The organism is Desulfovibrio sp. GTC20076 (assembly GCF_055385905.1).
In genome coordinates this window covers 1,945,410-2,000,407 of record NZ_AP039366.1, presented here as the reverse complement: position 1 = coordinate 2,000,407, position 54,998 = coordinate 1,945,410, and the positions used below count along the sequence as shown (strand labels likewise).

The following is a 54,998-nucleotide window of genomic DNA, read 5'->3' as shown; positions in this document are numbered from 1 at the left end:
GGTCATGGCTGACCACAACAACGCTCATGCCGGCATATTGTCCGCGCATGGCAAGCAGCAGGTCATCCATGCGGGCGGCCGTGATGGGGTCCAGCCCTGATGTCGGCTCGTCGCAAAGAAGAACGCGCGGCTCCGCGATGATGGCGCGTGCCAGGCCCGCGCGTTTACGCATGCCGCCTGAAAGCTGGTTGGGGTAAAAATCGGCAAAATCTTCAAGGCCCACCATGCGCAGTACACGCAGGCCAGCCTCACGCACCAGGGCCGGGGGCAGATGCAGGTGCTCGCTCAGGGGCAGGGTGACATTTTGCACCAGACTCAATGCACCAAGCAGTGCCCCGTCCTGAAAAAGGACGCCCATGTGGCGGCGTACCCGGCGAAAATCAACCTTGCCCAGTGAGAAAAGATCACGGTCGCCCACCAGCACCTGTCCGGAAAGAGGCCGGGACAGGCCTATGATATGGCGCAGCAGGGTGGACTTGCCACAACCGGAGCCGCCAAGAATGACCGAGACCTTGCCGCCGGGCAGCACCGCGTTGACATCACTGAGCACCACATGACTGCCGTAGCCCACGCTGAGCGCGCGAAATTCTATGTCCCATGCCTGCATGAAAGCCTGCCGTGTTTCAGGATTGTGCCGTGCCCGTTTGCCGGGCGCGGGGCGGAAGTACTTTGCGGTTTGTGGTTTTTCCGTGTGTTCCGCCGGGGCTGGTGCAGCCTAACCCAGGCGAAGCGGGGGAACAAGTCCGGGAAATACGGGCAGCGCCTGTAGTGGGGCATCACGATGAACCGGAGGACTCGGACTGCTGTTGAGGCGCATTGCAGGGGCATGTGCGCATCCCGTAAGGTTGTCAGCCTGCAAGGCAGGGCGCTCCGCTCTGGCGCGGTATGTGGGCCTTGCCTGCGGCGTGTGTACGCGGTTGAAAGCGATGCCTGACGGCGGGGGGCAAGGCGCGCTCGCAGCTCTTGCGCGGCAAGCCCCCGTTTTTCAGGTCCTTGCCGCGCATTTCAAACAGCAGGCCCTAGTCTTCGGGCATATCTTCAGGAAAGTCGACGTTGGCGTAGACGTTTTGCACGTCGTCATTATCGTCCAGGGCATCCATGAGGCGCAGTACTTTCTGGCCCATGTCGGCATCGACAGCCACCAGATTCTGCGGGACCATGGCAAGCTCGGCGGACTGCATGACAATGCCCGCTGTTTCCAGCGAATCGCGCACGGCGGTAAAATCGGTCATGGCCGTATGGATGGTCCATTCCTCCCCATCATCAATAACGTCGTCAGCCCCGGCTTCCAGGGCGGCTTCCATTATTTTTTCTTCGGGGTAGGCGCTTTTTTCAACACTGATGACGCCCTTGCGGTCGAACATCCATGCAACGCTGCCGTTTTCACCCATGGAGCCGCCATGCTTGGAAAAGAGGTGGCGCACTTCGGCCACGGTGCGGTTTTTGTTATCGGTAGCTACTTCGACCATGACGGCAATGCCGCCGGGGCCATAGCCTTCATAGAAGGTTTCGGTAAGGTCGCCGCCGGCGTCTTCGCCGGTTCCCTTGCGGATGGCGGCCTCGATTTTGTCCTTGGGCAGGTTTACGGCCTTGGCCGCAGCTATGGCAGCGCGCAGGCGGGGGTTCATCGAGGGATCGCCGCCGCCCTTGGCGGCAATGATAATTTCTTTGGCGGCCTTGGTGAACAGCTTGCCGCGTTTTGCGTCCTGACGGCCCTTACGATGCTGAATATTGGCCCATTTACTGTGACCAGCCATAAAACCTCCGAAACCTTTAGGGAATAAATTGTTTTACCTGCCCGGCGGCGTGGCCACAGGGTCGGTCTGGTTCGGCTTGCCGCGAAAGCCAAGGCCCACAAAAAAAGTTTCCTTGCTTTCGGCGCGCGAACTCTTGGGTTTGAAGGACTTGACCGTTGTAAAAGCCTTGCGCATGGGCGCAAGCAGTTCCTGCACGTCCGGTCCCATGAAAATTTTCACCACAAAGCCGCCGCCCTGCTTCAAATGCAGGCAGGCCACAGCCAGCGCCTCCACAGCCAGATCCAGTGAGCGGGCCTGGTCGGTAAAGCGGGTGCCTGTGGTGCGCGGGGCCATGTCGCTTATGACATGGTCAAAGGGGCCGAGTTCTTCCAGCCTGGCCTCAAAGGCCGGGGAGCGGTTGAACACGTCTTCCTGCATGAAAATGACCTGGGGGGGAAAGGCCGTCTCGGTGCTTTGAATGTCACAGGCAAGGACCAGGCCCCTGGAACCCACCTTTTCCGCCGCGCCCAATGACCAGGATCCGGGGGCTGCCCCCAGGTCCAGAATCTTTTGGCCGGGCCGCAACAGGCGGAATTTGGCGTCCAGTTCCTTGAGCTTGTAGACCGAACGCGCGGGATAGTTCTCGCGCTTGGCCTTGAGGAAGTAATGGTCTCGATATTCCTTCATAATAAATACCAACGCGCAAGCGTACTCCTTTTTGTGCATTTCGCCAAGTGGCGTGTGCGGCAGGTACCCGAAAAAATCTCCGGATGCGTTGACCGCATTCTTTTGATGATATAGGTTATCAGTACGGTTTCATGGCGGGCGGGCTTTTCGCCTCGTGCGCCGTAACGAAAGGAGACTGCTTATGAAAAAAATTCTGCTGGCCTTGAGCTTTGTGTGTTGCGCCCTCTGGATCGGCGCCGGTGTCGCCCAGGCGGACAGCGTTAAGGTTCCCGTCAATAAAATCACTGATGAAGGCGTGGGCGAGGCCATCGGCTTCATCACCTTTGCCGACGATGGCAAGGGCGGAGTAGACGTTCTTGTTGATGTCATAGGCATAAGCGAGGGCGAGCACGGCATGCATGTGCACGAAAATCCCTCCTGCGCCCCTGCTGAAAAAGACGGCAAAAAAGTTGCCGGCCTGGCTGCGGGCGGACACTTTGACCCCGATAAAACCGGCAGGCACGAAGGCCCCGGCAAACACGGACACAAGGGCGACCTGCCCGCCATTAATGCCGATGCCAAGGGCGCTGTCAGCGCCAAGCTGCATGCTCCCAATCTGAGCGTCAAGGATCTCAAGGGCCGTTCCATCATGATCCATGCTGGCGGCGACAATTACTCCGACCAGCCCGCTCCCCTGGGCGGCGGTGGAGCGCGCATTGCCTGCGGCGTGATCGAATAGGCGGACATTCCGTCCTTCCAGACAGACGAATCCTCTCCTGGCATACAAGCCCCGTCGCGATCCAGGCGGCGGGGCTTTTCCATGCTGTCCTCATTGGCTATGCTGTGAAAAAGCACGATACAGCGAGGGGCCATGGCAGAAAAAATACACAAAACACCGTCAGCCGTGAATGGAAAAAAAGATTTTTCCGTAGTGTCAGGCCATGAAAGCGCGGGCGGCAGCAGTGATAGACGGGGCCGTGAACCCCTCTCGCCCCCCATGCCCCGGCGGGTCTGCCTGCCGGACTTTTCCGGCCGTACACTGACTCTGCCCGATGGGCCGGAGTCCTGGCAGTGTCGAGGAGAAGGGCCTGATGCCCTTGTTCTGGGGCTGGGGCCGGGCAGCCCCTGGCTCACGGGCCTTGTGGGAAAGGCGCGGCGGGTCTGCTGGCTTGAGCATGAGCCGACGTTGCGGGCCTTGCCGCCGCTGGAGTCACGGGGCGGTACAGGCATGCCGGAACACTGGCAGCGCGTGTCGCCGGAAGAAGCGGCGGCGCTGGCTGTACGCAGTACCTGCTATTTTTATGGCCCGGCCATGCGTCTGGCTCCGGAGTTCTGGGGACCGCTCATGGGACGTGTGGACGCCGCGCTGCTGCATGCCCCCTGTCCAGATATGGCTGCGGAGCCGGCCGTGATGGAGACTTCCGGCGTGAGGCGCGGGGATGGGATACGCAAGGGCGGGCCGGTGCTTCTGCCGGGGCATAGCGGTCTGTTGCTGCATCAGGAACTGCACCAGGCCCTGGAGGAATGCGGCCTCGGGCCTGTGCTGCCGATGCCGGAAAAAGCACATGGCCCAGTGGAACGAGCGTCTCTGCACCATATTTTCCGGCAGGGACGCCCCCGTTTTCTTCTGTCTGTCAATCTGCGCGGGCTGGATGCGGAGGGGCGCGTCTTCCATCTGTGCCGGGCCATGGGCGTGCCTGTGGTCTTGTGGCTGGTGGACAATCCCTGGCATGTGCTTTCCGCCCTGCGCCTGCCCTGGTGGCGCGAGGCTTTCATTTTTGTAACAGACGCCTCGTTTGTTCCGGCGCTTGCCGGGGCCGGGGCGCGGCAGGTGTTTCATCTTCCGCTGGCCGTGCCTCGGCATATGTGGCGGAGCACAAGGCCGGGACATGCCCGGGGCGGGGCGGAAATGGAGCCGCTTTTTGTGGGCCGTTCGGCCTTTCCGCACAAAGGGCGTTTTTTTGCGGCAGCCCGTGTACCCGACGCACTTGGAGAAGAAGCGCTTCGGGTGCTGGAGCGCAGCAGAGGACCAATGGACGCGCCCAATTATTTCTGGTGGCAGGAGCGGCTTGGAGCCGCTGTCTGGCCGGGGATGGCGTCCCGCGATGCCGGGCTTGGAGCTGAAATATGCGCACAGGCCAACCGCGCGCGCTGGCTGCGTGCGGTTGTGGATCAGGCGGCGACCCAAAAAAATGACGCTTGCGTTCGTCCCGCCTTGCGGATTGTGGGCGATGCAGGCTGGCACGAACTTTTGCCCGGCGCACAAATTCTGCCTCCTGTAGACTATTATATGGTACTGCCCGATCTTTATGCTTCGGCGGCGGTACTCAATGTCACGAGCCTGCTGCTGCCCCGGAGCCTGAGCCAGAGGCATTTTGACGTCTGGGCCGCCGGGGGCGTGCTTTTCAGTGATGCCACGCCGGGGCTGGATATTTTTCCCACCAGCCTCACAGAGCCGATCCGCCTGCGCGGGCCGGAAGATTTCTGGCCGCGCTGGGACGAAGCTTGCTCACGGCCCGCACAGATGGCAGAGCTGCGGCGGGCCTGGCGTGAACACCTGCGGAGCGCGCACGACTATGAACACAGGGTGCGGCGCATCTGCGAAATTGCCGGAATCGGCTGCCCCGCAAGCAGGTAGAGAAAACAGTGCAAAACCGGTTTATTCCGGCATCTGACATTTTTTTACGAAATGGGCATTCGCCGGATAGCTTGGTTGTTGCCATGCTGGTTTGCGGCCCTGGCTTGAAATGCCGTGTTGCTGAAAACGCATTGCGGCCCGTCTTGCCGCAATGTGCCGTTCTGAATTCCTGGCATTGGCTGCGCGGCATTTTGTGCAGTTGTGCGCGCCGTACGGGCTGCGGATACGGGCAGCCTTTGCCCTGCCCATGCGGAAAAGTGGCCTTGCAGGGGGACCGGCAAAGCACTTGACAGCAGGACGTGTATTGCCTATTGCTTTCTTCCTGCGATGTTTACGCGCGTGGGGAAGTAGCTCAGCTGGGAGAGCACCGCCTTCGCAAGGCGGGGGTCGAGGGTTCAAATCCCTTCTTCTCCACCACAAATTTAAGGGGTTACGGTGAATACCGTAGCCCTTTAAATTTTGTACACATCATCTTGTACACATATTGGCGGCGCTGGAAGGGCTTCAACTGCCGCCTTTTTTTGTGAATCGCGTACATGCTGGTAGTGTTTTAGAACCATCATCGGGCTACGATGCCCCATGAGCTTTGCGACCGTTCCAACGTCCACATCTGCGGCAATGGCTTCCGTGGCAAATCCATGTCGCAGGTCATAAGGCCGAATGTGCCTGGTTATCCCGGCAGCTCGCAATGTGCTGGACCATGCCTTTTTTATCGTGCCTATCTGCCGTCCTTTGTAATGGACTACGAATTCTATGCCGCGCCCGGCATCTTCTCGTAGCCAACTTCTAAGCGTTGGTAACAGGTCGTTTCTTATCGGCACATCACGCCACGGGTCTGCCGCGCCCTTTTTGGCGTTTGGGACGCGTATAATGCCAGATGCAATGTCTACGTCTTCCCACCGCAGTTTGAGCATTTCACTTGAGCCAACGCGCATCCCGAACTGATAGCCAAGGATGATAACGCGCTTGATATGGGCCGGTGCAGCATTGTACATCAGTGCCACTTCGTCTTGTGTGGGTGGCACATATCTGGCATATTGCGCTTGTGGCATCTCTGGAAACAATGGCAGAACATCAATATGCCTGTTTCTGTATGCCCAGTTGAGCATGGCACTGATAATGCCCATTTTCCTGCGGATGGTTGACCACTTGTTGCCTGTAGTGGTTAACCATCCTTTTATTTTTTCCAAGCGGTCCGCGTCAATGCTGAGCAATTCTTCATCGCCGTATCTCTCAACGATCTGACGCATGGCACACAGTGTCTTTGAAAGATTATGCACCTCAAGGTTTCTCGCCTTTAGGTACAGATAAAGCTCTGATTCCAACGTGGGCGCAGACTTTGTCTCGGCAATCTCTGTGCGCCGAAAAACGTCGCGCTCATATTTTAGCTGGTACTTGATAAAGGCGTCATACTTCTTTGCGTCCTCCAACGTGGCGCATGACTTGCTTTCTCGTTTACCTGTGAATGGGTTTATCCAGTAAACAACAAAGGGGCTTTTACGCCCCTTCTGCTCCCGTATCGCCATAGTGCACACCTTTGCAGCTTCATTGTACCGGCTGCTCCCTGTTAAACTCGGCAAAAAGTTCTGACGCAGACCTCCCACGGATGGGGCGCATCTTTGTTGGCCTTCTGGCAGACTTTGCCTTTTGTTGCTGGGCTTCGGCGTGCAATGTGTCCGCTACTTGGATAACAGCCGATGTTCGCCACCGCAAGCCATTGCCCCGCCCCCTGCCCATGTCTACAGGCTTGACGTTATATTTTTCTAACAATGCGCGGGCCTTTGACTCGCTCATATTGAGCGCTGGCCCTATTTCTTTCCTCGTAAGGTATAAAGGCATTTTCATGTTCTATGCCACCTCCAAGTATACATCCGTCCCGGCCACATCGCAGCCGGGGGCAAGCTCCATCAGCAGGTAGCCCAACGACCATCCCGTGCGTTCAAGCCAGCCCCACGACTTACCCACCGTGAAGTCTGCGCAGCGCCTGCGGGCGTCCAAAAACATTGTGAATCCTGTCCAGTACTGCGCCGACCAACTTTGCAACAACTCCGGCCCGGTGCCTTCTGTCAGCATGTGCGCGGATAATTCTTCACACGCTGCGTCAAGGTCGCGTTGCGCACCAGACGACAATCGTTTGACTTTCAGGGCCGGGGAACATTCGTCAATCCAGCGCGATACTGTGGCACAACGTGTAGCCAATTTGCTACCGGGCTTGGCAATTTTGAGCAGGATGCCCAGTGCCGCTTCCATAACTGTGAGGGCCAGCAGGGTATCGCGGTGCTGGATGGCGTGGGGGAGTGGTGCGGTTGTCATGGCTGGTGCTCCTTGATTTCCATAAACGCTTCTATGAACGCTGCAGCTTGCGGCGCGACAATGGCGTTACCATAACCGCGCAGTCGTCCCACGCGGTTGGTAGCCCCATGAGCCAACGGGGAAGTGCCGGATTCAACTGCCCGCCACTTTCCATCCCTGCACAAGAGCCAGTCAGCATCTCTCCAGAAGCCGTTAGTCGGGCCGGGCCTACGGCTAGCTCTGCTGCCCCCGGAAGCTTCAGAAAGATGTTCCTCGTTCCATCTGGCTTCTTTTTCCCGTAGCAGTACCCGCTCCCCAACGCATCGTTCACTATCGGCGTGGGCCAACCCGAAAGCGCTTGGGCTGTCTGAGCCAAATTGCTGCATTTGTTCGCCCTCTGTAGGCGTTTTTCTGCATATTCCTGCGGGTTCGGCATGCGTGAGCAGTTGTCGTCCTGCGTTGTCGGTGTAGGCCAGCCCACCAACCACATAACTCTCCCAAGCAGTGCGTTTAGTGGTACATTGACACACTCTGCACCGTCCTTGTGGTCTCGTGTCGTTGGTGTCGGCCAACCGCAGGCATGCGCCATCATTGGAAGCGTCATACCGCCCACACCCTTCATTTTCCCTGCTTCCAAGTGCCGGGCATTGCGTGCCAGCTTCGTTTCCCACTTCTCCTCTGACACATCTCCACAGCGAGGTGTCGCCCAGTGTGTCAGTTCCAACCCAGTATAATCTTTGCCTGATGTGCGGCGCACCGAAGCCCGCAGCGCAGGTATCAATCGCCCCGAAGGCGTAACCCGCGTTTTCCATGTCAGCTTGTACAAGGTCGAGCCAAGCGAGGCCGTCTTTTGACGCAACCTGTTCTCCAAAGCAGACTGAAGGGCGGCACTGGTCGATGAGACGGAAGAAGTCAGGCCACAGGTGGCGTTCGTCTTTGAATCCTTTTCCCTTTCCTGCGCTGCTAAACGGCTGGCAGGGACAACTTCCTGTCCAGACGGATCTATCATCGGGCCATCCGGCTTGGCGCAGGGCATACGACCAGACACCGATGCCCGCAAAAAAATGGCACTGTGTAAACCCGGCAAGGTCGCTTGGCATAACATCGGCAATGCTCCTTTCATCAACTTCGCCTGGAGCGATATGCCCGGCTTTGATTAGCTCACGCAGCCATGCGGCAGCGAATGGGTCGATTTCGTTGTAGTACGAAGACACATCACTCACCCTCACCCGCAGCCACGGCGCGTATTTCCGCCCGCTCTTCCGGCGTGATCGTGGTTGTCGTATCACTCATAAAAAACTCCCCGCGTTGTCGGTATGCGCGGCCCACCTGAGGATGTATGGCTGAGAAATAAAAAGCCGCCTCAGTGGGCGGCGGTTGCACAAATATGGCCCGCGTATCGCCCCACGGGCAGGGGTTGGGGGTTGCTACCGTGATTCACCACACAGTTTCAGGCGACACCATCCAGATGCCGCCTGTCGTATGGGGTGAGGAGGAGAGTGTTAAGCTAGAATGGAACGTCAGAATCGTTGTGAGGCGGTGCGTCGTCATACGGCAACCGTCCGTTGCCACCTCTTGGGGCATCGGTTCCAGCGGCTTCACCTCGCGTGGGCCCGTCAGTGATAAACTCGACACCGCGCATCAAATCATTGTATTCTTTGTCGGTGCAGGCAACGATACGGGAAAGGCTGTTGTTCCAGTAGGTTTTGCCGTCCTTGCCAACATAGCCCTTTTTGTTGATTCCAAGGCGGGCCGGGAAGACCATGCCGTCAAAGTCTGTCCATTTGTTTACCTGACGCTGTGAATCAGCCCGCGCGCTGGTGTCGGCAGGGTCAATGCGGCGCACAGACTCAATTATAGCCTTGAGAATGGAGCCACCGCGCTTTGCTGCCGTTTCCTGCCCTTCTGTAAGCCTGATTTTCTGCATGCCGACTTGCAGCGTGATATTTTCAAACCACGAGCAGCCTGCATATGTCCCGTCTACAACTTCGATCTTGCATGGCAGTTGCAGAAGGCCGCTTTGAGCTTCGGCAATGTCGGGGTCTTCTCGGCTGGGATATTTGGTACGTTCAAGGTGCAGCTTTACCAACACCCGGCTACCAGCAGGCACAGGGCCATAATTACGTTCTTTCTGTGCTTCCTCGCGACTGAAATCAATTGCCATTGCTGTAAGCTCCTTCGCTTGCTGTGCTAAGTTCCTCGTGGAAAGCGCCCCATGTTGGGTCGTTGCCTATGTATATCTCGTCTGACAGGGGCCAGCGCGTTTTGGCTTGATATGCAGGTCGTTCTTGCGTGTATATAACGCGCTCACCACTGCCCTTTGCCTTTGATTTTCCATTGTCTTTGGCTTCAACTACGCGGCTCTTGTAATTCATGAACAGCAGCATTTCAGCCCATTCAGTCCACAGGGCTGCGGCCCGCTTATGCAGCTTGAGAGTGTAGCGCTGGTATGAGTCTGAGTCCGGCGGGTCAAACATGACCGGGACAGCGTGCGCAATGCACACAACATGCATACCTGCGGCTTCGCGCAGATCGTCAAGCATGCGTTGCAATCCGCGCCACTTGTCGTCAACTTTTACGTACCCCTTGCCAAAGCCGAAATCTTCAATGTTTTTCTTTTGCTCTTGTTCGCAAACCCTTCGCCACACAAGCGGCTCTGCCCAATCAAGGCTATCAACAATAAGTGTTTTGAAGCCGTGTCCGGGCTTTTTCAGCGCTGTAATGGCCTGCTGAATCTCTTCTGTGGTTTTGGCTACCTGTGGGAACGTTGGTATATCCAAAGCCCCTGCGCCGTCTTCCGTACGCAGTATTATGGGCTTCGGCCATGTTGCGGCGAAGGTTGTCTTTCCAACGCCAGGTACGCCGTAAACAACCACTTTCTGCGGCGAGAAATTTTTGCTGCTCACAACGCTATCCAGAGAAAAAGGGTTAGGGTTAAAGCCCCAAGTGTCCTCAAATTCTTTGTTGTTCGCATACTTCGGCGCGGGTGGGCTGGCCTGCTCCGAAAGCTGCCCCGCTGTCTGTGTCATGATAAAAGTCCTCATTGTGTTGAAACAAAAATGGCCCTTCCACTGGGCCGACAAACGCCCCTGAATCGGGGCATACCGTTACGTTGCAGCACCGTGGTGCTGCTGTTGGGCAAAGCGCGAGGTGGCGGCACATGGCTATCCTCCGCGCTTTCTTGGGATGGCTTCGTAATACCGCTCCCAAAACTCCATGCTGCCAGCGCTTTCTTCACCAATATATTCTGCGGCTGCCGCAAGAGCTTCTTGCATCTTCGTCGCCCGTATCGCCGCCGGGTGTTTTGGGCATACTTCGTCATGGGCCATTGCTTCTTCGGCATTATGGAATGACGCACCACAGTTGACGCAAGTGCAGGCCATTGAAATCTTAGCAAGGCCATCATCACCCATCACGCTTGATGCGATATTGTCCATTGCCCTTACGATCAGCTCGGCTTGAGACAACATATTAACATTCAATGCTGCTTCAAGTTGCTGCTTCAGACTGGCGTTCTCTGCTCTAAGTTCTGCTTCGTTCATCCTACCCCCTCGGCGCTTGCCGTGCGCCACTGCGGCGCTGGTTGTTGTACAGTTGGCACGACCAGCACAGGGCCATGCCGTGTTGCGTGGGCCGCTTACAGCGGACACATAGGCCGTGTTCGCGTAGTGTGGCGTAGCGCTGGCGGTGATACGCAGCCCTTTGTGTGCGGAGTGCTTCACGACGGTTCATGCCGCCCCCCCCCCGCCGCCCTGAATGCGTCAATCATTTCTTCCGTTGTGTAGCAATATGCAACCACGCACGGGCGGTGATGAAATTTGAAGATGCACTTGATCGGACGCTTGCGGCGCTTCTGCCGATTGAACTGAATCACGGCCATGTCGCTACCTCCAGAGATTGAAAAACCGCCCACACCAGTGCGATGTAGACGGCTCGGATTGTCCAGATGATGTTGTGACTACGCAGCATTGCGCACGTCCTGCGGGTCATGTGACGGGCGCGGGGGCGGCGTGTAGGTTCCGCCTTCCACGTCTGCGTCAACGCCATCAAGACGCGACAGCATGCGCATAAGGACTGACCCGGTTCCTTCATCCTGCAAGGTACGCTGGAACAAATACGCCTCGTGCTGCCCGTCAAACCTGTTGTATTCGCCATCATCACTGAAAACGTAAAAGCCTGCCCCTTCCAGCGCCGCGTTTGTCAGGGCAGTGCGGGCCGCTTCAAGGTCAAATTCAAGGCTGCCTATCCGGCGGCGCAATGCCGCAATTTCGGCCTTCAAGCTGGTGATTTCGTCAGACATATGCGCCTCCTTTGTTATTTATGGGCGGGTGTTCCATGCCGTGCGCATTGCTTTGGCAGACGTCCATCCCAAGCTGTTCACCATATGTGACTTAATGCCCATCCACTCAAGTATATACGGCGGTGCGCCGATGAATTTGCCCATATACACGACCACGGGCATTACTCCGGTAAACGGGCAAGGCAGAAGATCAAGCCCACCCCAATAGGTGTCCTTTTCCTTTTCAGTCTCTTGTGGTGTGGCAAGACGCCACTCAAGAGACTGGTCTACAGATCGCCGATACCCGTTCCAGTCAGAAAAAATGGGCCAGTATTCCGAGTCAGCATAGCCCATGCCACACAGGTCCAGCTTCTGGCTCCATTCAGGGCGCAGCATCATTCCTAAAATTTTACGTTCTGAAACGCGCCAGCGGTACAATGCCTTATTGTCCGTGGGGCGTTCTTCGCTCCAAAGTTTCCATTCGGTCATATGCGCCTCCTTTGGGCTTTGTGATGAATGGCGGATAGGTGCCGAACCTCTATTTCATCCATCATGTGGCCAGCATGTAGGATGCCCGCTCCTCGCGCCGCCATTCATCACAACTCCCAAAAAGTTAAGGGCGACCGAAGCCGCCCTGTGTATATGAAAACCCGACGAGCGCCGGGAGTGGTGGGTTAAATAAAGGCCGCAGCCCAACGCCACGGCCCCCACACCTTAGCCACTGCCAGCCGTGGTGCTTGATTTGAACTTCTCCAATTCCGCCGACAACCTCAGTTGCCAGCGGTCAAAAGAAATTCGTTTAGCCGTAGCCGTCGCCGTAGCCGCTGCCGTCGCCGTAGCCGCTGCCGTTGCCGCTGCCGTCGCCGTTGCCGTAGCCGCTGCCGTTGCCGCTGCCGTTGCCGCTGCCGTCGCCGTCGCCGTAGCCGTTGCCGTCGCCGTAGCCGTTGCCGTAGCCGTCGCCGTAGCCGTAGCCGTTATTCAGCCTGGACAATGTCAGCCTCCATAATCGAGGTTTCTGATTCGCCATCGATCGGCATGATTTCAATGGCCTCAAGCCACACGCTGTCAACAGCGGCTGCAATTTTGCTTTTGCTACGGTCGATGCCGTATTGTACAACCGCCGACAGACTGATGCTCTCTTTGCACCACCAGCGCCACATGCGGCGGGCGTTGACCAAAACGACTTCGTTGCCGGACTTCTGCACCAGCGTACCGCACCACACGCCAGCAGAATAGGTGCGGACAATGACGGTGCTTCCGATGCAGAAATTGTTGATGCCTTCCAAGGCCTTCTGGCTTCCGAACATGGCGGCAAGCTCTTTGGCCTGTCCGATGGTCAAGTTATTGATATCCATTGCTATTCCTTGGTTTGTTGTGGTTGTAAATTCTGCTCCAATCCCTGCCCCCGTCACCGAAGGCAGGTCAGAAACAAAATTTGCTGTAACCATTTAAAATGTTCCTCTCGCCCTTCACAGGCTCCGGCGCGTCACGCCGTGGTTTTTCGAGCACCCCTTCTTATGGCCGGGCTTGCCGTGTCTGTTGTCCTGCACCAACCGCCTTGTGCTGTTCGGTCTAGGTGTCCGTACTTGTTTGGCATCGCTCACGGTCAGCCTCCCTTTTCGGCCCTCGCTACTCAGCAGCGGCTTGCTCCCGGTTCCTGGCTCCGTGGCTACTTCCACCCGTGGGTTTTGTTCGCCGCCATTCCCCGTTCGCAGATACAGATTACCAAAAGGTAATTTATAGTCAATAATAAAATTGCCAAAAAGTAATTTTATGCCTATAAAAAACACCCGCAGTTCAGCGGGCGCAAAAAAGCCCCCAGTGAGGGGCGGGGAGGTCAATTATGAGCTTTCACGGAAGACTGAAGCGGCTCGACCAAGACGGTATTTTCATCGATTACGGCTGCACCCAAATTGCAAGTCTGTCAGGCCGTGGACTTATTCTTTACCCGAGAAAAGCTGGTAGCGGCTTCGGCTACGACGAGCGCTATGAGGAATTTAAAGTTGACTTTAAAGCGTTCATGAAAAAGCACTATCCCGACTTTGATATTGACGCCTACATGAGCGAGCTGAATCAGGAGCTGACTCCGGAACAAATAGGGCGGTACAAATTCAAGGATTAAGTCAAAACGCGGCTTTCCGAGCCGCATCATCAAGCCAATCGGCGGGGCCTGTGTTGTTGGCAAGTACATAGTCCGGTGCAAGTTTGAAAATACCGAGGCCCCCGATGGGGCCGCACATTTCGACAATGCGTTTAGCCAGATTTTCCGCTCCGCCACCACAATATTGTACGAGCAATTGATGCGCTGAAAGCTTTATGAGCTTCAGCGCATTTGCCTTAAGCGCACTCTGCACATCTTCCAAGATATGGCCGTCAGGCGCTTCAACAGAAATTAGGTAAATCGACATAGTAACCGACCTCTTACCAAGGAAGATACTTCTTGCAGCCGACGCAGCGATACGGGCTGCCCTTGAAAGTGCTCTTGAGTATTAGCCACACATACCAAACGCCAACAGTGCATACGCAAAGGACGAGATTTTTGGGGCGTGCAAAATGAAACATGTCCTTTTCATATTGGCTGCAGCCACAATGCGGGCAGCCTTTCGATAAATCTGTTTTCGCCATTATATCACCTGCCTCTATTTTTACTGTCATTGATCTGCCTAGGTGGAACCATCAACACAACTGCCACGCCCAGGTGACGCGGCTACTTGTTTCGCACGTCTGACCATGCCCAGATCACGCGGCCTACAACGGCCTTGGCAATATCACTGTCGTAATCCTCGCCCAGCTTAAAAGTCATGGGCGGATTCTTGGCGGCATTGTCGCTGTAGAATTGGAGAGTCCAATCAGTGCCGTCTTTGTTTAGTGCCACGCGTTTAATCATGCCTGCCCCGTCAGGGTCGCGCACAAGCATGATGTGACCTGGGCGTTCTACGTCCTGATCATCCCGGTCCACAAGCACAATGTCGCCGGGATTGAGCAGAGGTTGCATTGACGTGGAGTGTCGCCCAATTTCAACGGCTATGAGGTTGCGGCGGTGCATGATGGCGGGGACGTTCTTGTAGACAAGAAACCAGCTCTCCACTTCTTCCTGGGCAAAATACCCAGGCCCGGCCCCGACCTCGCCCACCAGAGGGGCAGCTATATAATCCTCAGCATGGGGTGAACGAACATGCTCGCCGGCTGGCATCACCTTGGCGTTGACGAAGCAGACGTCACGGGCTGGCTCACTGGTTGGAAGCATAAGATTAGCGCCCATGGCTTCAAGGATAGGGGCAACCTCGCCCACGCGCGGAGTGCGCCCTTTTCGCCAGCGGCTTATGTTCGCCGTGGAAACCCCGGTTGCTTGTGACAAAGCTACCGCAGTGCCATATTTTTCTATGGCTGCCTCAAGAATTTCTAGTACTGCTTCTTCGAATTTTCCCATTTTCATTCTTTATTACCGAAACGAAATATACACAAATCTTTTTATGGTAATTTCGCTTGATCGTTAAATTACCTTTTGGTAACATTGCGACATGGAAAAAACCCCTATTGCAACCGAAGTCGTGGAATTTCTGAAAAGCCACTCCGTAACCGGCGCTCAGTTGGCTGAGGCTGCTGGCGTTAATCCTGTGATAATCAGCAGGCTGCGCACGGGAAAACGGGCTGACGTGCTTTCCGCAAATGCTGATGCCATCAGGGCCGCTATCAATGAGCTTCGAGATTCTGCGATTCCCCCAGCAGCCCCTGCCACGCCACACGAACCTGCGCAGGCCCGACCGTGAGCAACGCTGCTGCCCGCGCCACGGCCATTTCAACTGCGGCGGCCTCGTCAATGTCTGCCGGGTAGCTGCGGTACAGAGGCTTAAGGAGGGCAGGGGAGAGGATTGTCACGAGCAGGTGGCCCTGCTTCGGTGTGATGTATGCGCGGAAGATTAACGGCTCTGGTTTTGCCATGAAAACAGATTACGGCCCGGAGCGGCTGGAAGGAATTACAATATGAGAGAGCAGTTACAGAGGATTACGTCCCTTCTGGCCCAAGCGTGCGCCACCTATCCGGGCGGCAAGCGCGGAGTTTTTAAGGCCATTGAGCACGAAGAGGGCAAGGGGCTGTCCGAGTCGAGCCTTTACACAGCGTTGAATGCAAACCCTACGGCGCCGGACACGCTGAAAGTGTCGCAACTGGTGAACGTCATGCGCGTAACCGCGGATGTTGCACCGCTGCGCTATCTCGCGGCCATGTTCGGCTATTCCATTGTGTCATACGAGGCCGAGGCCCCGGATGCCCCTACCGCTGAGGGTGAAATGCTCCAGGACTTCCCGGCGGTGGTGCGGTTTCATGAGGTCGCCCAAAGCTACATTGACGGGAACGCCTCTGTTTCTGACCTACTGCAATCCCAGGAACACGCATTGTCTGAATTGCGGCAGACTACAGCAAAGACTGTCGAGGCAAAGAACGAACCACAGGCGAGGCAATAGCATGAACAAGCTTGGCCCATGGAGCGCTGAAGAAGTTGCATGCCTGCGAAAGCACTACAACGTGCAGGGTGCCGTGTGGTGTGCTGCGGAGCTGAATCGCAGTCTGCGCAGTGTGCACAATAAGGCGCACAAGCTCGGCGTGACGGGAAAGATCGTGAAGGAAAAACGTGCCGTGAAAGCCCTGCTTGGCCCGGCGAAGGTTGGCACATTGCGCCCATGCCCTGACTGCGGGCGGATGATTGCAGATTACCGTTGCCCTGAGTGTTGGGCGAAGCGTAGGGGCCATGGTCCGACTGCGGATGAATCATACAGGGTGATGCTATGAGCACTATTTACCACCGCCGCCCGGACGGCTTCAGGGCAGTAAAATTCAGCGACTCTCAGCGCATTTATTATTGCTGGGAAGAGAACGGCGAGACACACGCGGAGAGCCACAACCACAAGTTCCACTTCGTTGTCGAGCAGAAAAAGAGCTTCAATCGCCTATTCTGCCACGAACACAGCCCCGAAATGCCACCGGCAGTCAAGGCGCGGTTTGAAGGCAAGTCGAGCTTTGCGCAGTGGTGGGATGCCAAAAACGAGGCAAAACAGTGAGCGAAAAACGCAAAAAAATAGCCTCAATTTGCCTCAAATCCGAGGCAACAGGCAATACGAAAATAGAGCTTTTCGACTCTACGCAGTGGGAGGACGCGCCTGAAAGCCGTGTACGCGCGCGGCTCAACGGCAGATGGGTGGACGATCATGAGGGCGGGAATCTGTACCTCGACACGAACGGCGTGGCCGCGATGGTTGGCAAGCTGCTCTCAGAAGGCAAACTGCCACCGGCCCCACCGAGGCCCACATACGCCAAGGGCCAGCGCGTGTTGCTGCCTGTGGGTGAGGGCGTGGAACAGGGGTACGTGATTAACAGTGAGCCTTTCCTTGGCGCTGATAACCGCTGGCATGTCATGGTTCACGGCGGGCAGAACTCATTTTGCCTGATGCCATGTGACATGTTGCGGGATGCCCCACAAAATAGGAAAGCCCCGGCGCGAACCGGGGCAATCAAAAAGCAAACCAATTAACGAATGAGTGAGGTTATTATGAAAGAAGCTAATGCAAAAGTCAAGGAAAGCGCGGTGGCATAGATGAACACAGACTTTCGCGTTGCTGTAGATTTCTTCGCCCACCACAAGGCCCGCAAGCTAAAAAGGCGCCTTGGTTCCGACGGCGTTATGGCCCTGCTGCAACTGTGGGCTTACGCCGCAAAGCTACGTACTGACGGTGATCTGTCCGGCATGAACACAGAAGACATAGAGCTTGCCGCAGATTGGGGCGGCGAAGACGGCGCCCTTGTGTCTGTTCTGGTGGAGGTTGGCTTCATTGACCAGGGCGACAGTGGTTATGTCCTTCATGACTGGCTGGAAAACAACGCCTGGGCTGCTGGCGCAGAATCGCGCTCAGATGCTTCACGCTTGTCCAGGATGGCCAGAACTTTCCCCAAGGAATATGCGACGCTCGTTGAAGCTGGCGTTAAGGGCATAAGCAAGGAGGACTACGAAGAATTAAGAAGCGTTAACGACCGTTCAACGTTCGTTCAACGGATGCTTAACGCCCTGCCAAGCCCAGCGCCTGCTCCTTCTCCTGCTCCTTCTCCTGCTCCTGTTCCTGCCCCTAAGGCTATAATACCTGTGAGTAGTCTTGAGAACGAAGATAGCGCGCGCGTTGAAGCCTGCGCAGCGGATATAAACCCTGCTGGCGCTGTTCCCACTGAGCCGAGCATTGATTTTCAGGAGCTACGGCAATTCTACGACGAGCATTTCAGGCCAGAAGCCCCGCTGGCCGGATTCACGGAATACAAGCAACTCAGGGCAGCCAAGGCGTATCCCGGGGACTCTCGGATTTACGAAGACCTCAAAGCCCGCATTGATTGCCAGTTCTGGGATCAGGGCTTTGCGCCGGGCCTTGCAAAATATCTACGGGAACGAGCCTGGCTCAGGCCGCCGTCTGCTACGTCGAGGGCTTCTCCTGTCGCAAACGCGAAACATGAATCACAGGCCGACAGGGCTGCACGGCTCACATATGAAGCCGGAATGAGCGTGCTGGCTGAAATGGAACAGCGAGGGCTAAACGGCGGGAGGGCATTAAATGCGCGATGAAAACAAAGAAAAGCTGGCCGCCATCATGGCGCTTTCAGCGAATTTCGGAAAGGAATTTTCCACGGCTCTCCTGAAAATCTGGCTTGAGTTGTTGGAAGAATATCCCGCCGATGTCGTCAACGCAGGTGTTCGTGCTGTGATCGTGCAATACAAGTACAAGACGATTCCGCCATTTGCGGTGTTGCGCGAGGCCATGGAAAGAATCGCTGGCATTATCCCGCAGGAAGAATCGCTGGACATCGCGGCAGCCGCCGAATGGAACAAGCTCGTTGACGACATCGGCCGCCGTGGTCGCTACAACTGCCCGCAGTTTTGCCCCACAACGTCCTACGTTTTGCGCGGTATGGGTGGATGGGACGCCGCCTGCTCATGGGATACAGACAAGCTGGAATGGCGGCGCAGGGAATTTATCGAGGCATGGAGGCAGTCCCACGGCAGGGAAGAGGCAATGATGCTCGGCAGTGAGGGCATTAAGGCGCTTGTGGGTGGGCCTGAATCGTCTCGCGCCATCCTAAACCGCGTACTGGAAATCACGCAGTAGGAGGCGGTATGAAACTTGTCGTCAGAATCGTACCCAAGGCCCAGATGCGCGCCCGGCACGGCGTGGTAAATGGCTTTTCGCGCACGTACAAGGACAAGCGTCAGGCTGCCGAAGAAGAGGCGCTTATGGCTCTGCTCGGCCCGTACCAGCCAGCACAGCCGCTTCAGGGGCAGCTACTTCTGGGCGTGAAGGCCTTCCTGCCGATACCGAAGAGCAAGCCGTCATGGTTTACAGGTAAGCCCAGAGAATTCCAGACCCTGGCTCGAAAAGGCGTTGTGCGCCCAACCACAAAGCCCGACCTGGACAATTTGCTGAAGCACGTCAAGGACTGCCTGTCTAAACTGCGATTTTGGGAAGATGACAAGCTGGTTGTGGGCTACCTGCCGCACACAGGGAAATACTACTCGGACGTGCCGCGCTGGGAGATTGAAATTCTGGAGTGTCCACATGTTTGATTACGCATATCCCGACATGGTTGTGGTCGAGGCAGAGCCGCGGCAGCCAAGAAGGCTCGTCGGCGTTGGTGTTGGTTTTGAGCGCACCCGCAGGATCACCGGATATCTCGTGGGCGATCTGGACAGGTTCAACAACGCCAAGCGGGCAGAGGAACGGGATCGGGTAAAACATGTGTTGGGAGGGACGTGTGGAAAATAAGCTTGAAGGTTGGTTGCAGATTGAGAGTTATCTGAATCTTTCACGCAAGACCATCATTGCCCGCGGCTATCCAATACGCAAGGGCGGTGGAGTGTTTGCATTCAAAAATGAGCTTGATGAGCACGGGAAGGGCAAGCCATTTTTGAGCCATTCCCTAAAATTCCCTAAATCTCCCAGTTTTTCCCAATCTTTCCCATAGGGGCATGGGCTTGTTCGCGTTACGCTTCTGCCCAAACAGGAGCGTATGCCGTGCCCAACAATTTCAGCATTGCACACAAATTTACTGCCAAGTGGGAAGGTGGAGAGTCCGACCATCCCGACGACGGCGGTGGGCTGACCAAGTACGGCGTCAGTCTCAAATTTCTCGGCGGCCTGTCTGGCACGCAATCAAACCGCGACGTACTGGAGCGTATGGGCATCAGACTGCCTATCACACGCCAGGTCATTTACGATCTGACCAGAGATCAGGCCGCGTCGCTGTTCCGTTGGCAGTTCTGGGACAAGCTCAGGCTCGGTCTCATTCCTCTGCGCCCTGCCGTGGTGCTCTATGACGCCGCAGTCAACAGCGGCCCCGCCCAATCCGTCAAGCTCGCCCAGCGCGGCTACAACCGCTGTGTAGCCTACGGCCAGCCTTTGGTTGTGGACGGCATCATGGGGCCAGCCACCCGCGCCGCCATGCAGCTTGCCGACACGGACAAGGCCCTTACGGCCATGCTCGACGCGCGCGAGGCGTTCTTCCAGACCATCGTTGCCAATAACCCCAGCCAGCAGGTTTTCCTGCGCGGCTGGATCAACCGCGTGGACGATCTGCGGCGCTACGTGCGGGGGCTGTGATGCGATGGCTGGCCGCTCTCGCCATTCTTTGCACGGTGTCTCTGCTTACCAATGGCTTCATGATTTGGCGGCTGTCGAACGCTGGTGACAAAATTGAGCGCCTTGAATCCACGGTCACAAACCTCCGCGCCGCCCGTCATGCCGACGGCTTGGCGCAATCCCTCCGGGACAAGCTTTATGGGGAGGCACACGATAATGCCCAGGCGAAATATGATGCGCTCGAAAATATCCCGGACGGCTTACCTGATGCTGACTGGCTTGATGCTTTGCGTCGCGGGCTGCGCTCCAAGGGTGGAAACGGTAGTTCTGACGCCGCCGGAAAGCTTGATGCAGCCAACGCAACACCCGGAGCTACCGGAGGCGCTGATGCGCACCGATAATCTGCGTGAATACTCCAAGGCTGCCACGCTGGCCATTGCCCGCTACAGCGAAGCTCTGGACAGGAGCAACGCTGACAAGGCGGGAATATTTGCGTGGAGCAAGGCGGTCAATACGGAGATGCCTCGATGATCCAGCACAACGTCGGGCCAGTGGACGGCCTCGCCTACTACACGCAAAGCCTGCTTGCATGGTGGCCGCAAAAGGTCGCTATCAGCGCCGTGGTTGGTGGTTGCACTCAGTTCTTTGGTGGGGACGTGGTTCTGGTGTGGATGGTCTGTGCCATGTGGGCAGCAGACTTTGCCTTTGGATTGACGGAGGCCTTGCGCCGAGGGCGCTTTAGCTGCCGCCTGTTCGGGCGTGGCGTTCTCAAGTTGCCCACATACTGCCTTTATCTTGCCTTGGTTGGTGCAGTCAGCGTCAGCCTTTCCCGCTCTATGGGCATCAGTCTCCCTTTGCTGGACATGTTCTGTGCCTACCTCCTTGCAACCGATGCCGTCTCTGTCATGGGGCACATGATCCGCCTGGGGCTGCCTGTGCCACGCACTCTGCGGCGCGTCATTCTTCGGGGGCAGGCAAAAATACAACGCAGCGTGGAAACGCTGTTTGACGATCATGGCGGTCAGTGATGACGAAGCTCACTCCCAAGCAAGAAGCATTCTGCCTCCATTTTCATGAATTTGGAAATGCCAGTGATGCTTACCGCCATGCTTACAACGCCCAAAACATGAAGCCCGAGACAGTTAACAGGAAGGCAAAGGAGCTTCTTGATAACGGCAAGATCACGGCAAGATTGAAAGAGCTTTACGCTCCAGCATTAGAAAAAGCGGAAGTCACATCCGAGCGCATTGTTACCGAGCTTGCGCGCATAGCTTTCGGCAGCGCCCGCGATGTCATGGAGTGGGGGCCGGGCGGCGTCATTCTCAAGAACAGCGACGATCTCACGGATGATCAGGCCGCTGGGATAGCTGAAGTGTGCGAGAGCACTACCAAGGATGGTGGCAGCCTCAAAATCAAACGTCACGACAAGGTCAAGGCGCTTGAACTGCTGGGGCGTTACCTCGGCATGTTCACGGACAAGGTGAAAAGCGAAATTTCCGGCGGAATTGAAATCAAATGGCAGGAATAAAGGTCACGATTCCTTACACGCCCCGTTATCCGCAGGTGCATGCGAAACTGGAAAGCTACCGCTTTGTGGTGCTGGTGGCGCACCGTCGCTTTGGAAAGACCGTGTTGGCCGTTAATCATCTGCTCAAGGCGGCGCTGACCTGTGCCCTTGAACGTGGATCGTATGCGTATGTGGCCCCATTCCGCAATCAGGCCAAGGAAATAGCCTGGTCTTACCTCAAACATTTCAGTGCGCCTGTGCCGGGCGTCGCGGTCAATGAGTCCGATCTCTCCATCGTCCTGCCCAATGGCGCGCGCATCCGCATTTTCGGGGCGGATAACCCCGACGCCCTGCGCGGGCTCTATTTTGACGGCGTGGTGTTGGACGAGGTGGCGCAGATGCGGCCGGAGGTATGGGGCGAGATCGTCCAGCCTGCCTTGGCTGACCGCAAGGGGTGGACGCTGTTCATTGGCACACCCAAGGGCATCAATCTTTTTTCGGAATTATACGAGCGCGCGCAGCGTTTTGAGGCGGAGGGGCGCAAGGATTGGGCCGCCCTCTGTTATCGCGTGGACGAAACCGACGCCATAGCGCCTGACGAAGTTGCCAGGCTGCGTTCCGAATTATCAGAAAACGCATGGCGTCAAGAAATGCTCTGCGATTTCACGGCGGCCAGCGACAACGTGCTCATTCCCATTGACCTGGTCACGGAGTCCGCCGCGCGCCAGCACTACAAACCGCAAGACATTGTGCATGCGCCGGTGATCCTGGGTGTGGACGTGGCCCGCTTCGGGTCCGACGCCACGGTGATTTTTCGCCGTCAAGGGTTAGTGGCCTTCCCCCCCACGGTCATGCGCGAGATTGACAACATGGCCGCAGCGGACCGCCTGGTCCACGAGATCACGCAGCACTCTCCCGCAGCGGTCTTTATTGATGCCGGGCAGGGCCAGGGCGTCATTGACCGGGTGCGGCAACTCGGACACCGGGTCAGCGAGGTCCATTTCGGCGGGCGGGCCATGCGCAACGATATCTATGTCAATCGTCGCGTGGAAATGTGGACCGGATTGCGGGATTGGCTCAAGGCCGGGGGAAGTGTGCCCAGTGACACTGCCCTCAAAAGCGATATGTCAACGCCCACATACAGCTATGACGCTGCGGGGCGCATGGCCATGGAGAGTAAGGACAAGATCAAGGAGCGCCTGGGACGCTCGCCAGACCTTGCCGACGCTCTAGCCCTCACCTTTGCCGCACCTGTGGCCGTTGGCGGCGGCAACGCCCCCCGCAAGGCCAAGACCTCATACAACATGTGGGGAGCATAGCCATGCGCGCCTTCACATACACCGAAGCCACCACGCCAGAAGCCAAGGCCATTCCGTTTCGTAAAGCCGACACCGAGGGGCTGTTGCCGTGGGCTATGAGCGGTTTTACTGCACCGACACTTGAAACGTGGCTTCGCGTCACGGCTCACGGCGTACTGCTGTGCTGCACCGATGCGGCCACGGGCGATCTGCTGGGCTGTGGGCATTTCACAATATTCCAGGGCAGCGTGTGGCGCTTCGACTTTACAGCCTTTCACGCCGGATTCCATTGCGCCGCACAGCAGGCCCAGGGCGCCTTTGACTACATGTTCACGCAACACGATGCCAGCGCCATTGTCGGCATCACACCCGTGCAGTTTCGGCACGCCTGGCAACTGGCCGAGGATTGCGGCTTTGAGATTGTAACAAGGCTGCCCGGTGCATGCTGGCTGGCCCGAAAGCAAAAATATGTCGATGGCGTCATGGTCGTGTGTACGCCGCAAAGCCTGCGCGTGGCGCAGCAAAAAGGAGAATAATTATGGGATTTGGAGGAGGCGGAAGCCCCAGCATGCCTGAGATTAAGGAAACCCCGAAAGCCGAAGTGACCAAGCCTGTCACCGAGGCCGCCACAGCAGCCCGCGATGATCAAAAACGACGCGCTGCCAAGGCGGCAGGCTTGCAATCGACCATCCTGACCGGCACAGCCGCGAACAACAGCGGCGGCAAAACCCTGCTGGGGCAGTAGGAGCGGCATCATGGCCGTGGACATTAATAAGCTTAATCAGCGGTATCAGGCGTTACGCAACGAGCGCAGCCCGTGGGATGCCGCGTGGCGTGACCTTGCCGAACATTTTTTGCCCACCAAATTCAGGGCGGACAGTGATTCAAGCACCCGCAAGCCTGAAGTGCTCAACAAGAAGATTGTGGACACCACCGGCATTCTGGACATGCGTACCCTGGCCGCCGGCATGCAGGGCGGCATGACTTCGCCCGTGCGTCCGTGGTTCCGGCTGACGCTTGAAGACGAGAGCGACCACACGGGCGAGATCGGCGCATGGCTTGACGACGTGACCAAGCGCATGCAGGCGCTCTTGCACCGCAGCAATTTCTATAACGCCAGCCACAGCCTGTATGCGGACCTGGGTACATTCGGGCCAGGTCTGCTTATTGAAACTGCAGACTGGACGGGCCTGCATTTCAAACTCATTCCCGCTGGTGAGTATGTGTTGGACGTAGATGACAATGGCACGGTGGATACATTCATGTACCGGCTGCGCATGTCGGCCCGGCAGATCATACAGCAGTTCGGCGAGGACAAGGCCCCCGATGCAGTAAAAACGGCTGCCAGTTCCCCGGCTGCCGTCACGCAGTTCTTTGATGTGGTTCACGCCGTATTCCCGCGTACAGACAGAATATACGGTAGGATGGACGCGGCTAACATGCCCTATGCTTCCGTCTACTGGTTGGGTTTTGGCGAGAACGGCGGCGGTAAGCCCTGCATACTGCGTGAATCCGGTTTCAAGGATTTTCCGGCATTTGCGCCCCGCTGGGACGTGACCGGCAATGACAAGTACGGCCGCAGCCCGGCCATGGATGTGCTTTCCGACTGCCGCATGTTGCAGCAAATGGGCATCACCACGCTCAAAGCCATGCACAAGGCCGTTGACCCGCCTGTGGGCGTACCCGTGGGGCTGCGCTCCGAAGGCGTCGACCTGACCCCCGGCGGGTTGAACTATCTCGATTTCACCAGCAACACCAATGGTGAAATCAAACCTATCCAGCAAATACAGGCGCAGATTATCGAGGCGGCAGAACTGAAAATTCAGGCTGTACAGCAAAAAATTCACGACGGCCTGTACGCCGACCTGTTCAAAATGCTCATGCTCAATGACCGCCGCAACATCACGGCAACAGAAATTGACGCCCGTGAGCGCGAAAAGCTCAGCATGCTCGGGCCGGTGGTGGAGCGGTTGGACAAGGAACTGCACTCCCCGCTGATTCTGCGCACGTTCAGTCTCATGGAGCAATTTGACGCGCTGCCGCCCGTGCCTCCCAGCATGCAGGGCGCGCCCCTGCGTGTGGAATTCACTTCGGTTCTGGCCCAGGCGCAGCGCATGGCCAACACCAGCCCCATTGATCAGACCGTGGCTTTTGTGGCCAACGTGGCCCCGGTACGGCCGGAGGTCACAGATATTATTGACGTTGAGTACACCGTCCGGGCGTACGCCGACGCCTTGGGCGCTCCGGCAGCCATGCTGCGCTCTGAACAGGACGTGCAGCAGATCAGGCAGGCGCGGGCCGAGGCACAGGCCCAGGCAGAGCAGCAGGCGCAGGCACAACTGGCAATTGAACAGGCGTCGCAACTTTCCGGAGCCGCCAAAAACCTTGGACAAACACCGCTGGGTGCGGATGGGCAGACTGCCATTGATGCGATCGTTGGCGGATTGGGAGGCATGTAGTGGATTTTTATGAAGATGCCGAACACAAAGCCCAGCGCCAGCGCGAAGCAGCATTGGAGGCAGAGCGGTGCTTTTGTAATGCAATCATCAGCATTGCGTCCACGCCTGACGGCCTGCTGTTTCTGCGCTGGATTATCGACAAGACTCAGATTCTCACGGCCTATTCCTCGCCCCCAGACCACGCGCACGCTGCATACAATGAAGGGAAGCGCCATATCGGCGCACAACTCATAGCCTTGGCCAAGAAGGCCGGGGTACTCCCCGAAATACTGAAGGAGGACACCAATGGATACTGAAATCACCAATGGCGCTGAAGGCGCGGAAGCCGCTGCCGGAACCCTGCTTACTGACCAGCCCGGCAATCAGGGCAACAACGACACGAGTGGCGACGGCGGCAAGTCCAATGCTGACGTCAGCGGCAATGACGAAGCCGACAAGGGCAAAGACGGCGCTGACGCAGTAAAGCCCAACGAGCCGGAACCGTTCGAACTGACCGCGCCGGATGGCTACCCCATCAATGACGCTGGCCTGAAAGGGCTGAATGACCTGTGCAAAACAGCCAAGCTCACCAAGGAACAGGGCGAGGCCGTCATGCAGTACATGGCGGGCAACTATTCCACCTGGCAGGAACAGCAGCAGGCTCAGGGCAAGGCGTGGATTGAAGAATTCAAGGCAGACAAAGACTTTGGCGGCGACAAGTTTGATTCGTCCGTGGCCGAAGCCCAAAAAGCGCTGGCCACCTTTGACGAAAGCGGTGACGTGCGCGCCATGCTGGCGGAAACCGGCTACGGCAACAATCCGGCAGTGTTGCGCATCTTCGCCCGTGTGGGCCGCGCCTTGGGTGAAGACAAGCTGCCCGGCATGAGCGGCGGCGCGGCGGATAAGCCGCTTGAAGATCGTTTTTATCCCAACATGTAACCAATTGCAGCATCAGGAGAATGCACCATGAGCTACAACAAAGGCATTGTCGCCACCCTCGCTGAGCTTGAAGACTTCTACAAGGGCCAGAAGGCTGGCGACATCATCGAACTGATGAACCAGACCAACGACATCATCACGGATATTCCGTTCATGGAGTCCAACCACTCGGACGGGCACCTCACCCGAATCCGCACGGGTCTGCCCGAAGTCTATTGGCGCAGGCTCTACCAGGGCACGCCGCCTTCCAAAGCGCAGTTCAGCCAGGTCAAAGAAATCTGCGGCATGCTTGAAGCCCTTATGGAACTGGACGTTGCCGAAGTGGCGCTTTACGGCGACCGCGCCAAAACCTTCCGACTCTCCGAAGGCAAGGCCTTTGCCGAAGCCATGCGCCAAAAGGTGGCCCGCACCCTCTTCTATGGTGATAGCAACGTGAACCCTGATGAGTTCAACGGCTTGGCCATGCGCTACCCCTCTAAAACCAGCCCCAACGTCATTGACGCAGGTGGCACTGGCAGCAAGTGCACGTCTATGTATCTGACCTGCTGGGGTGCCAACACTGCACACGGTCTTTACCCCAAGGGCAGTACGGGTGGTCTTTCCAACGAAGACCTCGGCAAATACATGACGCAAGACTCTGATGGCAAAAAGTTCCAGGTGGTGGGCGACATGTATAACTGGAAATGCGGCCTCACCGTGCGCGACTGGCGCGCCGTGGTGCGCATTGCCAACATCCCCACCGATAAGCTCACCCTGACCAAGGGGGAAACCGGCTTTGTGGACCTGCACCGCCTTTCCATCATGGCCAAGAACAAAATGCCGGAAAACATGCGCAACCAGGCCATCTGGTACTGCAACGCCGATGTTCTTACTGCCCTTGAGCTTCAGGCGACTGATGCTGGCAACGTCACTCTTGCGTATCGCACGGAAGATTCCCCCAAGGGAGGCCCCTTGTTCAAGTCCACGCAGATCACCAGCCTGCACGGTCGGCCCATTCGTCAGTGCGACGTGATCTCTTCCGCCGAAAAGGCCATCTAACCCCACACACGGGCAGATAGAGGATACAACTATGCTTCTTGATTCCAACCTTATCATGATGGACAGCACGCCCATTCTTGCGGCGGCTGTTACTGGCCCTGCTGTGGCCCTCACTTCCCTTCTCAAGCCTGGGCGCGCGGAACCCATTCCCATCTGCGCCAAGGTTGTTGGCGAAGACTTCGCGGGCGGCACGTCCATCACCTTCAAGCTTACGCAGTCCGACACTGAAGCCGGAACCTATACCGACGTTCCCGGCTCCGCCGTCACCGTGCCGCTGGCTGACCTCAAGGTGGGAAAATCCATCGGCTGGCGCTTCCTGCCCCGTGGGGCAAGCAAGCCCTGGCTCAAGATGGTTGTCACCCCCTCCGGCACGTTCACCGCTGGCAAAATATTCGGTGCCATCGTGCGCGAAGACGACCTGCCCTATGAGGCTGGCATGTATATCGACAAGGGCGTGGTGCAGGGCTAGCCCCGGCAGCGACCAACGGGAGGGGCTTTCGGTCCCTCCCGACAACAGGAGAACCAGCATGGCGGACGTGAGTAAAATTCAGATATGGAATCAGGCCCTCGGGTATATCGGCACACGCAGGGTCGCCAGTGATGCCGAAAACTGCGAAGAGGCCAGACAGTGCGCCCTGTATTGGGATAGCGCCCGGCAGCAGGCTCTGCGCGATTTTCCATTTCCCTGGGCGCAACACCGGGCCATGCTTGCACAAAAAAAACTGCCCGACGTGTGGACGGCAGATTGGCGCTTTGCCTACGGCCTGCCGCAATCCTGCCTCAAGGTTCACCGCATCGGCAGCGCCAGCAGGCGTGACCTGCGCGCGCCCTTCAAAATGGTTCATGACCCGGCTGGAACCGTGCTGATCCTCACTGATGCCGAAACAGCCTTTGCCGACTACACCACTGATGTGGAAAGCCCCACCCTGTGGGACGCTGATTTCATCCACATGTTGGCGCGTAAGCTGGCGGCCATGGTTGCCGTACCCCTACTCAAAAACAACAGCGGCAAGCTCGCTGAGCTTGAGCAGTTGTACCGCGCCGCCATCCCTCAGGCGTACCAGCCCGCAGCGCAGGAACAGAAAAGCACGCCGCAGGAAGATAGCTGGATATCTTGCCGATAGGAGCACCACGTCATGACACTGGATACAGCGCACAGCAAAGAGATTTATCAGGGCAACGGCAGTACCACGGAGTTTCCGTTCTTTTTCAAGGTGTGGGATGCCGCACAGATTGCCGTCACCGTCACTGATGCGGCAGGCTCAAGCGTGGACGTTACGACGCAGTGCGCCATAGCACTCAATGACGGAGGGGGCAGTGTCGGCTATCTGCACGCGGGCGCTCCATTACCCGTAGGCGCGACTCTGGCCATTACCCGCAACATGCCGTTTACGCAGGGCGTTGATCTCGTTTCCGCCTCGCGCTTTGACCCGCAGGTTATTGAAGACGCCTTGGACCAGGCCACGGCAGAGCGCCAGCAGACGCTTGAGATGATGCGGCGCGCCGTGATCCTGCCCGCCACCAGTTCCGAAACCCCGCAGGATGTGGTGCGGGCTGTTTACGCCGCGCGGGATGACGCACAAACAGCGAACAGCGAAGCCCAGGCTGCTATGAACACCGCTGCGAACAGCGCCACAGCGGCCGCCGCAAGTGCGGCCGGTGCTGCGGGTGATGCCGACCTAGCCCGCCGGTGGGCGTCTGAAGAAGAGGACGTGCCTGTGAATGGGGAGTTCAGCGCCAGGCACTACGCTAAAAAAGCAAAAGGGGCGGTGCCCGAAAATCTGGTGAGTCGGGTTGAAGCAGTGGAGGCAAAGACGCAGCCCGCCACCACCACTTCGCGCGGCATTAGCCGGGTTGCCACGCTGGCCGACATGGAGCCGGGCGCGGAGGTGTCGAATGGCCCTGCGGTTATCGACGCAAAGGGCGGCGTGATTACCACCACCCCCACGGCGCACGCTGTGCCGCAGGCTGACGCGAGTGGAAAGCTGGATGCGTGGGTTTCGTTGGATGGCAAGGCCGATATCAGCTTGGGCAATGTCACCGGGAATGCTGTTGGCATCTATGCTTACTTCAGAGATGAAAAAGCGGCCGGGACTGATGGAGGGTCTACATCTACAGCAACATGGCAAACACGCGATTTAAACACCACAGTAAAAAACTACATCGCAGGGGCTTCTTTATCCGGTAATGCTGTTACTCTGCCTGCTGGTAAATACTATATCAGGGCGTCTGTCCCTGTATATATTGGCGTGTATAGCAGGGCTGCATTGTATGACCGTACACACTCAAAATACTTGATGTACAGTCCGTCATGTTTTTCCAGTAGCGCTGGATATGGTTTTTGTTTGCAGCCCATAGAGGGGGAAATAACTCTGAGCACAACATCAACTCTAGAACTTCGGATGTGGGTGTCGGCTGGAAATTCGTCTGGTATGGGACCCAATACGTCACCAAGCCTCGTGGCAGAAATTTATTCGGAGCTTCGTATATGGAAAATGTAATTGATATCCGCATCGCCCTCGACCAAATGGGGACAGGTTGGAAATTTGGCGGGAGTGTTACAGATAACACTGAATCCGCTTGGAACTCTGTTGTATGGGAAGATGAACGCATCAAGCCATCTTGGGGGGATATATGCGTCGCCTATGCTGCGTTTAAAACGAAAGCTAATTTCGACGCCCTCCGCTCAGTGCGCGACAACCGCATTCAGTCTGTGGGATGGATGCGGGAACGACACACAGATGAAATAGCGCTGGGCAAGGAAACATCGCTCACACCGGAGCAATACACCGCGCTACTGACCTACATTCAAGCCCTGCGCGATCTCCCTGCACAACCCGGCGCACCGTGGGACGGTGGCGGCGAACTGACGCCGTGGCCGAAACTGCCGGAGGTGTAGGGCATGCCGCGCATTGCCTATAAAAACTTCACTGGCGGCGAAGTTTCGCCCACGCTGACCGGGCGCTATGATCTGGAGCGTTATGCAACATCAGCACAGTGTGTGGAAAACATGCTACCCGGCCTGCACGGTGACGCGGCCCGGCGGCCTGGCACTCGATTTGTGGCGGATTTGGGCGAATATGCCGTGCTCATTCCTTTCAGTTTCAACGTGGATGCTGATCAGAACTTCGTTATAATCCTGTCGCATCAGGCCTTGCGCGTTTCTGACGGCACAGGGACTCTCTCTGCACCTGTGGAAACGCCGTATGCTGCCGCCGATCTTTTGCGCATCTCATGGGCGCAGGTGGGTGATGTCGTGTATCTGGCTCACCCGGGTTACCCCCTGTACAAGATCATGCGCACTGACGCCGATGGCGGCGGATATGCGTGGAGCATCCGTCAAGTCATTCTCAATGAAAGTATCGACGCCCCGGCCAAGCCATCAGTTAGCTTTAGCGGCGGCGCTGGCAGCTACACGCTGCGCTATAAGGTTGTGGCGGTGGATGCCGATGGCCGCGAGTCCCTACCATCCATGGCGGGGTCAACTGGCAGCGGCAAGCATCCCTCAGATTGGGTGCAGGGCAATAGCGCCACAGTCAGTTGGCAAGCTGTTACTGGTGCGACGGAGTATAATATTTACCGGGAAGAGGCAGGCTATTACGGGTTTATCGGCGTGACACAGGCTGCAAACGCCACTGGCGGCACGCTGACAGGCCTTAAAATGGGCAGTATCACAACAGGTATTTCCAAGTATGCAGGAGCCATCACAAGAACGATTGTCAACGGTAACGGTCATGTGTCCAATGTCGATACCACGAGCAATTTAAATGTCTCTGTATCAGCATCACAAAACGCATTTATCATCAATGGATTGGCATTCATTGGCGTAACAAGAACCACCAATACTACAACATGGACAAGTACCTCGAATGGTTCAGGGGATGTTACGTGGAATTCTTCCACAACATCATCCAGCTCGTTCTTTTGGGTTATGCTTCCGTGTCCCAGCGGCAACCCTGTAGGGACATATACCACCTACACAACAGGCGACCTTGGCAGCAACACGGCATACCCATCCGGTACGGCAGGCGCGTATACCGTGGCCCCTATCCTCACGGCTGGCACCAACCTTACGTTTATTGACAACAACTACGAAGCCGACACCTCTGACACCCCCAAGGAAGATTGGGACCCCTTTGCCGATGGCAACCACCCGGCCACGGTCAGTTTTCACCAGCAGCGCATGGCCCTTGGCGGTGGCATAAAAAGCCCGCAGACCTTCTATATGTCGCGCACAGGCGACTTTGAAAACTTTCGCAAGTCCCGGCCCCTGCAAGACGACGACCCCGTGGAATATATGGTGGCATCCGGCAGCATAGACGCCATCCAGTGGATAGCAAGTTTTGGCGATCTGCTCATTGGCACATCCGGCAGCGAATACAAAGCCACAGGCGACGGCGGCGTTATAACCCCAAAAAACGCCACAATCACGGCTCAGAGCTATTGGGGCAGCGCGGGAATTGCTCCGCTTATCATCGGCAACTCCATCCTGCATGTGCAGCGTCACGGCTCCCGCGTACGCGACCTTTTCTACTCACTGGAAAAAGACGGTTACGCGGGCAACGACCTTTCCATCATGGCCCCGCACCTTTTTGAGGGGCATACCATTTTGCAGTGGGCCTACCAGCAGACGCCCGGCTCTCATATCTGGTGCGTGCGCGATGATGGCATCGTGCTGGTGCTGACCTATCTGAAAGAACACCAGATATTTGGCTGGTCCCGTCATGTCACACAGGGAAAGGTGCTTTCCGTGGCATCTATTTCCGGCGATGACGGCGACGTTATCTTGATGGCCGTACAGCGTGAAGTTGATGGCCGACAGCGTGTCTTTCTGGAGCGCCTGGCCGAACCTTTTGCCCCAGGAACAGCAATTGAGGATGCCTACTTTGTGGATTGCGGCATTACGCTCCGCAGCAAAGAGGAAGTGCAGACCATCACAGGCCTTGGCCATCTTGAAGGCTGCGAACTGGCCGTGCTGGCTGACGGCAGCCCGGTGGAAGGTTGTGTGGTGCGCGGCGGCAGTATTGAATTGCCATACCCCGCCCATGTGGTTCATGCGGGCCTGCCGTACACATCCGTTCTTTCACCGCTTCCTGTGGAGGCTGACACACAGCAGGGTTCAACCCTGGGCAAGCGTCGCGGCTACGGTCGTTGTGTGGTGCGTCTGTTCCGCAGTGTTGGCGGTCAATACGGAGCCAGCCGCGCCGAACTCAACGACTTTCCATTCCTGCCTGCGCGCTGGGGCGAACCTTGCGAACCCTATTCCGGCGATGTCGATTTTACACCCGGCGGAGGGCAGGACGCGGATACCTCTGTCTGGCTGGTGCAAAACAAACCCCTTCCGTGGCATGTGGTGGCAATCATGTGCGACGTGGATTTTGGCGAGGTGTAGCCGTGAGCATATCCTTTGCCGTCGAGTCCTATTCCTTCATTCGTGACGAGGTTGCGCCCCTGGCCGTGGCCCACTGGCAGGAAACAGAAGAAGCCATGTACGGCAGCCAAACAGCCGTACCTATGACGCACCCCATGTATGAGGCCATGGAGCAAGGCGGCGTGCTGCATGTCGTTACTGCGCGCGTGGATGGAGTTTTACACGGTTACGCAGCGTACTGTCTCTCTGAAAACCTCAACATGCCCGGTCGCGTCACCGCGTCGGCGCTGGCCCTGTATATGTCCCGCGAAATCAGAGCAGATGCCTTTGCGGCCCTACGCCTCTTGCGATGGGCTGAAGATAGCCTGCGGCAGCGCGGCGTTTCCGGCATCGGCTACAACTCCCCGGCCTCGCGTCCGTGTGACGCGCTATATCGCCGCCTTGGGGCCAGGATCACTGAAACCGTCTGGTATAAGGAGCTTTGATATGGCCGCAATTTCCGGCACCACAGCCGCGGTAATATCCGCTGTATCTATTGCTGCCTCGCTGGCCGGCACTGCCATGAGCATGTCAGCCCAGCAACAGCAGGCTCAGGCCCAAAAGGCACAAGCCAACTATCAGGCCAAAGTGGCTGAAAAAAATCAGGAGCTTGCAGAAGATCAGGCCCGCGCCGCGCGTCGGGAAGGCTATGACGCCGCCGTTCGCAAACGGCAGGAGGTTGCAAGCATCATCGGTAGCCAGCGGGCCGTTGCCGGGGCCAGCGGCGCTACCGTGGACACGGGCAGCTTCCTCGACCTCAATATGGACACGGCGGAGAAAGGCGAAATGGACGCCCTTGCTCTCTACCAGCAGGGCTTGGACAAGGCGCGAAACTTGGAAATTCAGGGCTGGAACTCCGGGCAGCAGGCGCAGGCCTACGCATGGCAGGCTGACCGCGTTGACCCCACTGCCGGAATGATCGGCACGGCTCTGGGCGGCATTGCCCAGGCCGGAACGAATTTTGGCAGTGGGCTGTGGGGCGGGAAAAGTGGCGGCACAAAGTCGTTTGGCAACACAAAAACTACCGTAACATCTTCTAATATGAAGTGGTGGTAGTCATGAGTTTCGGCACGGCAGAAGCCGTTTCATCCAACCCAAAGCTTCAGAGGCAGGCAGCACCCGCAGGGCAACTTGAAGCTGGGAACATTAATTTGAATAACCGCCCGCGCGTCAAAAACGCTGATGGCTCAATAAGCACCGTGCGCAGTATGTCTTTCAACGATGGTACGGGTGAAGTCGTAGTGCCCACAGTTTCCGATGATGGCCGCATCATGACGGATGATGAAGCTATTCAGCAATACAGGCGCACGGGGCGGCATCTCGGCAAATTCGACACCCCTGAAAATGCGACGAATTTTGCTATCCGACTGCATGAAGATCAAGAACGCCAGTACGTCGGCACTGCGCGATAATCGAGGTCATATATGAACAGAAATGCTTTCCGTGTTCCCACAAACCAGCCCGGTTCCCGCATGCCGCAGTATAACCAGCAGCAGCTTCCAGCAACACCGGGTGCAGATGTTTCCGCCCGCCTGTCAGACAGCGCAGGGCAGATCATAGCCCAAGGCGCAGACCAGCAGGCCCGACAGCTTGAAATGCTTGGTCGTGGCATGCAGCAGGCAGCCAAGGCCGGATATGACCTCTATCATGACTACCAGGCCACCAAGGCCAAGGAAGCATGGCTGACGTACAAGCAGGAGGCGATAACCAAACGTGCCGAGCTTGGCAGAATGCAGGGCAAAGACGCCATTGATCCGGAAAAAGGTATCACGGCGCAGATGGCGGCATGGCGCACCGAACGTCGCCAGACCCTCATGAAAGACCTTGGTGGCCCCGCTGCCTCAATGTTCGATACTGCCGCCAAGGATATTGATTCCAGCATGGACGCATGGGCAATTGATAAGGTGAATACCGAACGCCTGAACTACGAAAACAAAACCAGTGAGGCCCACATATCGCTTTTGCAGGATGAAGCTATGGCGCTGGCCGCAAATCCTGCGCTTTTTGGTCAAAAGATGGGCGCACTGGAAGGCGAACTTAAAGCCATCGCAGGCCGCAGCGGGCTTGATGAAACGTGGGTTAAGGCCAAGTTTCAGGATATCCAGCAAAAAACACTCACGCAGACCATTTCTGACAGCATAGCTGGTGAGCAGTTAGGCAAGGCCAATGCCATGATAAAGGCGTATGCCCCCATGCTTGGCGGCGCTGCTGAAGGCCTGCGCGCCCGGGCCGCAGCCAAAGGAAGGGAACTCCAGGCGCGGGCCAGGGCGGAGGCGGAGAGGGCGGAGGCGGACGCAAATAAGCGCGCCTTGGATTCTTTTCTTACCGATACTGCGGGCATGTCGTCAGAAGAGCAGCTTGCAACCGCAAAAAGCAGGTTTGGCGACAATCAAAAGATGTATGTCGCAGCCTTGGACGCCGTTGCCTTTCGTGATGGCGCGGCAAAAAACATCAAGAACAAGGAACAGGAAATCAGGCTCAATGCCCAGGCAGATAAAATTGCTGAGATCGCCACCCTGCCGCCTCAAGAAAGTCTGACAAAGTTTAATGAATTTTCCGCATCCATGCCTGTTGAGGATCGCAAAAAAGCCTATGAAATGTATGACAATGCCGTAAAAGCCACCGGGCCGGACGCTCGGGGCACAGACTACCCTGGGGCCAAGGAAGAGGTGCTTTCCCGTATGGCTACTGGTGAAGAATTCAACGTCTGGACAGAATACGGCGGACTTCTGTCGCCTCGCACCTTGAAGGAACTCAGTGACAAGCATGTTCGGGACGCCCTGCCTGGCATCAAAAACGACTTTAAATTACGGGCAATGGAATTCCTTGGCGAGGAGAAGAACAAAGACCTCGCGGAAACTGCGCTTGGTGGAAAGAGTATCAATGCGTTATTCGCAGTGTACTATGACAGCCTTTCCCAGGAAGACAGGCGGAATCCTGTTGCCATGCGCGAGAAAACCGACAGGTTTTTTAAGTCGACCCTGCTGGATTCCGGCAGATGGTACATGAGTGACAAGAGCGTTCCCATGGGCTTGCAGCCCCGCTACCTTGAAAAGAAGCCCGGCTGGTTCCCCAAAAAAGGCCAACCCGAATATGACGCCATAACCACATGGCTGAAGGGTGAGGGGATAAAACCTGAAGGCGCGGCAGGAAAATATACGGACGAACAGCGTGCACAGGCGTATAAAATAATGCTTGAAGCGCAGCGATAAACCGGGGGCAGCACATGAGTTTGCTTGACAATCTTGACAACGAGAAGGCCCGCAGGCTGTGGGATGAAAAGGTGCGCGAAAAGGCGACGCCAGAAGTTGGCACTGCCCTCGATATTGCTCCTGGGGTTTTTGTCGGCCCTGCCATTACCGGGCGTCAGCCCGAAGTCAAAGACAGCACCTCTTTTTTTGACAAACCCATAGTGAATCTTGCAGACGCGGACAGAGATTTTGTAGAGCCGGAGCCGCTTGCGCCTTTTGTGGACATCATGCCCGCTGATGAAGCTATGCGCGTATTCGGCGAGAGGCGCAAGGCTGTAGGACAACAGTTCGAGGCCGAGATACGCGGACTTGGGCAGACACTACACACGCTCAGGAACAGTCTGAATATACGCAGTCCGGCAGAGCTTAAAAAACTTGCCGCACAATCCGACCTTCCTCCTTCCATCGTTGACGATGACCCTGCCTTTGCCCGTAAAAAGGTGGAGTCTGACAGCTACGCACAGAATGTCAGCCTATCCCTTGAAAAATTTACAGACCGGTCAATGGTCACGCCTGCCTACCTCAAAGATGCCGATATCCTTGATCAGCTTGCCCTTGCTTCCGATACAAACCTGATGGCGCTTGAGAAGGAGATCAAGGAGAAGCATCAGGGATTTTTTGATGCCGGGGCCATTGGAGCCGTTCGCCACGCCGCAGATTATGGCATGGTTTCGCGTGAGATGCGCACACTGCTTTTAAAAGAACTTAAGGGGGGAAAATTAACCACAGAAGAGGAAGAGCGTCTGAGTGTGTATCGTCTTGTGGAAGAGTATGGCGCTTCACGCTACGCCGACATGCCTTTGGGACAACAGGCTTTGTGGGGTACTGTTGGCAGTCTCGGTGTGCCAATGTACGGCATGATTGAGGGCGGCGTAAAGAATGTGCTTTCGTGGAAAGGCTCGACCATGATCGGTGCTGGGGCCTTGCATGGCGCGCTTGCAGGTGGTGGAGTTCTTTCCGCCCCTGGCGCGTTTGGCGGCGCACTCGCGGGCATGGGCGCCGCATTTGCCGGTGGTAGCTTTGTAGATATTGCCGAGCAGGAAGCCGCTGGGCTGTATGGCACACTTCGAGAAATAGAGGATGAGAGTGGCAACCGCATAGACAGGGATGTGGCAAAAACTCTCGCCGTTCTCTACGGCGGAGTGGCTGCCGGGCTTGAAGTGTATGGCATGCATGGCCTTGGAAAAATGTTTCCCGGTATTGAAAAGATCATCAGTAAAGAGGCTGCCACTAACACCCTTGCTTTTTTGCAAAAGAACCCGACATTTTTATCCAAGATTGCAAGTGCTGGCCTACGCAGCGCCAGAGGCGTCAGCGGCGAAGTGCTGACCGAAGGCGTGCAAGAATCACTGGCTGTCCTTGCCGAAAACGCGGCACTTTCCACCAGCAACGTGAACCAGGCATATACTGGATTTGGTGAAGGCGCTGAGCGTGTCGTTGGTACGGCCAAAGAAACAGTGAAGGCCATGCTGATTCCCGGTGGCGCTGGATTTAGCGCTCGCATGGGCCGCAGCATACGCGCCCAGGGCAAGTTTGATAACGCCATGAGCCAGCTTGCGGACTATCAGGCCTCCATAATGGATTCCATCGCCAAAACAGCCCAACAGTCTACCACATTCAAGGACATGCCCGAAATGGCACAGTCTCTCGTGCAGGCCTTGGCCGATGGCGGCATAGTGCCGGAAAACGTCTATCTCAAGCCCGAGGCCGCACAAGTCTATTTTTATCAGGAAGGCAACCCCGACCTGATACAAGTCGCAGAGGCCATGGGCATCACGCCGGAGGTGCTGGAAGAAAGCCTTACCCTGGGTACAGATATTGCTGTTCCCACACAGCTTGCGGCAGCACATATCATGCAGGACGAGGCCCGCTACGAGGCACTGAAACCAGACATGCGCTTTGACCCTGACATGCCCACCATAACGGATGCGGCGGCGCTTGCGGAAATGGTGGAAGATGCCGGACAGCGCAACGCCTACCTTGAAAGCTTTATTGCCCCCTATATTGAGGAAGAGAACAAGGCCTTGAGTCGCCATGAAGAACGCATGGCCATTGCTGCGCCCTATGTGGAACAGTTGACGCATGCGGGCTACCAGCAGACACACGCGCAGGCCTACGGCACGGTCATTGCCGCCAATGCCGAACGCATGGCCCCTGTATTCGGCATGACCCCGGCGGAATATCTTGAAAAGCGGCTGGCCGGATTCATGCCCATGACGCCAGAAGAATTTATGGGGCTTGGGCGCAACGGACTTGAAAGTCTGGAGGTCGATCGCGCTTACAGCCAGCTTATGGAGGATATGGGCGTCAAGAAGGGCATGGGCCGTGTGCAGAAGCGGCGCGTTTTACAGCCGGAATTTGCCTATGCTTGGGGCAAGGTCAACCCCGAGAGCTTTGCCAACACCTACGGCAAGGATACCTACCTTGAGATGCGACGGCAGTTCGGCCCCGGCTTCTTTGCCAGAAAGGGGCAAGGTGTCGGCATTGACGTGTTGGCGCATGATTTCAGCAGTGAGCAGCGCGGCGGATATGATCTGAACCGCAATGACTTTGACGTGGACGCCTTCGCCGAAAAGGTGATGATGCCGCACGACGAATTTGAAAGTTCATTGCGCCAGAGCATTGGACGAGGCGCGTTGTGGCAGCCCAAAAATGCGGATGTTGATCTGGACACGCCCGTAAAGGTGGTTGCGGTGCAGCCGCGCTTTGCGGGGAAAAAACTTTGGGAATTGATGAAGGGGCGTGACAAGGGCGCTCTTCGGAAGGAGTTGGTAGGGACATATACCAATACCGATACGGGATGGAGCATCAAGCTGACAAAAAATGGCTTTGACCATGCGGTCAGTAGCGCGACCCGGCGCGGCGTAGGCGGCATGGAGCATATGGAGGCTGTGGCCAGTCTTCCCGCCCTGATCGAAAACGCTGTTCTGGTGGAAAGCCACGAAGATAAAAAAGGGCAACGGCTGGCTGCCGTACATCGTATGTATGCCCCCATGTCTCTTGGTGAAGAAATGTACGCCGTCAAACTGACAGTCAAGGAGTCGGCGGAAGGGATGGTGGCTGAAATAGAGGATATGCGGCGTCTGTATGATGTGTCTTTGGAAAAGAAGATGCCCGTGGACCTTTTCGCGCCACCGCCGGACCTTGCCGAAGCAAGCGGGAAAATGGCACCCACCACGGGCATTTCTGAAATCAGTTTAAGGTCACTGCTTGAGGATGTCAACGACAGCAAGGGAAATCCTTTCTTTCAGCCCGAAGCCCTCTTCCACGCAGATTCCGCGAAGCCGCGCGGCGGTATCAGGCAGATGGCGGACGGGCGCTACATTGTCGGTCTGTTCAAGAAGGCTGACTCCTCCACCATTCTGCACGAAACGGCCCATTTCTGGCTGGAAGAACTGCGCGATGCCTCCAAGCTGGAAACCGCGCCTGAATGGGTGGGCGAGGCCTGGGGCAAATTACAGCAGGCCTACGGCTTTGAAGGGTTGGTGGACGGCAAGGATAGTGAATCCATCGCCGCCTGGACTCGTATCCAGGAGCGCTTTGCCCGCGAGTTTGAGGCCTACGCCCGTGAGGGTAAGGCCCCTTCATGGGAATTGCAGTCGGCCTTCAACAAGTTCCGCAACTGGCTGACGGAAATCTACAGGACTGTACGCAGCCTGTTAGGTAATGACGGCGTTTCGGAGCAGGCCCGGGAAGTGTTCGACACGCTTCTGGCCACGCAGGAAGAGATCGAGCTTTCGCAGCGCCGGGCCTCCGGTGATTCCGTCATGGACTTGATCGGCGATACCGTGAAGCCGGAACTGCGCGACAGATACGCCCAGGCCGCGCAGCGGGCCTATGACAATGCCAGCGCCCTTATTGCCAACCGCAGGCTTGTGGAACAGCGCAAGGCCGTGCGTGAATTCCGTGAACAGGCCACCGCTCTGGTGGACAGCAACCCTACCTATCAGATGCTGAAAAGGTTGCGCGAGGACGGCATTGACTTTGAAGCGCTGAAGGAGGCCGTGCCTGAAGACATGGCGTACAAACTGCGCGAGAAATGGAAAGGCGCTCGTGGCGAGGGCAAGGGGCTTATACGCAAGGGCGGCACGCTTGATCTGCTGGACGTGGCCGCGCAGTTCAATGAGGACAGTCTGACCGGCCTTGCCGCCGCGCTGACCGACACCCCCACCAGACGCGAGGCCATTGACGCCGAGGTGCAGCGCCGTCTGGAGCAGTGGAACAGCGAGTACGACGCGGAAGTGGAGTACAGCAACGCTATGGACGAGGCCCTATCCATTGAGCTTGAAGCCCTGACCGGGCGTAAACAGGCCAGCCCTGCTTCATTGCGGCGCGAGTTCGACTTGTTGGTGGACGCCAAAAAACTTTCCGAGCTTGATCCGCAGTATAAATCCCTCAAGGCTCGCCTGCGTCAAGACGCGCGTGTGGCCCGTGAGGCATACAGGGCTGGCAAAAAGGAAGCCAGCGAGAAGGGCAGGGTCGACATGGGCAAGCTGCGCACCAAGCTGGCAGAAGTGCGCGAGACGGAGCGCCTGCGCCGTGTGGCCCTTGGCGCGTCCTACCGCGCCCGCATGGAGCGCGACCATATTATCAAGCAGTTGCGTAAGGACGCAGCCAGCAAGAGCGTCAATGACGCCTATAAGCAGCAGGTGCTGCGCATCCTGTCCAACTGGAAGGGGCTAGGCACGGAAAGCATGGTACCGCGTGACCCTGTGGGCATGCCAAGCTTCAAGGATTTTGTGGCAAGCAATGTGTCGCTTTTTGATGCCCCGGCCACTTTTGCGCCGGAGTTCATTGAAAACGGCAGCACCGGCCGCGCCGGCGACCTGACACTTGAGCAATTGCGGGAAGTGCGCCGGGTTGTAAAGGAGCTTACCCACCAGGGACGCGTACACAACCGCATGCTGGCGAACCGGGAAAAAACGGAAATTGCCGTTGTGGCCGGAAAGTGCGCCAAGCAGATGGAGAAGCTTTCAGCAAAGAAAGTGCTATCTGAGCGTGAAGGCATGTTGGGAACCATACAGGGCGCACTGCGCAAGGGGCTTTCATCCCTGACCAGCGTGCGCTTTATGGCCCGCGCAATGGATGGCTTTACTGACCACGGCCCCAACCATGACGCCTGGCTGTTCCCCTTGCAAGAGGCCAGAAGCCTTGAAATGCTGCACACCCGCAATATGGACGAAATGCTGAAAGACGCCATGCAGCCCATAGTGCAGGCGGGAAAGCTCACAACCGCATTTGAGATTGAGGGGGTGGCTCTGCCAAGAGACGTGTCCCGGCTGTGGAAGGGGCTGTGGGATATGGACAAAGTGTATTCTGTGGCGCTGAACATGGGCAACGCCGGGAACCTCAAGGCCCTCATGCGGGGCTACGGCTGGAGCGAGCAGGACCTGCGCACCATTACTGCCAGGCTGACGGAAGCCGAATGGCGGGCCATTGAAAAAACATGGGACGCCATAAACAGCATATACCCGCTGCTGAATGAAACAGTAATGACCCTCAAGGGGTCCCCGCTTGCCAAGGTGGAGGCGCAGCCTTTCATGGTGCGTACGGCTGACGGTAAGACCATCACGGTCAAAGGTGGGTACTACCCCCTGATCTTTGACCACAGGCTGAGCGACAAGGCCGCTGAGCAGATTGACACCGATGCGCTGCTTAACGGCATGGAAGCGGTATTGCGGCATCCCAATCCAAAGAGCGGCATGACAAACGAGCGCAAGGGCGGCACCTTGCCGCCACACTTGACGCTGAATGTCATAGATCGGCATGTGCGTGACTCCATCCATTATGCAACGCATGCCTTGCCCTTGCGGGACACCATGCGGCTGTTCAGGGATGCAGATTTTAAGGAGGCCTTTGTACAGGCCGCCGGTGTGGAAAATTACCAACAACTTTTGCCCTGGTTACGCGGCATAGCGCGCCCCGATGGGGAACGACTCACCGGCATGCACGCCGCCATGGACTGGCTGGCCCGGCGCGGCAGCATGTACGCCCTTGGGGCCAACATGAAGACCGCGCTTTTGCAGTTGACCAGCGTAGGTAACTCGTGGAGTGAGGTAGGCACGGGCAATTTCTTCACGGCTGCCAGCACCATACTTTCTTCTCCCATGCAGTCCATACAGACTATCCGCGAAAAATCGGCCTACATGAATGAGCGGGCCAAGCTTATGGATGACACCCTGCGGCGTGAATATGAGCGCATGCGGGCCAGCGGCGTGGCCGGGGTGCGCTTTATGAACGTCAATTACGCACTGGACACGGTGCAGAGGGCGCAGTTCGCTTTGATATCTTCACTCGACGCCACGGTGGCCTTTCCTACATGGCTGGCGGCCTACGATAAGGCCATTGCCCAGGGCATTGAGGAAAGCAGGGCCGTGGCCATGGCCGATGGCGCTGTGGTGGCGGCCCAGGGCGGCGGTGGGCCGATAGATACACCATCTGTAATGCGGCAGGCAGGCTTTATGCGCATGCTTTGCCCCTTTATGAGCTTCGCGCTGGCGGACTTTAATAGAAAGATGGAGACGGTGCGCGGGCTGGAAGAATGGAGACGCACAGGCAACAGCGCCATAACGCCAGGTGTAGCTATGCGCGACTTTGCTTTTCAGTGGGTGATGCCTGTGGTCTTGACGGCACTTATGATATCGCTGGGCCGTGATGGCGAATTGCCAGAAGCTGAAGACTTTGTATGGGAGGCCCTGGGCTTTTACTCAATGGGCGTCCCATTGGTGCGAGATTTTGCCCGCATGGCCGAGAGCACTTATTCAAGCGATGGCATCAAAGGTGGGCGCACTCCTTTGATGTTCGCGGGCGTGGGCAATGCCATCAAGGGGATGGGGCATGCCGCCAAGGCCATCGCCGAAGACGACGACCGCGCAACCTATCTTGCGATCAAGGAAGCGACCAATGCAGTTGGCTTCGCCTTGGGCCTTGGTACGCCGCAAATCTGGCGGACCATCGAAGGATCACAGGCGTATTTTGTAGATGAAAAAGGCGGGGTGCTTGCGCCACTGCTGGGCAAGCCGTACCCACGTAAAGATTAGGAAAACCGAAGGCCGGGTTTCCCCGGCCTTCTTTATCTTGTTCGCCTACAAACATTTCTTGCATGCGACAAAAAAGTGCTTTTTCTTTGGCGACACGTCGTTCGGATCTTCGGGGTTGAGAGGCGTGCACATAACATCGATATGTTCAAGCAAGTCGTCAGGGACTTTGTTCCCGAGAGGGTCAAGTGTTACATGCATGCCCTCTGTTCGGGCAAGTTTGGCAGCCGGGGAAAAGTCTGAGTCGCCAGCGATTAATACTACCCTATCCGCAAGTTTTTTAAATGTTATCGTGGCAATATCAAGCCCGATCTTCATATCAACAGTTTTCTGTTTGATGTTGGGATAAAAATCATCATCGCATAAAGAAACTTGCGCCCCGGCCGTAAGCTCTTTGATTTTGCTCTCGGCCAGCAGCCAATCGTTTTGCCATGAGGTCTTACCAACCCTGAGAGCCATGTCTGGGGTTTCCCGTATAGATTGCAGGAGCTTCTGCTGACGCAGAGCAGTAGGCTTCGCGCCAAAGTCTATCTCATTGCCAAATGGTGTTTGAGAGATGCGCTCAAGAGGTGGGGTATCATAGTAAAAAATACGGTAGAAGTTTTCGTCAGGTTTCAGATGGCGTGCGCAGTATTCTCTAACTTTGGGCCCGCTCAAAAAGAAAGACTTGAACAGAGACACCCGTCGGAACATAAAATGCCCGTCAACAAAGAAAGCGACTTTGCTCATACGAACCCCTAAAAAAATGGCTCGGAATTTCGAGGAGGTCTTTTATCATCCCCCACTACTCATCCGAGCCTATTTATAGCTTGCTAAGCGAAGGCGCGTTTTGCGCCCTCGTTGAGTAGACCATAGTCACTGGCATCAAATAGGTCAAGATATTTTGAAGCAGCTATGAGCTGTATCCCCCGCTTCCCTCTTAAACGGAAAAACATTCTTGCGCCAAATCCCTCAGGTTGATAGGGGAATAGAAAAACATATGGGCCTTGAAAATGTGGAGCGGACATGAAAAAAGTGCTAATGCTGGCCATGATGGCGCTGATGCTGATGCCGGGGACGGCGGGGGCGGAGGAGGAAGAGGCTATTTGGAAGTCTTTTTCAAAAGAATCTAAAGCCGTGTATATTGATGGATACATGGATGGTGCCGCAGCCGTTTGCCTCTCAAATGGTGGAAAACTATTAAAAGAACCTAGTTGCGTTATTTTTTCTAACTATACACCTAATAAAGACAACATTATATATTTGATTGACTCTATATATAAAAAAGAAAAATATAAAAAAATTCCACTTAGATCGGCCATCGTTATTTCTATCGGAGTTGATTCAGAACTTATAGGTCATGAAGCCTTTCTAGATGCTCTCGACGCGGCAGCACGTCTAATAGAAAGAGATGAGATGGTCGGTAACCTATTGAATTAATAAAAAATACATGTGTGAGGCGGGGTATGTGGGGTATTGTTTTTGCGGCAATGATAGGTGCATATGTTTGGGCCGATTTTTTTAAAAGAGAAAGAGAGCAAAGGATCCGTGATCAGGTTAAAATGTTCAGGCATTTTGCGAGCATTTTTCACTTTGATAAAAATTCAACGGCCTACGAAATCGCCTTTGATCGCGTTCTCGCTGGTGATCTTGACAGTTATAAAAATGTTCCGCGATATGATGAATATGGACAAATGTCTGACGACACCAGGGCTTTTTTCCTTCTTTTTGATGCGGCTATGGATGAAAAATCCCTTAAAGGTTGCTCATTGGCCAGAGAGATACTTAATAGGGCAAAGGATAGCGGTCTTGTAAACGAAGATATGTACTCTAACGAAAGAGAGAAGATAAAAAACTATGAAGAACACCTTTCATAGTCTTGACATCCCCCGCGTTTTATGGCTGGCTGTTTCTAGGTGCTGAAAACACCCCCTTGGCGGCCACGCCATTTCCGAAAGTCAATGGCTTTTTTTGCGCCCATTTTTGGGCTATAGAAGTATTCATTGCCGGGCGTGGACGAATAAAATACCCGTGAGGGGAATTACTCCGCAGCTCCAAGGGCTGTTTTCAGCGCCCGGCATTCTCTTTGTATGAGGATGCCTTCGCGAACCTGAAAAGTTCCCTTGGAGGCATTATGACCACTTCCCTTTCTTTCAATGAAATTTCTCTCGTCCCATTCCCCGTCAAGAACGACAATCAAACGTGGCTACGTAGCGCAGACATTGCCCGCGCCTTGGGCTATAAACGCCCTGACATACTATCCAAGCTCTACAATAATAACGCCGACGAATTCACGCCGGATATGACGCAACTAGTTGAAATCGTCGCAGAACACCAGAACGGTGTTGCCGACAACCTGTCCGAAGGACGCTGCCGCATCTTCTCCCTTCGCGGCTGCCACCTTCTCGCTATGTTTTCCCGTACCCCGGTAGCCAAGGCGTTCCGTAAATGGGTGCTGGACGTGCTGGACAGAATGGCAGAAGAAGAACGCGCGGCGCTGCCGGGTCGTCCCGCCGCCCTCACACCATCCACCGCCGACGACCGCAAGCCCCTGCGCTCATTGGTTGCCGCATGGGCGCAGGTCAGCGGCACTCCGCATCAAGCCCTGTGGCCGCAGGTCAAGGCGCACTTCCAGCTTGCGCGGATTGACGATCTGCCTGTGGAGTGGATTGGTGACGCGCTGGCCTTTGTGCAGGGGAAGATTGACGCTGCGGGCAAGGCGCTGCCCGCTGCGCCGGAGAATACCGAGTTCCTGCCGACCATGTTCCCAACATTCGAGAAGGACATTCTTGATATTGAACGGCTTATAGAGCGGCTGTGCAACGGCATGAGCATCTTTGCCCGGCCCGGAGGTATGATGTACAGCGAACTTGTCAGGAACAAGCAGCTTATTGACGCGGTGCAGCCCTGCATATCTGCGGCCAAGAATGCCGTGGGCACTGGCTACTTCATGATGCAGACGGCAAGGAAGATTTACGGCGCCATGAGGTGAGATTAACGTCTTAAATGAAAAGGCCGCTCAGAAATGGGCGGCTTTTTCTTTTTCGCAGCCTTGGATATTATCTTGCAACAAATGAGAGTCCCCATACGATGGAGAAATAATGCATGCCTCTTAACCACCTGTTTACTTTGTTTAATGTGCGTAAAGATTTAAGATTTTTTATACATAGACTGCTCGTAGGTCTAGTTTTGTCTTTTACATTTTCTGCAGATATGCCTCATGTATTGAATGAAATTGAAGCCAAAAAGCTTGAACTTTTAGTGATCTTACTTTCAGTGTTAATCCCAATGTATATAGTTTATTTATGCAAACCAAAACATTTAATTTTTAAAAAAATCCAAAAAGAAAGCATTTTATTTTGCAGCTCTCTCGTGTCAATTATTAGAAGCACTATAATAATTGGCATTTCTGCGCTATTATACAATATTTTTATATGGAATGAGCCTGTTACAGTATTTGTTTATATTGTAAATCTACTTATCGCATTAGAAGTTATAACAAATGCACAGTCAGGCCTTGCGGATTTTGAGTATGACAGTGATGTTTCTCAAGAATGGATTACAATTATTGTGACGAACAAAGACGATCATGGTAATGAAGTCAACCTAGAGGATAAAGAATAATGCGCAAATTCCTTCTCTCTACTCTGCTTGCCGCCCTGCTGCTCCCCGCTCTGGCCATGGCCGCAGGCAACACGACCAACGATAGTTTCTCGCGTTCGAAAAAGATGTTGTCCCAGGTCTACGCCGACCACCGCATTACATTCTATTGTGGTGCCGAGTATGACGCACAGGGGAATGTGACACTGCCGGATGGAATCGTGATACCGATCAAGCGAGCGAATCGTGTTGAATGGGAGCACGTGGTTCCTGCGGAGAACTTCGGGCGTGCCTTTGATGAATGGCGTGAGGGTTCGCCGGAATGCGTTGATAATCGCGGCAAGGCGTTCAAGGGCAGGCGGTGCGCTGAGAAGGCGAACATGGAGTATCGCCACATGCAAGCCGACATGTATAACTTGTACCCGGCCATAGGCGCGGTCAACGCCATGCGCTCAAACTTCAATTTTCAGATGCTGCCCGGAGAAGAATCGTCGTTCGGCAGTTGTGAGATGAAGATTGCAGACCGGAAGGCAGAACCCCCGGCACGCGCGCGGGGCCAGATCGCGCGCACGTACTTCTACATGCAGGATGCATATCCGCGCTACAAAATGAGTCGCCAGCAGGAACAGCTTATGGGCGCATGGGATAAAATGTACCCTGTTGATCAGTGGGAATGCACCAGAGCGAAGCGAATTGAAGCTGTGCAGGGGAATGAGAACAGGTTTGTGAAAGAGCCGTGTGAAGCGGCAAAGATGTGGTGAGGGAAGAGATGCCCGGACGGGCGAAGGTGGGTGGAGGTGTGGTTCTGTGTACACATTTTTTGTACACATTGCCTGGCTGTATGTTGAGCAGTTTTGAACACATATTGGACACATTGCACGCAAAACTTCTCAATTATTCAGCATAGTTAAACTGCAAGCAATCGCCTTCGCAAGGCGGGGGTCGAGGGTTCAAATCCCTTCTTCTCCACCACAAATTTAAGGGGTTACGGTGAATACCGTAGCCCCTTTGTTTTTGCCTCTCCGCCGTAGCGGCCCTTGCCGGGCAGCGGGGTTTTATGCGGTTGTCATGACTTTGAATTTTTTGATACCTTGCTGGTCACGTTGACGTGCTTATTTCTGCCCGGGTTTTGCAACACGCAGGGCTGCCATGAAAAAATTTCAGATTAAAAGGATTCACCCATGACCTGCCAACTTGTCACAGGGGGCGCGGGCTTCATCGGCTCGGCCTATGTGCTTCAGGCGCGCCGCACCGGCATCCGCGTCATCAATCTCGACAAGCTGACCTATGCGGGCAATCCGGCCAATCTGGCTTCACTGACCGGCGACCCGGAGCATGTTTTCGTGCGCGGCGATATCGGCAATGAGGAGCTGGTGGCCTTTCTGCTCGAGACGCATCAGCCCGATGCCGTGGTCAATTTTGCCGCAGAAAGCCATGTGGACCGCTCTATTGTGGCCCCGGACGCTTTTGCCCGTACCAACGTGCTCGGCACGGCAACCCTGCTGCGTGTGGTCAAGGACTGGTGGAGCGGGCTTTCTTTTAAGCAGGCTGCGGATTTTCGTTTTCTGCATGTGTCCACAGATGAGGTGTACGGCGCTCTACAGCCCGGCGACCCGGCTTTTTCAGAGAGCACGCCATACAGTCCCAACAGCCCGTATTCGGCTTCCAAGGCGGCCAGTGACCATATGGTGCGCGCCTTTCACGAAACCTACGGCCTGCCCATCCTGCTGACCAACTGTTCCAATAATTACGGGCCGCGTCAGTTTCCGGAAAAACTCATTCCTCTCATGATTCTTACCGCACTTGAGCGCAAACCCTTGCCCGTGTACGGGCAGGGGGCCAATATCCGCGACTGGCTGCATGTGGACGACCACTGCACAGCCATCGCCCGGGTGCTTGAGGCCGGGCAGGTAGGGCGCACCTACAATGTCGGCGGTCATGCGGAGCGGACCAACCTTGAGGTGGTGCATGCCGTGTGCGCCATTCTTGATGACGTGCGCCCTTCCGCCCGGGGGCCGTATGCCGATCTCATCACCTTTGTTTCCGACAGGCCCGGGCATGACTTCCGTTATGCCATCGACTGCTCGCGCATTGAAAACGAACTGGGCTGGCGGCCTTCGCGCCGGTTTGACACGGGGTTGCGCGATACCGTGCGCTGGTATCTGGAAAACAGCGCCTGGGTAGATCTTGTGCGCAGCGGGGCCTATCTTGAGTGGATGGATATCAACTACGGGCGGCGTACCATTGCAGGCGGCGGGGGGGAAAGCCTATGAGCGCATGGAGAGGCATTGTTCTTGCCGGGGGATCAGGTTCGCGCCTTTATCCCCTGACCCTGAGCGTGAGCAAGCAGCTCATGCCCATCTACGACAAGCCCATGATTTACTATCCGCTGGCCACCCTGCTGATGGCCGGCATCCGCGAAATATGCCTTATTTCGACGCCCGACCACCTTCCACTGTACCAGGCCCTGCTGCAGGACGGTTCCCAGTGGGGCTGCTCCATCTCTTATGTTGCGCAGCCGCGCCCCGAGGGGCTGGCGCAGGCCTTTTTGCTGGCGGAAGAGCATATTGCCGGGCATAACACCTGTCTTGTGCTTGGCGACAACGTTTTTTTTGGCCACGGCATGCCCGATCTTACCCGTGAGGCCATGACGCGCAGCCGGGGAGCGACCGTTTTTGGCTATCATGTGCGCGATCCGCAGCGCTATGGCGTGGTGGAGTTTGACAGCGAGCGCCGCGTGGTGAGCATTGAGGAAAAGCCCCGGGAGCCAAAATCAAATTTCGCCGTTACGGGTTTGTATTTTTATGACGCCGATGTGGTGAACATCGCCCGTTCTGTGCGGCCTTCGGCACGCGGCGAGCTTGAAATAACCGACGTCAACAATGCCTATCTGGCGCGCGGCGACCTGCATGTGGAGCTTATGGGCCGGGGTATCGCATGGCTGGACACGGGTACCCACGATTCGCTCATGGATGCCGGGGCCTTTGTGCAGGCCGTGGAAAAACGCCAGGGCCTCAAGGTGGCCTGCCTTGAAGAAATTGCCTGGCGCAACGGCTATATTTCATCCGATGAGGTGCGCGCCCTGGCACGGCCCATGGGCAAGACCGGCTACGGCCAGTATTTGCTTGACCTTGTGGATACGGGGATAGGCCAATGGAAGTAGCGGCAACGCCTCTGGCCGGAGTCATGCTTATAAAGCCCAGGGTATGGGGTGACAGGCGGGGCTATTTTGTCGAGACCTGGCAGCATGAACGGTACGCGGCTGCGGGCATTGACGCGGCTTTTGTGCAGGATAACCATTCCATGTCGACGTATGGCATATTGCGCGGCCTGCATTTCCAGAAAACCCGTCCCCAGGGCAAGCTTGTGAGCGTTTCCCTGGGCAGGGTATTTGATGTGGCCGTGGATATCCGGCCCGGGTCGCCCACCTTCGGCCAGTGGTATGGCGTGGAGCTGACGCAGGACAATCAGTGGCAGCTCTGGGTTCCGCCGGGCATGGCGCACGGCTTTGCCGTGACCAGCCAGGTGGCGCACTTTCATTACAAGTGCACAGACTATTACTGCCCCGAAGACGAAGGGGGCATACGCTGGAACGATCCGGACCTTGCTGTGGCCTGGCCCGTGGCGCAGCCTCTTTTGTCGGACAAGGACCGGCACACGCCTTCGTGGCGGGAATTTCTGGCAGGACTGTAAGAATATCAGGGGGATGTATATGCTTCAGCAGCGATAAGGCTTGGGCAAAAAATTGTAAGAGCTGGATGTTTTTGCAATGAGTTGAAGACCGCTTACGCGCATATCAGGAATTGTTCTGCTCTTCTGGGCATCGAACTCCTTTTACATGTTTTGTCTATAAAAGCTGTTTCTTGGCTTTGGGATAGTCAAAGCATTTTTTATTATAGCATGGCAATTTGCCTACGCCCTCTCCTTTGTCTTTATGTTTTGCCGAAAGATCTGTGATTATTTTACTGCTACAGTCTGTTCTAGTGCTTTCAGCAAGTCACGCATTTGTTTCAGGCTGGTGTGCTCAGGATTTGCCCCAAGTGCCGCAGCCTGTTGCATTGGATCATGATAGGCCAGCCATGCCAATCCCGCGTTGTCTTCATATACAAGCACTCTGAGTGGCAGTTCCAGGGCCATTAGAGGGCATTCGGCCATTAAAGGAGTGCCGACCGCAGGATTTCCAAAGATGATCACCGTGGCGGGGGGTTGGAACATGTTTTGGGACACTGCGTTGGCCGCATGGTCTACAATGCAGAAAATCTGTATGCCTTTTTCTGCAAGCCAATGCTCTATTTCTTTTCGTGCCAGAGCCACATCCTTTACAGGCAGGATACGTATTCCGGCATATGGGCTGTTGGTTTGCTGAACAGGTTTTTGACTGGTTGGATGATCATTTTTCATGTCAGTTCCTTTGCAGTAAAAAATTATGGCGCTGACGTAAGTTGTATTTCAAATCAACGTATTATATTGCCTGGATAGCATAGTCATGTCTCGTAAAATACGTCGTGATCAGTATGGTCATATCATTGATATTAAGTGCATTCACCAGATTTAAAGTTTATTAAAATATAATCGGTGTCAAGTTAGAATTTTTATTTCTTGCAGAACGTCTCGTCATTCAAAGTCAAGACGATGTCTAATATTTTTAAATCAACGTGTTGTATTCTCTATCCTCATCTTGCGAAATGGTATATAGCAAGCTGGATGCAATCTGCAAAACATGATCGTTTAGTGCGGACTGATCAACGAGATGAAGATATACTGTGGAGTATTGAAGTATATATAAGTTTTATTCTTTTTTTTGTGCTGCGATACCGTCTACGCTCTGCGTTGCATCCTGCAGTACGCTTGACATTTGCACATACGCATTTCAAATATGTTGAGGCGATCAGCTCAACGGCCAAGCTTACAGATAAACTGCGTTTACGCCTTTGCAGCCACCGGAGCAGTGTTAAAGCGCATTGCTCCGGCCAGCGCCGCCTGTCTTTTACGGGTGCTTTGCTTTTGTGGAAAAAAGCGGGCATAAAAGAGCAGGAATGTATACTGATAATACAAGGTGCAGGCTAGGTTATGAAACGTTCACGACGTATGTTTCTTATGGGGGCCGGGGCGGCGGGCCTGTCGACTATGGCGGGGCACGGCAGCGGCGATGCGCTGGCTGCCGCCGGCGGCACTCAGTACGCCACATTGCTGGAACTTGAAAAATGCATCGGCTGCGGCGCATGTGTGCAGGGCTGCCGCGAGCGCAATGGCACGCGGTATCCCGTGGTGAGCAGGCCCATGCCCGAACTGTTTCCTCCGGGAACCAAGACCGAAGACTGGTCACAACGGCAGGGTGTGGACGACAGGCTTACCCCCTACAACTGGCTGTACATTGAAACCGTGACCGTGCAAAAAAACGGCGCAAACCTTGACCTGCACATACCGCGCCGGTGTATGCACTGCACCAATCCGCCCTGTGCCAATCTCTGCCCCTGGGGAGCGTGCAGCCGTGATCCGCAGACCGGCACTGTGAATATCAGCCCGTCAACCTGCCTTGGCGGGGCCAAGTGCCGCACGGTTTGCCCGTGGCATGTGCCACAGCGTCAGTCCGGGGTAGGGCCATACCTGCATCTTATGCCGCGCTTTGCAGGCAACGGCGTCATGTACAAATGCGACCGCTGCGCGGATAGTTACGCAGGTGGGCAACTGCCCGCATGTATTGAAGTCTGCCCCGAGCAGGTGCAGACCATCGGTCCCCGCGCAGAACTGCTTGCCCATGCGCAGGCGCTTGCGGCCGAGCGCGGCCACTATCTTTACGGTGTGGCGGAAAACGGTGGCACCAACACATTTTACCTGTCGCCCGTACCGTTTGAAGATCTGGCTGTCACAAGAGAGGCGGGACCGGGAAGGCCCACTCTGGCGGATGTGCCGGACAGCATGGCACAGGCCGCAAACCTGGGCCGCATGCTTGTGGCGGCCCCGTTGGCGGGTATAGCGGCCGGCATGGCGCGAAGCGTCAAAAGCGGCAGTGCCGCGCTGGATGAAAAGCAGGCGGCGGCAAAGCCCGCGTCGCTGGCGCTTCCCGGCTGGATAAAACGTGTCTGGGTTGCTGTGGCCCTTATCCTGGGCTTTACCGGCATGATGCAGATGCCCATAGCCGCGCGCTATGGTTTAACCCGGTTGCCCGGCATGGGCTGGACCGGAAATTTTTATACTACCCTGAATATCCACTATGTGGCGGGTGCGGTGCTGATAGCGCTGTGCTGCCTGCTGATAGCGCTCAGACTGAAAGCGGGCGGCGGTTTTCCCCGGTTTGTGTTCTGGGGTGCGGTGCGCGCCTCACTGGTTGTGGGGCTTGTATTGACGGGCATTTTTCGCGTGTTGAAAAATCTGCCTGCATTTTCTTTTGCGCCGGAACTGGTCATGGGTATGGATCTTGCGCATCTGGGACTTGCCGCCGTTCTCGGCGCGCTGTCTCTGGCGCTGTGGGTCAGCGGCCGCAAGGCCTGGACAGGCCCGGCCCGGTAACGCATCCTCGGCCCGAGGAGTGCGCTTTTTCGCGGAATGGGCCGTTTACCGTCCTGTGCGCAATGCCGGGCGGCAAACGGCCCATTTTTGTTTTTGCTGGCATCGCAGCGCAGGGGCAGCGCCGAAGCATTCATGTTTTGTGAACAGATGCCGCAACATTTTTACAGCGTCACGTGGTGATTGCGCACAGCGGTTTATGCTTGCGCAACGGTACTGAAAGGCATCGCCTACAGCATTTCCAAAAAGGCCTCAACGCGCACCTTGAGCTGTTCGGTATCTGTTTCGGAGTAGTCTGTTTCAACATTCAGATAGGGCAGTCCCAGGTCGCTCTGCACAAATTTTTTCAGAGTCCAGGCTTCAACGGCATAGGTCTGGCAGCCCTGCCATGTAAGGTCCACCACGGCATCTGCCGAAAAATCCGCCGCCATCTGCCGCAAGGCCTCGTACCTGTGCGGATTGGGCGACATGACGGCGCAGGGCACGTCCAGATAGCGTTTTGCCATTTCGGTCAGCGGGTCGCTGTTTTCTTCCATCATGACGCGGGTTTTTTTATAGGCCGAGCAGTTATCAAGACAGACAACGCTGCCGCCACACTCCTCAATAAGGCGCACGACCTTGTGCGAACCAAGGCCCACAGGAACTCCCGTAAGCAGAATGCGCGGAGCCTCGGGGCTGCAGGCCGCCTGTCCTTCATCAGCCAGCCTGCCCATTTCCCGAGCCAGGTCTTCCAGCATGGCGATGCCCACTTCCTTGTCGGGAAAGAAGGACGTTTTAAAGGCAATTTCCACCAGTTCCACGCCGGTAACAGGCGAGGGCCTGCGCTGCGCCAGATCCATGACAGCCTTGAGCGCCAGCCGTTCACGGTTCATCAGTGCAATGGCTTCGCGCAGTTTGGCATCGGTGATCCTGACGCCGAATTCCTGTTCAAGGCGGTGCACCAGTCCTTCAAACTGCTTGCGCCAGTAGGACAGGGCGTCGCTGTCCTGAATCTGCGGCAGTTGCAGCAGGGCCACAGGTTTGTATGGGGCAAGCAGTTCATACATCTTTTTTTTGCCGTCACAGGTGGTGTCGGCCACCACAATGTCTGCGGCCGCCAGATAGGGGCAGCTGTCATTGAGGGCAAAGCCGAAGCTGCTTTTGATCAGCGGGCAGAGAGAGCGGGGCAGCACCTCCTCGGCGGCGGGTATGGAGTCGTTTTTTGTGCCGCAGAGAGACACGGGAATAGCCCCGGCAGCCAGAGCTATTTCAGATGGCGAATACAGGCAGAACTGGCCCACCACTTTCCTGCCGTTCTGCTTGGCTTCCGTAAGGTTGAGCACGTTTTTTTCAAAGGCCGTGGTGATTCTGTCAAAACTGGCGCACTTCATATCCGCTCCTTGCTGGTTTACGGTTTGGCCCTTTTGCCGGGCCGGCTAGGCATGATGTTTCTTTTCAAGCTGATGCGCTGCAAGCAGGGCAGCGCCCAGGGCGCCCACCAGTTGCGGTTCGTCGGGAACCCGCACAGGTATTTCCAGTTCCCGGGAAAGAAAGTCGCAAAACGCCGGGCTTGTAGCCATGCCGCCGGTAAAAACACATTGCCCCGTAAAAGAAATACGGCGTGCAAGGCCTCGCATGCGTCTTGCTATGGACACAAAAACTCCGGCTGCCAGATCGGCGGGCGGGGTTCCCTGCGCCAGCAGGCCAACGATTTCTGTTTCCGCAAACACTGCGCACATGCTCGAGATGGGCACCGGACTGCCGCCAGCCGCGGCTTTGCCCAGGTCGTCCAGC

The 54,998-nt window shown here is 56.1% G+C and carries 63 protein-coding genes and 1 tRNA gene (2 of these 64 cut by a window edge); 44 read left to right on the top strand and 20 right to left on the bottom strand.

The genetic code is table 11. The features are described from left to right. The 3 genes from ACZ495_RS08900 to ACZ495_RS08890 all read right to left on the bottom strand — a co-directional run. Positions 1–607 carry the 5' portion of an ABC transporter ATP-binding protein gene (locus ACZ495_RS08900; protein ID WP_012624173.1) on the bottom strand. The gene continues 209 nt to the left of window position 1, outside the view, so only the first 607 of its 816 coding nucleotides appear in the window; the start codon lies at positions 605–607; its stop codon lies beyond the left edge, outside the window. Positions 608–1,019: 412 nt separating this feature from the next. Next, entirely contained in the window at positions 1,020–1,757 is a 738-nt protein-coding gene (locus tag ACZ495_RS08895; RefSeq protein WP_012624174.1) for a YebC/PmpR family DNA-binding transcriptional regulator, read from the bottom strand. Positions 1,758–1,790: 33 nt separating this feature from the next. Further along, positions 1,791–2,423: an RlmE family RNA methyltransferase gene (locus ACZ495_RS08890; protein WP_041723854.1), complete on the bottom strand. Its 633-nt coding sequence runs from the start codon at positions 2,421–2,423 to the stop codon at positions 1,791–1,793. A gap of 181 nt (positions 2,424–2,604) precedes the next feature. Between ACZ495_RS08890 and sodC the strand changes: the two genes are divergently transcribed. The 3 genes from sodC to ACZ495_RS08875 all read left to right on the top strand — a co-directional run bounded on the left by sodC (position 2,605) and on the right by ACZ495_RS08875 (position 5,457). Further along, positions 2,605–3,141 carry a superoxide dismutase family protein gene (gene sodC / locus ACZ495_RS08885; protein WP_012624176.1) on the top strand — a complete coding sequence of 179 codons (537 nt, stop codon included), beginning with the start codon at positions 2,605–2,607 and terminating at the stop codon, positions 3,139–3,141. A 132-nt stretch (positions 3,142–3,273) separates the two neighbouring features. Then, a complete protein-coding gene (locus ACZ495_RS08880) occupies positions 3,274–5,040 on the top strand; it encodes a glycosyltransferase family protein (RefSeq protein WP_464262100.1) in 1,767 nt (588 codons plus the stop codon). A 341-nt stretch (positions 5,041–5,381) separates the two neighbouring features. After that, positions 5,382–5,457 (top strand) — tRNA-Ala (locus tag ACZ495_RS08875). 35 nt (positions 5,458–5,492) lie between these two features. Here ACZ495_RS08875 and ACZ495_RS08870 read toward each other — a convergent pair. The 10 genes from ACZ495_RS08870 to ACZ495_RS08825 all read right to left on the bottom strand — a co-directional run bounded on the left by ACZ495_RS08870 (position 5,493) and on the right by ACZ495_RS08825 (position 13,059). Next, positions 5,493–6,566, bottom strand: a complete 1,074-nt coding sequence (locus tag ACZ495_RS08870) for a tyrosine-type recombinase/integrase (RefSeq protein WP_464262099.1) — start codon at positions 6,564–6,566, stop codon at positions 5,493–5,495. Positions 6,567–6,888: 322 nt separating this feature from the next. After that, complete coding sequence (locus ACZ495_RS08865) at positions 6,889–7,353, bottom strand: hypothetical protein (RefSeq protein ID WP_464262098.1); 465 nt, start codon at positions 7,351–7,353, stop codon at positions 6,889–6,891. Next, positions 7,350–8,546 (bottom strand): DNA cytosine methyltransferase, encoded by a 1,197-nt coding sequence (locus ACZ495_RS08860; RefSeq protein ID WP_464262097.1) that lies wholly within the window; start codon positions 8,544–8,546, stop codon positions 7,350–7,352. The genes ACZ495_RS08865 and ACZ495_RS08860 overlap by 4 nt, the downstream gene beginning before the upstream one ends. A gap of 293 nt (positions 8,547–8,839) precedes the next feature. Beyond that, positions 8,840–9,496, bottom strand: coding sequence for a hypothetical protein (locus ACZ495_RS08855; protein ID WP_464262096.1), 657 nt, complete (start codon positions 9,494–9,496; stop codon positions 8,840–8,842). Beyond that, positions 9,486–10,361 (bottom strand): ATP-binding protein, encoded by an 876-nt coding sequence (locus tag ACZ495_RS08850; RefSeq protein ID WP_464262095.1) that lies wholly within the window; start codon positions 10,359–10,361, stop codon positions 9,486–9,488. The genes ACZ495_RS08855 and ACZ495_RS08850 overlap by 11 nt, the downstream gene beginning before the upstream one ends. Before the next feature lie 135 nt (positions 10,362–10,496). Further along, a complete protein-coding gene (locus ACZ495_RS08845) occupies positions 10,497–10,874 on the bottom strand; it encodes a hypothetical protein (RefSeq protein WP_464262094.1) in 378 nt (125 codons plus the stop codon). A gap of 416 nt (positions 10,875–11,290) precedes the next feature. Continuing rightward, positions 11,291–11,632, bottom strand: a complete 342-nt coding sequence (locus tag ACZ495_RS08840; protein WP_464262093.1) for a hypothetical protein — start codon at positions 11,630–11,632, stop codon at positions 11,291–11,293. An 18-nt stretch (positions 11,633–11,650) separates the two neighbouring features. After that, the gene (locus ACZ495_RS08835) at positions 11,651–12,100 is read right to left on the bottom strand and encodes a hypothetical protein (RefSeq protein WP_464262092.1); all 450 of its coding nucleotides are present in this window, start codon (positions 12,098–12,100) and stop codon (positions 11,651–11,653) included. 310 nt (positions 12,101–12,410) lie between these two features. Beyond that, complete coding sequence (locus ACZ495_RS08830; RefSeq protein WP_464262091.1) at positions 12,411–12,602, bottom strand: hypothetical protein; 192 nt, start codon at positions 12,600–12,602, stop codon at positions 12,411–12,413. Next, positions 12,586–13,059: a DUF6948 domain-containing protein gene (locus ACZ495_RS08825; RefSeq protein WP_464262090.1), complete on the bottom strand. Its 474-nt coding sequence runs from the start codon at positions 13,057–13,059 to the stop codon at positions 12,586–12,588. The genes ACZ495_RS08830 and ACZ495_RS08825 overlap by 17 nt, the downstream gene beginning before the upstream one ends. Before the next feature lie 395 nt (positions 13,060–13,454). Here ACZ495_RS08825 and ACZ495_RS08820 point away from each other — a divergent pair, with 395 nt between their 5' ends. Further along, positions 13,455–13,733, top strand: a complete 279-nt coding sequence (locus ACZ495_RS08820) for a hypothetical protein (RefSeq protein WP_464262089.1) — start codon at positions 13,455–13,457, stop codon at positions 13,731–13,733. A gap of 1 nt (position 13,734) precedes the next feature. Here the strand turns inward: ACZ495_RS08820 and ACZ495_RS08815 are convergent, their stop codons facing one another. The 3 genes from ACZ495_RS08815 to ACZ495_RS08805 form a co-directional block, all read right to left on the bottom strand. After that, complete coding sequence (locus tag ACZ495_RS08815; RefSeq protein ID WP_464262088.1) at positions 13,735–14,019, bottom strand: hypothetical protein; 285 nt, start codon at positions 14,017–14,019, stop codon at positions 13,735–13,737. Between the two features lie 299 nt (positions 14,020–14,318). Further along, positions 14,319–15,041, bottom strand: coding sequence for a LexA family transcriptional regulator (locus ACZ495_RS08810; protein WP_464262087.1), 723 nt, complete (start codon positions 15,039–15,041; stop codon positions 14,319–14,321). Between the two features lie 263 nt (positions 15,042–15,304). Next, complete coding sequence (locus ACZ495_RS08805; protein WP_464262086.1) at positions 15,305–15,490, bottom strand: hypothetical protein; 186 nt, start codon at positions 15,488–15,490, stop codon at positions 15,305–15,307. 105 nt (positions 15,491–15,595) lie between these two features. On the opposite strand from ACZ495_RS08805, the gene ACZ495_RS08800 reads away from it, so the two are divergent. From ACZ495_RS08800 to ACZ495_RS08655, 30 genes are all read left to right on the top strand, one after another. After that, positions 15,596–16,075, top strand: a complete 480-nt coding sequence (locus ACZ495_RS08800) for a hypothetical protein (protein ID WP_464262085.1) — start codon at positions 15,596–15,598, stop codon at positions 16,073–16,075. 321 nt (positions 16,076–16,396) lie between these two features. After that, positions 16,397–16,669, top strand: coding sequence for a hypothetical protein (locus ACZ495_RS08795; RefSeq protein ID WP_394026618.1), 273 nt, complete (start codon positions 16,397–16,399; stop codon positions 16,667–16,669). Further along, positions 16,666–17,139, top strand: a complete 474-nt coding sequence (locus ACZ495_RS08790; RefSeq protein ID WP_464262084.1) for a hypothetical protein — start codon at positions 16,666–16,668, stop codon at positions 17,137–17,139. Before ACZ495_RS08795 ends, ACZ495_RS08790 begins: the two co-directional genes overlap by 4 nt. 63 nt (positions 17,140–17,202) lie before the next feature. Then, positions 17,203–18,213, top strand: a complete 1,011-nt coding sequence (locus ACZ495_RS08785; RefSeq protein ID WP_464262083.1) for a hypothetical protein — start codon at positions 17,203–17,205, stop codon at positions 18,211–18,213. Next, positions 18,203–18,754, top strand: coding sequence for a hypothetical protein (locus ACZ495_RS08780; protein WP_407844463.1), 552 nt, complete (start codon positions 18,203–18,205; stop codon positions 18,752–18,754). Before ACZ495_RS08785 ends, ACZ495_RS08780 begins: the two co-directional genes overlap by 11 nt. Positions 18,755–18,762: 8 nt before the next feature. Beyond that, a complete protein-coding gene (locus ACZ495_RS08775) occupies positions 18,763–19,209 on the top strand; it encodes a RusA family crossover junction endodeoxyribonuclease (RefSeq protein ID WP_464262082.1) in 447 nt (148 codons plus the stop codon). Between the two features lie 16 nt (positions 19,210–19,225). Further along, positions 19,226–19,408 (top strand): anaerobic ribonucleoside-triphosphate reductase, encoded by a 183-nt coding sequence (gene nrdD, locus ACZ495_RS08770; RefSeq protein WP_464262897.1) that lies wholly within the window; start codon positions 19,226–19,228, stop codon positions 19,406–19,408. Next, the gene (locus tag ACZ495_RS08765; RefSeq protein WP_394026606.1) at positions 19,398–19,607 is read left to right on the top strand and encodes a hypothetical protein; all 210 of its coding nucleotides are present in this window, start codon (positions 19,398–19,400) and stop codon (positions 19,605–19,607) included. Before nrdD ends, ACZ495_RS08765 begins: the two co-directional genes overlap by 11 nt. A 50-nt stretch (positions 19,608–19,657) precedes the next feature. After that, the gene (locus ACZ495_RS08760; RefSeq protein ID WP_464262081.1) at positions 19,658–20,242 is read left to right on the top strand and encodes a glycoside hydrolase family 108 protein; all 585 of its coding nucleotides are present in this window, start codon (positions 19,658–19,660) and stop codon (positions 20,240–20,242) included. Continuing rightward, positions 20,242–20,622 carry a hypothetical protein gene (locus ACZ495_RS08755; RefSeq protein WP_464262080.1) on the top strand — a complete coding sequence of 127 codons (381 nt, stop codon included), beginning with the start codon at positions 20,242–20,244 and terminating at the stop codon, positions 20,620–20,622. Before ACZ495_RS08760 ends, ACZ495_RS08755 begins: the two co-directional genes overlap by 1 nt. After that, positions 20,609–20,752 carry a hypothetical protein gene (locus tag ACZ495_RS08750; protein ID WP_296984492.1) on the top strand — a complete coding sequence of 48 codons (144 nt, stop codon included), beginning with the start codon at positions 20,609–20,611 and terminating at the stop codon, positions 20,750–20,752. The genes ACZ495_RS08755 and ACZ495_RS08750 overlap by 14 nt, the downstream gene beginning before the upstream one ends. Continuing rightward, entirely contained in the window at positions 20,749–21,249 is a 501-nt protein-coding gene (locus ACZ495_RS08745; protein ID WP_464262079.1) for a phage holin family protein, read from the top strand. The genes ACZ495_RS08750 and ACZ495_RS08745 overlap by 4 nt, the downstream gene beginning before the upstream one ends. Then, on the top strand, positions 21,249–21,749 hold the full coding sequence (locus ACZ495_RS08740; protein WP_464262896.1) for a terminase small subunit: 501 nt from the start codon (positions 21,249–21,251) through the stop codon (positions 21,747–21,749). The genes ACZ495_RS08745 and ACZ495_RS08740 overlap by 1 nt, the downstream gene beginning before the upstream one ends. Further along, positions 21,737–23,047 (top strand): terminase large subunit domain-containing protein, encoded by a 1,311-nt coding sequence (locus tag ACZ495_RS08735; RefSeq protein WP_464262078.1) that lies wholly within the window; start codon positions 21,737–21,739, stop codon positions 23,045–23,047. Before ACZ495_RS08740 ends, ACZ495_RS08735 begins: the two co-directional genes overlap by 13 nt. A 2-nt stretch (positions 23,048–23,049) precedes the next feature. Next, on the top strand, positions 23,050–23,562 hold the full coding sequence (locus ACZ495_RS08730; protein WP_464262077.1) for a hypothetical protein: 513 nt from the start codon (positions 23,050–23,052) through the stop codon (positions 23,560–23,562). A 32-nt stretch (positions 23,563–23,594) separates the two neighbouring features. Next, on the top strand, positions 23,595–23,771 hold the full coding sequence (locus ACZ495_RS08725; RefSeq protein ID WP_464262076.1) for a hypothetical protein: 177 nt from the start codon (positions 23,595–23,597) through the stop codon (positions 23,769–23,771). Between the two features lie 10 nt (positions 23,772–23,781). Next, positions 23,782–25,485 carry a portal protein gene (locus ACZ495_RS08720; RefSeq protein WP_464262075.1) on the top strand — a complete coding sequence of 568 codons (1,704 nt, stop codon included), beginning with the start codon at positions 23,782–23,784 and terminating at the stop codon, positions 25,483–25,485. Continuing rightward, entirely contained in the window at positions 25,485–25,781 is a 297-nt protein-coding gene (locus tag ACZ495_RS08715) for a Bbp19 family protein (RefSeq protein ID WP_072311263.1), read from the top strand. Before ACZ495_RS08720 ends, ACZ495_RS08715 begins: the two co-directional genes overlap by 1 nt. Beyond that, complete coding sequence (locus tag ACZ495_RS08710) at positions 25,771–26,403, top strand: hypothetical protein (RefSeq protein ID WP_464262074.1); 633 nt, start codon at positions 25,771–25,773, stop codon at positions 26,401–26,403. Before ACZ495_RS08715 ends, ACZ495_RS08710 begins: the two co-directional genes overlap by 11 nt. 27 nt (positions 26,404–26,430) lie before the next feature. Beyond that, positions 26,431–27,441: a major capsid protein gene (locus tag ACZ495_RS08705; protein ID WP_464262073.1), complete on the top strand. Its 1,011-nt coding sequence runs from the start codon at positions 26,431–26,433 to the stop codon at positions 27,439–27,441. A 31-nt stretch (positions 27,442–27,472) separates the two neighbouring features. After that, entirely contained in the window at positions 27,473–27,910 is a 438-nt protein-coding gene (locus ACZ495_RS08700) for a Bbp16 family capsid cement protein (protein WP_464262072.1), read from the top strand. Between the two features lie 58 nt (positions 27,911–27,968). Next, a complete protein-coding gene (locus tag ACZ495_RS08695) occupies positions 27,969–28,565 on the top strand; it encodes a phage connector family protein (protein WP_464262071.1) in 597 nt (198 codons plus the stop codon). A 12-nt stretch (positions 28,566–28,577) separates the two neighbouring features. Continuing rightward, entirely contained in the window at positions 28,578–29,942 is a 1,365-nt protein-coding gene (locus ACZ495_RS08690; RefSeq protein ID WP_464262070.1) for a hypothetical protein, read from the top strand. Next, the gene (locus ACZ495_RS08685; RefSeq protein ID WP_464262069.1) at positions 29,930–30,340 is read left to right on the top strand and encodes a phage tail assembly chaperone; all 411 of its coding nucleotides are present in this window, start codon (positions 29,930–29,932) and stop codon (positions 30,338–30,340) included. Before ACZ495_RS08690 ends, ACZ495_RS08685 begins: the two co-directional genes overlap by 13 nt. 3 nt (positions 30,341–30,343) lie before the next feature. After that, a complete protein-coding gene (locus tag ACZ495_RS08680; protein WP_464262068.1) occupies positions 30,344–32,833 on the top strand; it encodes a phage tail protein in 2,490 nt (829 codons plus the stop codon). Positions 32,834–32,835: 2 nt separating this feature from the next. Next, complete coding sequence (locus tag ACZ495_RS08675) at positions 32,836–33,297, top strand: hypothetical protein (protein WP_072311257.1); 462 nt, start codon at positions 32,836–32,838, stop codon at positions 33,295–33,297. A 1-nt stretch (position 33,298) separates the two neighbouring features. Further along, positions 33,299–33,907 carry a virion core protein, T7 gp14 family gene (locus ACZ495_RS08670; RefSeq protein ID WP_464262067.1) on the top strand — a complete coding sequence of 203 codons (609 nt, stop codon included), beginning with the start codon at positions 33,299–33,301 and terminating at the stop codon, positions 33,905–33,907. A gap of 2 nt (positions 33,908–33,909) precedes the next feature. Further along, positions 33,910–34,263 (top strand): hypothetical protein, encoded by a 354-nt coding sequence (locus tag ACZ495_RS08665; RefSeq protein ID WP_464262066.1) that lies wholly within the window; start codon positions 33,910–33,912, stop codon positions 34,261–34,263. Between the two features lie 12 nt (positions 34,264–34,275). Beyond that, positions 34,276–36,063, top strand: a complete 1,788-nt coding sequence (locus tag ACZ495_RS08660; RefSeq protein ID WP_464262065.1) for a hypothetical protein — start codon at positions 34,276–34,278, stop codon at positions 36,061–36,063. 14 nt (positions 36,064–36,077) lie between these two features. Then, positions 36,078–43,142: an LPD3 domain-containing protein gene (locus ACZ495_RS08655; protein WP_464262064.1), complete on the top strand. Its 7,065-nt coding sequence runs from the start codon at positions 36,078–36,080 to the stop codon at positions 43,140–43,142. A 45-nt stretch (positions 43,143–43,187) separates the two neighbouring features. Here ACZ495_RS08655 and ACZ495_RS08650 read toward each other — a convergent pair whose 3' ends face one another. Next, positions 43,188–43,868, bottom strand: coding sequence for an NYN domain-containing protein (locus ACZ495_RS08650; RefSeq protein WP_464262063.1), 681 nt, complete (start codon positions 43,866–43,868; stop codon positions 43,188–43,190). 276 nt (positions 43,869–44,144) lie between these two features. On the opposite strand from ACZ495_RS08650, the gene ACZ495_RS08645 reads away from it, so the two are divergent. The 8 genes from ACZ495_RS08645 (at position 44,145) to rfbC (ending at position 50,411) form a co-directional block, all read left to right on the top strand. Continuing rightward, positions 44,145–44,558: a hypothetical protein gene (locus tag ACZ495_RS08645; RefSeq protein ID WP_464262062.1), complete on the top strand. Its 414-nt coding sequence runs from the start codon at positions 44,145–44,147 to the stop codon at positions 44,556–44,558. 26 nt (positions 44,559–44,584) lie between these two features. Then, positions 44,585–44,995 carry a hypothetical protein gene (locus ACZ495_RS08640; RefSeq protein ID WP_464262061.1) on the top strand — a complete coding sequence of 137 codons (411 nt, stop codon included), beginning with the start codon at positions 44,585–44,587 and terminating at the stop codon, positions 44,993–44,995. 257 nt (positions 44,996–45,252) lie between these two features. After that, positions 45,253–46,110: a BRO-N domain-containing protein gene (locus tag ACZ495_RS08635; RefSeq protein WP_464262060.1), complete on the top strand. Its 858-nt coding sequence runs from the start codon at positions 45,253–45,255 to the stop codon at positions 46,108–46,110. A gap of 113 nt (positions 46,111–46,223) precedes the next feature. Next, positions 46,224–46,742: a hypothetical protein gene (locus ACZ495_RS08630; protein WP_333535369.1), complete on the top strand. Its 519-nt coding sequence runs from the start codon at positions 46,224–46,226 to the stop codon at positions 46,740–46,742. Then, positions 46,742–47,479: an endonuclease gene (locus ACZ495_RS08625; protein WP_464262059.1), complete on the top strand. Its 738-nt coding sequence runs from the start codon at positions 46,742–46,744 to the stop codon at positions 47,477–47,479. Before ACZ495_RS08630 ends, ACZ495_RS08625 begins: the two co-directional genes overlap by 1 nt. A gap of 420 nt (positions 47,480–47,899) precedes the next feature. Beyond that, positions 47,900–48,991 carry a dTDP-glucose 4,6-dehydratase gene (rfbB, locus tag ACZ495_RS08620; protein ID WP_464262058.1) on the top strand — a complete coding sequence of 364 codons (1,092 nt, stop codon included), beginning with the start codon at positions 47,900–47,902 and terminating at the stop codon, positions 48,989–48,991. Then, a complete protein-coding gene (gene rfbA / locus ACZ495_RS08615) occupies positions 48,988–49,881 on the top strand; it encodes a glucose-1-phosphate thymidylyltransferase RfbA (RefSeq protein WP_296983904.1) in 894 nt (297 codons plus the stop codon). Before rfbB ends, rfbA begins: the two co-directional genes overlap by 4 nt. After that, on the top strand, positions 49,872–50,411 hold the full coding sequence (gene rfbC, locus ACZ495_RS08610; protein ID WP_012624180.1) for a dTDP-4-dehydrorhamnose 3,5-epimerase: 540 nt from the start codon (positions 49,872–49,874) through the stop codon (positions 50,409–50,411). Before rfbA ends, rfbC begins: the two co-directional genes overlap by 10 nt. A gap of 264 nt (positions 50,412–50,675) precedes the next feature. On the opposite strand, the gene ACZ495_RS08605 is transcribed toward rfbC, so the two are convergent. After that, entirely contained in the window at positions 50,676–51,119 is a 444-nt protein-coding gene (locus ACZ495_RS08605; RefSeq protein WP_464262057.1) for a DUF302 domain-containing protein, read from the bottom strand. A gap of 231 nt (positions 51,120–51,350) precedes the next feature. On the opposite strand from ACZ495_RS08605, the gene ACZ495_RS08600 reads away from it, so the two are divergent. Beyond that, the gene (locus tag ACZ495_RS08600; RefSeq protein WP_464262056.1) at positions 51,351–51,785 is read left to right on the top strand and encodes a hypothetical protein; all 435 of its coding nucleotides are present in this window, start codon (positions 51,351–51,353) and stop codon (positions 51,783–51,785) included. Between the two features lie 3 nt (positions 51,786–51,788). Then, complete coding sequence (locus tag ACZ495_RS08595) at positions 51,789–53,228, top strand: 4Fe-4S dicluster domain-containing protein (RefSeq protein ID WP_407844903.1); 1,440 nt, start codon at positions 51,789–51,791, stop codon at positions 53,226–53,228. A 227-nt stretch (positions 53,229–53,455) separates the two neighbouring features. Here ACZ495_RS08595 and ACZ495_RS08590 read toward each other — a convergent pair whose 3' ends face one another. Beyond that, the gene (locus tag ACZ495_RS08590) at positions 53,456–54,595 is read right to left on the bottom strand and encodes a double-cubane-cluster-containing anaerobic reductase (protein ID WP_012624183.1); all 1,140 of its coding nucleotides are present in this window, start codon (positions 54,593–54,595) and stop codon (positions 53,456–53,458) included. Between the two features lie 45 nt (positions 54,596–54,640). After that, on the bottom strand, positions 54,641–54,998 hold the final stretch of the coding sequence (locus ACZ495_RS08585) for an acyl-CoA dehydratase activase (RefSeq protein ID WP_072312148.1). Its footprint extends 434 nt past the window's final position; the window shows 358 of its 792 coding nt (coding positions 435–792); the start codon falls outside the window, past its right edge; its stop codon occupies positions 54,641–54,643.

Excerpts from the sequence above, each read along its gene's own strand:
- ACZ495_RS08695 (WP_464262071.1), top strand. The coding sequence starts at position 27,969 with ATGGCGGACGTGAGTAAAATTCAGATATGGAATCAGGCCCTCGGGTAT.
- rfbC (WP_012624180.1), top strand. The coding sequence starts at position 49,872 with ATGGAAGTAGCGGCAACGCCTCTGGCCGGAGTCATGCTTATAAAGCCC.
- ACZ495_RS08725 (WP_464262076.1), top strand. The coding sequence starts at position 23,595 with ATGCCTGAGATTAAGGAAACCCCGAAAGCCGAAGTGACCAAGCCTGTC.
- ACZ495_RS08590 (WP_012624183.1), bottom strand. The coding sequence starts at position 54,595 with ATGAAGTGCGCCAGTTTTGACAGAATCACCACGGCCTTTGAAAAAAAC.
- ACZ495_RS08785 (WP_464262083.1), top strand. The coding sequence starts at position 17,203 with ATGAACACAGACTTTCGCGTTGCTGTAGATTTCTTCGCCCACCACAAG.
- ACZ495_RS08650 (WP_464262063.1), bottom strand. The coding sequence starts at position 43,868 with ATGAGCAAAGTCGCTTTCTTTGTTGACGGGCATTTTATGTTCCGACGG.
- ACZ495_RS08850 (WP_464262095.1), bottom strand. The coding sequence starts at position 10,361 with ATGACACAGACAGCGGGGCAGCTTTCGGAGCAGGCCAGCCCACCCGCG.
- ACZ495_RS08680 (WP_464262068.1), top strand. The coding sequence starts at position 30,344 with ATGCCGCGCATTGCCTATAAAAACTTCACTGGCGGCGAAGTTTCGCCC.
- ACZ495_RS08835 (WP_464262092.1), bottom strand. The coding sequence starts at position 12,100 with ATGACCGAATGGAAACTTTGGAGCGAAGAACGCCCCACGGACAATAAG.
- ACZ495_RS08870 (WP_464262099.1), bottom strand. The coding sequence starts at position 6,566 with ATGGCGATACGGGAGCAGAAGGGGCGTAAAAGCCCCTTTGTTGTTTAC.
- ACZ495_RS08735 (WP_464262078.1), top strand. The coding sequence starts at position 21,737 with ATGGCAGGAATAAAGGTCACGATTCCTTACACGCCCCGTTATCCGCAG.
- ACZ495_RS08705 (WP_464262073.1), top strand. The coding sequence starts at position 26,431 with ATGAGCTACAACAAAGGCATTGTCGCCACCCTCGCTGAGCTTGAAGAC.
- ACZ495_RS08690 (WP_464262070.1), top strand. The coding sequence starts at position 28,578 with ATGACACTGGATACAGCGCACAGCAAAGAGATTTATCAGGGCAACGGC.
- ACZ495_RS08665 (WP_464262066.1), top strand. The coding sequence starts at position 33,910 with ATGAGTTTCGGCACGGCAGAAGCCGTTTCATCCAACCCAAAGCTTCAG.
- ACZ495_RS08825 (WP_464262090.1), bottom strand. The coding sequence starts at position 13,059 with ATGGTTACAGCAAATTTTGTTTCTGACCTGCCTTCGGTGACGGGGGCA.
- ACZ495_RS08780 (WP_407844463.1), top strand. The coding sequence starts at position 18,203 with ATGCGCGATGAAAACAAAGAAAAGCTGGCCGCCATCATGGCGCTTTCA.
- ACZ495_RS08730 (WP_464262077.1), top strand. The coding sequence starts at position 23,050 with ATGCGCGCCTTCACATACACCGAAGCCACCACGCCAGAAGCCAAGGCC.
- ACZ495_RS08750 (WP_296984492.1), top strand. The coding sequence starts at position 20,609 with ATGCGCACCGATAATCTGCGTGAATACTCCAAGGCTGCCACGCTGGCC.
- ACZ495_RS08605 (WP_464262057.1), bottom strand. The coding sequence starts at position 51,119 with ATGAAAAATGATCATCCAACCAGTCAAAAACCTGTTCAGCAAACCAAC.
- ACZ495_RS08640 (WP_464262061.1), top strand. The coding sequence starts at position 44,585 with ATGTGGGGTATTGTTTTTGCGGCAATGATAGGTGCATATGTTTGGGCC.
- ACZ495_RS08815 (WP_464262088.1), bottom strand. The coding sequence starts at position 14,019 with ATGTCGATTTACCTAATTTCTGTTGAAGCGCCTGACGGCCATATCTTG.
- ACZ495_RS08745 (WP_464262079.1), top strand. The coding sequence starts at position 20,749 with ATGATCCAGCACAACGTCGGGCCAGTGGACGGCCTCGCCTACTACACG.
- ACZ495_RS08855 (WP_464262096.1), bottom strand. The coding sequence starts at position 9,496 with ATGGCAATTGATTTCAGTCGCGAGGAAGCACAGAAAGAACGTAATTAT.
- ACZ495_RS08630 (WP_333535369.1), top strand. The coding sequence starts at position 46,224 with ATGCCTCTTAACCACCTGTTTACTTTGTTTAATGTGCGTAAAGATTTA.
- ACZ495_RS08685 (WP_464262069.1), top strand. The coding sequence starts at position 29,930 with ATGGAAAATGTAATTGATATCCGCATCGCCCTCGACCAAATGGGGACA.
- ACZ495_RS08810 (WP_464262087.1), bottom strand. The coding sequence starts at position 15,041 with ATGGGAAAATTCGAAGAAGCAGTACTAGAAATTCTTGAGGCAGCCATA.
- ACZ495_RS08840 (WP_464262093.1), bottom strand. The coding sequence starts at position 11,632 with ATGTCTGACGAAATCACCAGCTTGAAGGCCGAAATTGCGGCATTGCGC.
- ACZ495_RS08740 (WP_464262896.1), top strand. The coding sequence starts at position 21,249 with ATGACGAAGCTCACTCCCAAGCAAGAAGCATTCTGCCTCCATTTTCAT.
- ACZ495_RS08625 (WP_464262059.1), top strand. The coding sequence starts at position 46,742 with ATGCGCAAATTCCTTCTCTCTACTCTGCTTGCCGCCCTGCTGCTCCCC.
- rfbB (WP_464262058.1), top strand. The coding sequence starts at position 47,900 with ATGACCTGCCAACTTGTCACAGGGGGCGCGGGCTTCATCGGCTCGGCC.
- ACZ495_RS08595 (WP_407844903.1), top strand. The coding sequence starts at position 51,789 with ATGAAACGTTCACGACGTATGTTTCTTATGGGGGCCGGGGCGGCGGGC.
- ACZ495_RS08700 (WP_464262072.1), top strand. The coding sequence starts at position 27,473 with ATGCTTCTTGATTCCAACCTTATCATGATGGACAGCACGCCCATTCTT.
- ACZ495_RS08755 (WP_464262080.1), top strand. The coding sequence starts at position 20,242 with ATGCGATGGCTGGCCGCTCTCGCCATTCTTTGCACGGTGTCTCTGCTT.
- ACZ495_RS08820 (WP_464262089.1), top strand. The coding sequence starts at position 13,455 with ATGAGCTTTCACGGAAGACTGAAGCGGCTCGACCAAGACGGTATTTTC.
- ACZ495_RS08775 (WP_464262082.1), top strand. The coding sequence starts at position 18,763 with ATGAAACTTGTCGTCAGAATCGTACCCAAGGCCCAGATGCGCGCCCGG.
- ACZ495_RS08600 (WP_464262056.1), top strand. The coding sequence starts at position 51,351 with ATGTCTAATATTTTTAAATCAACGTGTTGTATTCTCTATCCTCATCTT.
- ACZ495_RS08635 (WP_464262060.1), top strand. The coding sequence starts at position 45,253 with ATGACCACTTCCCTTTCTTTCAATGAAATTTCTCTCGTCCCATTCCCC.
- ACZ495_RS08645 (WP_464262062.1), top strand. The coding sequence starts at position 44,145 with ATGAAAAAAGTGCTAATGCTGGCCATGATGGCGCTGATGCTGATGCCG.
- ACZ495_RS08800 (WP_464262085.1), top strand. The coding sequence starts at position 15,596 with ATGAGAGAGCAGTTACAGAGGATTACGTCCCTTCTGGCCCAAGCGTGC.
- rfbA (WP_296983904.1), top strand. The coding sequence starts at position 48,988 with ATGAGCGCATGGAGAGGCATTGTTCTTGCCGGGGGATCAGGTTCGCGC.
- ACZ495_RS08895 (WP_012624174.1), bottom strand. The coding sequence starts at position 1,757 with ATGGCTGGTCACAGTAAATGGGCCAATATTCAGCATCGTAAGGGCCGT.
- ACZ495_RS08720 (WP_464262075.1), top strand. The coding sequence starts at position 23,782 with ATGGCCGTGGACATTAATAAGCTTAATCAGCGGTATCAGGCGTTACGC.
- ACZ495_RS08795 (WP_394026618.1), top strand. The coding sequence starts at position 16,397 with ATGAGCACTATTTACCACCGCCGCCCGGACGGCTTCAGGGCAGTAAAA.
- nrdD (WP_464262897.1), top strand. The coding sequence starts at position 19,226 with ATGGTTGTGGTCGAGGCAGAGCCGCGGCAGCCAAGAAGGCTCGTCGGC.
- ACZ495_RS08660 (WP_464262065.1), top strand. The coding sequence starts at position 34,276 with ATGAACAGAAATGCTTTCCGTGTTCCCACAAACCAGCCCGGTTCCCGC.
- ACZ495_RS08890 (WP_041723854.1), bottom strand. The coding sequence starts at position 2,423 with ATGAAGGAATATCGAGACCATTACTTCCTCAAGGCCAAGCGCGAGAAC.
- ACZ495_RS08710 (WP_464262074.1), top strand. The coding sequence starts at position 25,771 with ATGGATACTGAAATCACCAATGGCGCTGAAGGCGCGGAAGCCGCTGCC.
- sodC (WP_012624176.1), top strand. The coding sequence starts at position 2,605 with ATGAAAAAAATTCTGCTGGCCTTGAGCTTTGTGTGTTGCGCCCTCTGG.
- ACZ495_RS08880 (WP_464262100.1), top strand. The coding sequence starts at position 3,274 with ATGGCAGAAAAAATACACAAAACACCGTCAGCCGTGAATGGAAAAAAA.
- ACZ495_RS08865 (WP_464262098.1), bottom strand. The coding sequence starts at position 7,353 with ATGACAACCGCACCACTCCCCCACGCCATCCAGCACCGCGATACCCTG.
- ACZ495_RS08670 (WP_464262067.1), top strand. The coding sequence starts at position 33,299 with ATGGCCGCAATTTCCGGCACCACAGCCGCGGTAATATCCGCTGTATCT.
- ACZ495_RS08845 (WP_464262094.1), bottom strand. The coding sequence starts at position 10,874 with ATGAACGAAGCAGAACTTAGAGCAGAGAACGCCAGTCTGAAGCAGCAA.
- ACZ495_RS08655 (WP_464262064.1), top strand. The coding sequence starts at position 36,078 with ATGAGTTTGCTTGACAATCTTGACAACGAGAAGGCCCGCAGGCTGTGG.